Genomic DNA, 57671 nt, shown 5'->3' with positions numbered 1-57671 from the left:
CAGTATTTGGCCTGAAGGAAGTTGGTAAGTAGCCAACTCATTAGGCGCGATGACTTTGGTGTCAATCCCGTCATGCATCACCTTGATCTTGCCCCTGAAAGGCCATGGGTAGGTATCTGCCTGAAAGTTGGTGGGAGAAATCGCTGAATCAGCAACGTCAAAGTGCATGACGTTGTTCACATTTTTCAGGCGAAGTCGGCATGAATCGCCTGGATCACTGTTTGCAAACTCGGGGTCAAACCCCACATCGTTGCCCTTTTCTGTGTAGTTCAGTTCGCAGTAAAGCCCCAACTTGGTGGTCGGCCAAACGTCCTTGATAAACAGGCTCTCCCCCCAACCCGGGTGTGCCACCACAACATCGGGCACAAAGCCTTGTGCCTTCAACTCCAAACACTTTCTGAAAACAGATTCAGCTCGGATGATCTTGGTTTCTAAGTCCAGCGCCCATGGATGAACGCCTTGGGCTGTGCCCTTTGCAGGCTGGTACGTGTGAATATGCACACCGAACCATTCAGCTGGCGCCTCTTTTTTGAGAACCAAGGCATGGACATCGTGCCCTTCCTTCACCAACGCAGGTGCGAGGTGAACAAATTGCCCTGGGAAATTTTGGTGAAGAAATAGAATTTTCATCGGACTAACAACTCATCACCGACAAGTTCTTTGATTGCTTTGTTGATGGACTGGACAGGCAACTCGAACTTGCCTTCATCCAAGTTGATGGTGTTGATGTCCAACTTGCCCAAAGCACTGAGCAATCGGTAGCTGCCCATCCTGGCGTCAATGATCGCGTTGACCTTGTTGGCCAACAAGCCAAAGTGCTCGACCTCAGAGTCCAGAACCGCCAAAGCGGTTTCTTTGCCAGCGTCTCGCAGCTTTTTACGTCCGCGCATCACACCTTGAGAGCTCTTGACTGCTGTCTCCAACAATTCAAGACGCTCCATGCCCTTCTTGTATTGGTTCCACGCCACACGCACAGACTCTTTGGTCTTGTTGTTGACGTTCTTTTCTTTCTCAGCGCTCTCGCGGTAGTCGTAGGCAGCGGCTTGGGCACGGCTCACGGTCTCGCGTCCTGAGAACAAGTTCCAGCTCATCTTGACCAACACCGAGTCCTCGTCCTTGCGATAGAGCTGGCCTGCATCGGATTCACGGTTACGGGTTCCGACCAAGTCGATGTTGGGCATGAAGCCAGCGCTTTCCATACGGATCAAGCGGTAAGAGCGCTCTGTGGCGAGTCGCGCAGCCAATAACCTTGGGTTGTTTTCCTCAGCGTCTTCGATGGCTGAATCGATCGTGGCAGGCATCCTGGTTTTGATGATGTCGACATCTTGGAACAGCTTCATGTCTGGCGTCTTGCCAAACACTTGCTCGTACGAAGAAATGGCATCACGCATGCCCTGCTCGTAAAGAACGCGGCGCTCGCGCACGATTTGAAGGCGCGTGGCAGCTTGAAGCTCATCAACAATCAAACCACCGCCCCGCTCCACACGCATTTTTTCCATGTCGAGTTGGCGCTTGGTCGTCTCTTCGTTGATCTCGCTCAAGCTGATGAGCATCTGATTCTTTAAGACGTTCAAGTAAGCCGTGACAGCCTCTAACAACACCTCTTGCGAGGTGGCGCTACGGTCTGAGTCCTTCATCTCGCGCTCAATCTTGGCCACTGAAGTCGTGGCCAAGGTACGCCCGCCGTTGAAGAGGTTTTGCGTCACGGTGACGCTTTTCTTTTTGCGGTTCAAGTCAGTTGCTTGTGGCGTCGGACTTGGCGCACCACTGGCGTAAGGGGTGGTTGTGATCTTTTCTGGACCCCCTTCGGCTGCCACATCAACCTTCGGATACCAGCCAGCTTTGGCTGCTATTTCACGCTTTTCAGCGGCTGTTACCGCAAATGAGGTGGCCCGCAACATCGGGTGGGTGTCTCGCAAGAAGATCAACTCAGACTGCAAATCTGCCGCAAATAACGGCGAGGCACTCAGTGTGGCGATAGCTATGCAAATAACATTTTTTTTCATCATCAGTGCCTTAAATTTCTTTAAAAGCATCCGCTTTTAATTTCAATACCGGTTTCAAAAGTGCCCACATGATGGACTGCGTGTCCACCTTGATATCAACCTCACCCACCATGCCTGGGGTGATCGGAAACTGTCCCTGCTTGTCGCCAAGCCATGACTTATCCGTGCTGACAATCACGCGGTAAAACTGTTCATCGTTGCGGCCCAAATCGGTGTCGGCGGCAATCCCTGTGACCGTGCCCTCAAGTCCGCCGTAGCGCAGGTAGTCATAGGTCGAGATCTTGACCAGCGCGTTTTGCATCATGTTGATGTACCCACGGTCCGCTGGGCTGAGCTTGACTTCAATCACCAGCTGGTCTTTGAGCGGCACCACTTCCATGATCGGCTCACCGGGCTTCACCACGTTACCCGCGGTTTGAAACCTGACGTTCTTCACCACACCATCAATCGGCGCGCGAATCACAGAGCGATCCTCTTGGTCATTGGCGCGGCTCAGCTCTTCTGACAAGCTGGCCATTTTTCGTTCCATATCGCCGGCTTCATTGGCCGCTTCTCGGTTGAAGCGGGCCTCTTCTTGTTGGCGTCGGGCCATGGACTCATTGATACCGGCCTGAAGTCCTGTCATCGACTGTCGCAAAGAAAGGATCTCGCCACTCAGCCTTTCGTAATTGGACTGACGCTGGAAGTGCTCCAGTTGCGAGGTCAGTTTGTCCTTCACCAGATCGGCTGAAATCGCCACCTCTTGCTTAGAAATTTTGAAACTCGCTTCAAGCGCCACCAAGCGCTCACGCGACTCAGCCAGCTTCTGACGGTTCTGCGTCACCACGTTGTCAAACGCCTGCAACGAGTTACGACGCTCATCTCGTTTGCTTTGAAAGCTATTTTTTTCTACTTCAATCAGGTTCGGAAACTTAGCCGCCAGCTCTTCCGGCCACACCGGCTCAGCCCCTAAAGAATCTGCTTCCAAACGGATCTTGGCCAGCTTGAGAGACGCCATACGCGCATTCATCTCGCCACTGTTGATGCCGCTGGTGGCAAGGTCTAGGTACACCAACGCGTCCCCAGCCTTCACCTCTTGGTTCTCGCGAACCACGATGTCTTTGATAATCCCGCCCTCTAAATGCTGGATCACTTTGACCTTGTCATAAGGAATGACCTTGCCTGGCGCCGTGACCACACGGTCAACTCGGCCAATCAAGGTCCATAAAAATATAACCAAAAAGAGTACAAGCAGGCGACGTTGCGTCACCCGCCATCGAGGCTCCCCCAGGTCCTCAAGGACCCGATCTAACGAGATATGTTGTGCGTTTTTTGACATGTCCTACATCACTTAGCAACATTCATACCGAGTTTGGGGAGCATCTCAGCCGCTGGCCCAGCGGCCACCAACTTGCCTTTGTTCATAACCAAGATGCCATTGCATTGGGTCAACAAGAACGGGCTGTGCGTGACCACGATCACCGTGTGATCCTTGGCCAACTCTTTCAGAGTTTGGACAAAACGCTGCTCAGAGTCACGGTCTAACTCAGCGGTGGGCTCGTCGAGCAACAACACGGGTGGATCATTCAGCAAGGCCTGAGCAATCGCGATGCGCTTGGTCTGACCGGCGGAGAAACGTTGAGCCCCCTCACCCACCTGCGTGGCATAGCCATCGGGCAAGTCGATGATGAAGGCGTGCGCACACGAACGCTCGGCAGCGTGGATGATTTGCTCATCGGTTGCATCGGGGTTCGCCAGCGCAATGTTGTCGCGAATCGAGGTCGACAACAGTTGGTTGGTTTGTGACAGGTAGCCAATGCGTTTCGCCAATTCGCTTTGTGAGAACTGATGCAGGTCGGCGCCATCGATCAGCACACGGCCTTCGGTGGGCGGATACAGGCCACGCAGGATTTTCAGCAACGTGGTTTTGCCACTGCCGTTTGCACCCACGATGGCGTGTAGGCCAAAAGGGCCAATCTCGCCAGAGATGGGTTGCAGCAACAGGTTCTCAGCTTGTGGGTACTTGAATGTCACCTCTTCAAGGCGCATCACGCCCTTCGGACGCGGCAAAGAGATGACGCTTTCAGTGCGGTCTTCTTGAATAGAGAACAGCGTGTCCAAACGCTTCTTGGCCGCACGGAACTGGCCAAACGTGCGCCATTGACCCACCAACTGAACCAAAGGAGACACCATGCGACCGGCCAACATATTGGTCGCGATCAATGCGCCCATGCTGATGAGCTGGTTCAAAATCGCCAGCGCGCCGATGCTTGTGGTCAGCACAGAGTTGGCCGTTGTCATGGCGTGAGCGAGTTCACGGTAATGGTCGGCCTCGCGGCTGCGTGCCAAGGACTCGTTCATCCAGCGGGCGTAATAGTCTTCCCAACGGCGACGGACCGACTCGTTGGCCCCCAGCGACTTCAAGCTCAATCGCACAGATGCCAACTCATTCAGCACCATGTCGCGGCTCACCAGCTGTTCGCGTTCGGTTTCTGTCGCGCCACGTGTGGCCTGGCCTGATCGCCAAGCCAAGGCAATGAATGCGGCAATCGTCACCAGGGCCACGGGCAGCAAAGGCAACGCCAAAATAGCCAACACCACCAGCGACAGCACCATGAATGGCAAGTCAATCAGCAACATCGCGGTAGCACCAGAGCAGGTGGCTCGGACAATCTCGATGTCACGGTAAACCGCTTGCCAAAACCCGGCCGAACGCCCTTCCAGGGCCAAGGTGGGCATGTTCAACATGCGGTGCAAGGTTTCGCGCGCGATTTGCACCTCAACACGCGCACCAATGCGTTGCAGCAACATCGAACGGCCTGCACGAAAGAAATGGTCCATCACGATGGCAATGGCCATGCCAATGACCAACGCAGCCAAGGTGGAATAGCCCGCATGGCCCACCACATGGTCGTACACTTGCATCGAAAAGACCGCAGCACACAAGCCCAAGATGTTGATGGCCAGCGACAACGCCAATGCCTGGCGATAGGCCGATCGGTACGGCCACAACAGCTCACGCAACCAGTCTTGCTGGGCTTGGGCATCGGGCAGTGTTTGCAATTTTTGGTCTGACTTGGGGTCTGGATCGGCAATGAAATGCCAGCCCCATTTCGCCCCCTTGCGAGCCTCATCACTGATCACGCCGATGGCTTCGCCCACCGCTTGTTTTTTAGACTGAAGGGATTCCTTGTCTAGGTGCGCCCATGCGCGCGTCGCACCTGTGCCCGTGAGTTGGCGCAGCCACTCAAGGCCAAGCCATGAGCGTGCACTGCCCTTCTCGTCGGAGCTTCCAAAGAATTCCTTTTTCATAATTAGCTGAGATGTCTGGAAGCCGCATCGATGCCATCAGAGATGGCAACGTACAAGTTGTCACCACCGTGTTGATAGACAGAGAAACTGTGGCCGCTGTAACCCGTGACATTCACTGAGTCTCCAGTCGCAGTCCATCCGCCACCGGTGAGGTTGACCACATCGCCTGCGTTGTTCGTTCCCGAACCTTCGACGACCAGGACATGTCCTTTCTGATAGTTTGTGTTTTGAATTGCCGTATTGGTCTCCCCTGTAATCGACAGCACATCGATATGGTTTAGCGTCAAGGTCTGATTTCCTGCGCCGAGTTTGAAAATCTCGACGTTTTCAACCAAATCGTTGCGGATGTTGGTGAAGTCCATGGCAACGCCAGAAGTGAATTCCAAAGTATCCACACCGGTGCCGCCGTCGATCTTGAAGAAGGTGCTGTCAGCCACTGTCATCAAGTCGTTACCAGCACCGCCCATCAAGACATCCCAGCCGCCGTTGCCGACCAAGGTGTCGTTGCCGGCGTTACCAATCAGACGGTCTGCCGCATGGATGTTGTCGGGCGTGGACGTGGCATTGGCTGTGAGCAACTCGCCGCCTGTGCCTGCAATGGTCTTCACCGCAATGTTGCTGTCGCCTGTGAGCGCCACATTGCCGTAGAAGATTTGCATGTTGGTGCTGTTGGTCAGCACGGCATCGGACAAGCCGTCACCGTTCAAGTCGCCCACAGATGACCAGAAGCCAGAACCAAAGTTGCCTGGCGTTGACGACCAGTTGACGTTCGAGTTCGAGGTGTAACCATCGTCACCCGAGCCGGTGCGGAGCAGTTGGATGCCGTAGTCTTGCATCTCGAGCAAGTTGAAATCAGCCCAACCGCCGGTACGACCAAAGATCAAGTAAGACGAACCTTGTGCGTTGGGTGCCGCGTTGCTGGCTTCGTTGTCGGCAGGTGCTTGAATGATGAAGTCGTTCAGACCGTCACCGTTCATGTCACCCACGCCGACCACACTGCCTGCACCTGCATGCTCCAAGTCCACACCACCCGTGATGCGGAAGCCCTTGCCGCTCGCAGCCAAGTTCGCCAAGCTCAAGTCTTGGCCGTTGGCCAAGCTGTTACCACCGAACACCACATAGGCGCCGCCGTTGTCTTTGTAGTTGTAGTCCGATGGATCACGCGAACTGCCGTAGCCAGAGATCAGCAAGTCGTCAAAGCCGTCACCGTTGATGTCGCCCAGCTTATTGAACTCGCCGTTGATCAAATAGTTCGTCTCAGGCGTGATCTGAGTTACAGCAGGTTTGTTGCTAGCCGCTGTGCTGCTCGTCCAGCTGGTTGGAGCCGACCAGCTACCGTTTTGGCCAAACACCAAGAAGTTGCTGTCATACGCAGAATCGTATTTGTAACCACCGCCCAGAGGATCCGTGTAATAGCCGGCTTGATTTCGGACCGAGAGCATCATGTCTTGGAATCCGTCACCGTTGACGTCACCCACCGAGGTGATGCGGTCAAAGGCTTCGTTGCCAGACACCGTGGTAATTGCGGTGCCAAGTGCCACCGAAATACCCAAACTGCTGCTGGCATTGTTAAAGCCCGCACCCACATTGGCTTGACCAAAGTACAGCTGGCCTGTGCCGCCATTCATGAAGTCGTCGTAGCCGTCACCGTTCACGTCGCCCATGCCCGCAGGACGCCAGCCCGAACTCAAGTTGCTACCAGAGGTGCCTACGTACACAGCATCAGCGGTTGTGGAACTGGTGTTGTAGGTGTATGTCGCATTCATGCCTGGAATGTCAGTGGCCGTTGGTGGTGTGTACGCACCATGAGCACTGATACCTTCCAGGGCTGAGTATGAATATGGATACGGCAAATTGTCGTAGCCGTATGTAGTTGGCAATGCATTGGCCTGGCCAGATGCATCTGTGGCATTGCTAGACAACGTTGTCGTTGTCACGCCACCCGACACGCGGTCGACCAAAGTTTGATTACCGCCCAAGAACAAGTACTGACGGCCTTCAGATGACGTGCTCCAACGATCTGAACTCAAAGAACCACCATCGTATGAATTTACGTAATAAGTCGACCCATTTGTTGAAATACTGCGTGTCGAGTTGTAATTGGTTGACGAATCGTCACCCTGGGTAAACGTCATGGTGTTGCTTGCCGAACTAGCACCCACCATAAGATCTGACTTGCCGTCGCCGTTGTAGTCGCCCAATGCCCCCAAAGAGCTACCAAAGCCTTCCCCGGCAGAGGCATTACTTGTCAGGCGAACGTAGGCGGCGTTGGCAGACGATGGGTCTTGCGTGCTGTCAATCTGTAAGCTACCTAAGCCACCGGCTTGACCGTAAACGATGTAAACATCACCCGTGCTGTATGTGTCGCTGCCCAAACTGGTGTAGGAATAATATGTCCTGGATCCGCCCGTGGGTGTGTAATCGTAATAGCCTCGGTCCCAACGATAGGTCGTGGTCGTGGTGGTACCCGCATCAGACATCGCGAAGTCCATGAACCCGTCGTGGTTCACGTCACCCACAGCCACCAAATAGCTGTTGTTGGCCAAATCAAAATTACGCGAGTTGGAGAAGGTGATGGTGTCCACGCGGATGGATGGTGAATAAATAACTTGGTCGTTGCCAGCGCCACCATTGATCGTGTCTGCACCTGTACCCGGCACAAAGCTGTCGTTGTTGCCCGCACCTGTCAACGTGTCATTGCCCGTGCCACCGTTGTAGGTGGTACCCGAGCCAGTCGCTGTTGCGTTAATCACATGATCAAGAGCGACACCGCTGACACGCAAGCGCACGCCATCTTGGCTGTAAATCCGATCGGTGCTGTTCAGAACTTCGGCTGTCCACTTGGTGAAGTCTTCCAACTTCACTTCATCAGAGCTGTTCAACTTCAACCACAACTGCTCTGAGCTGCTCGACATATTGCGCACGCTGTTGAGGTCAAACGTCAGTGTGTCAGCCGTGCTGTTGCCACTGGCATCAATCACTTCGATGCCATCAAACTTGGGCAGGCTGTCGTGAACAAAGTCAGTGCTGCTGCTCGCCACCAAGGTGTCCACACCAGTTCCGCCGTCCACAAAGCTATCTGCTTTGTCCAGCACGATGCGGTCATCGCCTGCACCTGCGTACAGGGCATCGACGTCGGCGCCACCATCTAAGGTGTCATTGCCAGCGCCTGCGTCTAACCAGTCGCTGCCTGACCCGCCCAAGACGATGTCATTGCCGTCACCTCCGTAGAGCTTGTCGTCGCCCGCACCCGCATCGATGCTGTCGTTACCAGCCCCTGCAAAGAACACATCGTCTCCCGATGAGCCCACCAAGGTATCGGCCAGCGATGTAGCCAAAACTTGCTCAATGCTTGACAAACTGTCGGTGCCATCAGCCACCGCTACACCGGTGGCCAAGTTAACGGACACCGCACTCGTCAAAGCGCTGTAGTCCACCAAGTCGTCACCACCGCCACCCACCAGGGTGTCGTCGCCGGCATCGCTCAGCAAAGTGTCGTTGCCCAAGCCACCCACAAGGCTGTCGTGCCCGCCCAAGCCGGTGATAAGGTCAGCACCGGCTGTGCCAGTGATGGTGTCACCCGAAGACGTGCCTACCAAACGCACTTTAGCCTCGGCAGACACACGAACGGTCATGCTGGTGCCAGCTGTTGCGTCAACCGTGCCTGTCGATGTCCAGGTGTGATAGATGTTTCCACCGCTTGCAACATCACTTGCCACAGTCCAACCGGCACTGCTGCCGCTCATTACGGCTAAGTCAATCACGTCTTGCGCGTCTGCCAATACGGTCACGGTACTGCCGCTTGCGGCCATGTGGTGCACGGTAGCTGCCAAATCGAGGGTAAGTGCGGTGCCGCTGCCACCACGCATGTCCAACACCTCAAAGCCGGTCCAGTTGGTGGCGGTAGCCGTGACCATGTTGACTGTCTCATCGCGAATCCACAAGGTGTCGGTGCCTGTGCCACCCGCTACGCTGGTATCAATAGCGTCGTAGACGACGACATCATTGCCAGCTCCAGCCAAGATGGTGTCAGCACCTGCGCCACCGTCAAACCAGTTGGCATTGGTATCACCAACGCCAACGCTGATGTTGTCAGCTGAGCTACTGCCCAACACGCTCTCAATGCTGTAGAGCTTGTCGTCGCCAGTATTGGCAGAGCTCGCAGTCCCCAAGGCATCGCCATTGAGCACCACAGTCACGCCCGAGGTGGCATCCGAGAAGTCGGCCAAGTCATTGCCAAAGCCACCCACCAGGGTGTCATCGCCCAAACCGCCTTGCAGCCAATCGTTGCCCAAGCCACCTTCAATGCGGTTGGCCAAGCTAGAGCCGATCAACCAGTCATCGCCGGCGCCGGTTTTGACCCACTCAATCGTGCTCAGGCCACCGCCGGCTTCCGCCAGCGTATCAACCACAGAGGTGTTGTTGGCAGTCAAGACTGCCGTGTGCGAGGCCACACCGTTGTAGCGAGTGGCAGAGAGGTTCACACGCACAGCACCGAGTTGGTCAGCGTAGTCCAACATGCTGCTGATGCCGTTAGTAAGAGTGACGCCGTAGACCAAGTCGTTGTCGGCAGAGATGGTTTCAGCCACCGTCGCGCTGCCACGTAACACGTCGGTACTGACGTTCTCGTGCACGTAGACGTAGGCCGTACTGGCTGCACCAGTGCTGACGTACTTCTTGTAACTGGCTTCGTCCGTCACGGCCTCGGCCCAAGTTACACCCGCTTCTGTTTTGAACAACACGCTGTCGCCTTGTTCGCCTTCGATATGCAACTTATGGTTGCTATCGGTCATGGCCAAAACTTTGGTGGCATTCAACACCAAGGTGTTTCCCACACCACTGGCGTTGGCACTCAGGTCTACCGCTTCGATGTTCGAAAGCACCACGCGGTTGCTAGCCGTCAAGTCGGTGTTGACATAGCGTGTGTACAAGGTGTCGTACCCACGGCCGCCGTCAACCAAGGAGTCGTTCAGATCCAGGAAGAACACGTCGTTATCAGTTCCGCCACTGGTGCTGACGGGACCATCGCCGTACAAGGCGTCAATGCCTTCGCCACCATAAATGGTGTCATCACCGGCGCTACCCACCAAGGTGTTGGCATAGGACGAACCGATCAAGATGTCGTTGGAAGAACCGCCAATGACGTTTTCGATCTGGTAAATGGCATCCGTCGAGTACAAACCATCAACGGCCGTGTGAGCCACCAAGGTGGTAGCACCCACGATCACGTCAACATCGCCAATGTTGGCGCGGACCGAGTAAGTGGAACCGCTGTAGTCCACGGCGTCCACGTTGTTTGCCAGTTCATAAGCAAAGTCCGCGGCAGACATCGCCATGTTGGTGAAGCCATAAATGGTGTCGTTGCCTGGGCCACCCACCAAGGTGTCGTTGCCCCAACCACCTTCTAGGTAGTCGTTGCCGTCACCGCCTAAGAGCGAGTCGTTGCCGTAGTCACCATACAAGTAGTCGTCACCCGAGCCACCATCCAGCGTGTCGTTACCGTCAGCTGAGTTGTAGAAATCGCCATGACCGCGGATCCAGTCGGTGCCATCGCCACCGCGCAAACTATCGGCACCTGAACCGCCTTGGATGTTGTCGTTACCTAGACCGCCGTCCATGGTGTCATCACCATTTTCAGCGTTACTGAATGACGTGGAGTAATAGTCGCTGAGGTTCAGCAGCCAACCAGAAATTTGTCCTAACCAGTCATCACCATCGCCACCGATCAAGCTGTCGTTGCCGTCTCCGCCAAAAATCGTGTCGTTGCCTGTACCGCCATCAATGGTGTCACCGATATCGGTGATGTAGGTACTCGTCGAAGTGTTTCCTGAAAGGTCGCTACCCACCAAGTAGTCACGACCATCGCCACCCCAAATCTTGTCTGCACCTGAGCCACCCACAACCGTGTCGTTGCCTGCCCAAGCTTGCAAGGAGTCGTTATCGGCTTGACCATAAATTTGGTCATCTCCGTATCCGCCGTCTAAGGTGTCGCTGCCAGCGCCGCCGTCCAATAGGTCGTTACCTTCCAAGCCTTGCACGGAGTCGTTGCCGCTGCCGGTGTAAATCGTGTTGCTATAGCTGTCACCCACCACGGTGTCATTACCTGCATAGGTGGTGACGTTTTCAATGCCAAACAACACATCTAAGGTTCCGCCTGCAGAGTCTTGGCCTAAGCCGTCACGCAAGTTGACACTCAAATGGTCGGTGATGGCGCTGTAGTCGCTGTAGTCCACCGTGTCGGAGCCTGCGCCACCGATGAGGGTGTCAAGGCCTGCGCCGCCTGTCAGTCGGTCATCGCCTGCACCGCCTTCAATGCGGTCGGCAGCTGAGGAGCCTGTGATGCTGTCATTGCCTGAGCCTGCATGCACCCAATCGATATTGCTAACGGTGTCTTCAATACCGGCTGACACCGTGGCTTTGCCAGTGCCTAAGTTGATCGTCGCATTGAACGACATATCGGCATAGTCAAGCATCGACAACGCACCCACCACTGTGGACCCACTCAGGGTTGCAGCGGCTGTGTAGTTGCTAGGACGCAGTGCACCTTTCAACGAGCCGCTGTCGCCGCCCATTTGAATGACATCGTCAACCCAAACAGTGACAGCGCTCGAACCAGAACCGGAGGTGTATGACGTTGCGCCAGCAAAGCTGGTGCCTTTGCTCCAGCTATCTGTGGAAGAGAGGATCACACTGTCACCCAGATCACCATGGATACGAAGCGTATTGGTGTCACTCATACTTGCCACCACAGCTTTACTCAGAGAGATGCTATTGCCAACGCCTGCGCCGGCACCTGCATAACCCAAGTCAATGACTTCAATACTCCTCACGTTGGCGAGATTGGCCGCGCTCACATTGGCATCAGACACCACCAAGGTATCGCGGTCATTGGTGAGCGTCACATTCACGGTGACGGCATGCGAGACAAGGTTGGTATCTATGTAGGTGCCCGTATAGGCGCCATTGGCGTAGGTCCATGCGCCACTCATGTTCAAGGTGTCTTCATTGCCCATCAATACGCTCAGCGTTCCAGCGGTACTCATGTTGTACACATTGGCTTCGTTCAGTTTGACAAGCTGCGCGCTTGCTGCACCCAGTTTGAGAACTTCGATGTTCGTGATGGTGGGCAATGTGCCAGTTGTGAAGTCCACCGAGCTGGTATTGACGAGCAACGTGTCTGTTCCGATTCCGCCAACAACCGAGTGATCAGCCGCATCAAACACCAAGGTGTCTCCGTGCGTACCTGCATACAAGATATCCGCGCCACTGCCACCATCAATCTTTGATGGTTCGGCATCCGTGATGCTTGAGCTGCCGACCGTGGCATTACCAATAGTTGTTGCACCCGCAACTGAAGCGGTGAAGTGCAGACCATCGTAGTCAAACGTACCTGAACTGATGTTGAGGCCGTTCACCAAATTGGTTTCTTGCAAGCCCGTGCTGTTGGCGTTGAATGTGACGCCATTGATCGTCAGACTAGCAGCACTTCCTGCGCCACCGATCGAGAAGTTTTGAACATCTGCAACGCTAGCATAAGTCACCAAACTAGACGTACTAGCGGTGAAATCGATACCAGAGATGCTGAACGTTGCTTTAGTGCCGTTCGCGTAGGTTGAATAATCAAATGGATTGCCCCAAACCTCACCTGGAATTAAACTTAAAGGTGTCACTCCTGGGTTAACAGCAGCAAAGCTCACGGATGAACCGCTAGTCGAGAGAACCAGCTGCGCACTCGTGCCGCTGGTACCTTGTGTGAAAGTGCTGACATGGGTGCCAATGCCAATTGATAAAGCACCCTCTTGGGCAGCCTCAAACAAGACACCGCCCACTGTGATCTGAGCCTTGGTTCCGGAACCGACGGTGCCAGTGCCTGCGACATAGCTGCTTGGCACAAAATGACCTGCGTCTGATTGGCTTAACCAGTAGTCACCCACCTGTGTAGTGAGTGTGGTTGCACCTGGAACATCTGCCACAAAGGTCAACGTACTGGCACCATTTTTGAGCACCAACTGAGCTGATGTGGCAGGAGTATCTGTCGTACCAGAAATTAACGCTGCGCCATTGCTAAACGAATCCACAACATAGCCGGCACCAGCCAGCAATGGCCCCACTTGCGTCGCAGTGAATTGAGTCGTACCAATCGTGATGTGCGCATAGCTTGCGTTCACGAAGCTAATTGCAGGTGGCGTGACGCCGGAAACAGCCACAAAGTGTGTCGTACCTAGATCAATGTGAGTGGCATCTACAAATGTGATCGCTGAGCCGCTGGTGAGGCTTGTGCTGCCCGTCGAAACAGCTTCGTAATTGACCGTGCCAAGCGTCACGGTGGCCTTGCTAGCATCATGGCCCTGAACAATATTGGCCGGCGCTGAACGGGCGGTGAGACTGGTGACGACACCCGTGTTCTCCACGAACTCTCGTCCCCCCAATACGATGGAAGCGTTTGAAACACCATGTAGAGTTTCAGCACTTGATGTGCCTGTGATGCTCGCGAGCGAGGTAGACACAGTGCTATCGCTACCACCATCAATTTTGGTGTCAGCAACATCGAGCCATAGCACATCATTGCCTGCCCCACCACTGAGGGTATCGGCACCTAATCCACCGATGAGTGTGTCGTTACCAGCAGCACCAGAGATGCTGTCAGCCCCATCATTGCCACTCAACCAGTTGTCGCCCGAGCTGCCATCGATGGTGTCATCAAAGGCTGAGCCCATGATGTTTTCGATCGAGGTCAAGGTATCTAGCTCACTGCCGCTACCCACCGACACTTTGCCCGTCGCGAGGTCCGCAACGATGCGCGCTGTTGAGGTGTAGCCAGCTGATGCGTAGAGATAAGAGTAGCTAGCAGTGTCACTACCTGTGCCGCCATCAAGAGCGTCATTACCGCCATAACCGTATAACCAATCGTCGGTGCTAGAACCCGTCAATGATTGTGCACTGTCCGTGCCAGAGTAATAACTTGGAGATACAGAGACAGTGACGCTCGGATGGATCACCACTGACACGCTACCTGAGGTGTACTTGTTGTAAACCACCGTACCCAATGTCTGCGTGCTGTGAGACCACGAATTGGTGAGAGACACCGTGTCACCCACATCGCCCTCAATCCGTAACGAACCAGTTCCACCCGTCAGCATGCTGCTGACCTGTGTGGCGCTCAGCACCACGGCATTGCCCACACCTGAGGTGTTGGCACCAAGGTCAATCACGTCAAAGTTACGCAGCGCAGGCATGCTGGCGACCGTGAGGTCCGCTATGCGTTGCGTGACCAACAAGGTGTCCGTGCCTGAGACACCGTCGATGGTGCCTTTGGAATAATCGAGCGTTAACGTGCCATTGCCGTTGCCTGCAGCACCCGAGGTGTCTAACAAGCTCGTACCACTACTGACGTAAGCCGTAGCTGTCGAAGCGGTTGAGCTGGTACTCCAACTCGGAGCGCTCGTGGCGTTGTTCAACAGTGATGTCGACAAAGTGCCCAACTTCAGATTGCTCTGACCTGCGTTGGTCATGGTGTCGGTGTAACTCACCAGTGCCGCCGATTGAGCGGTGTAGTTGGTATCAACGCTACCCGTGCCATCCGTATTGCCACCCACATTGAAACGTGTGCCTAAGTACTGACCGTCAATTTGCACAGTCAGTGTGACGGCACTGCCGCCCACCACGGGTGTGTACTGGCTTGTATAAATACGCGCACTGCCGCCGTTGAGTTGTGCCTCTGCTTGGTAGGTCCAGTTGCCCCAGTCGTTGAGCACAAACATATCGCCTGCATCACCATCCACGCGCAAGACGTGGTTGCTGTCGGCCATGGCGTAAACAGACGCACGGTCCAACACCACGCTGGTCGCGTTGCGGCCACGCAGATCAATGAGCTCAATGTTGGTGATGCCATTGGTGGCATTGGCCACTGTGAAGTCACGGCTATTGCCGCCCATCAACAAGGTGTCGTAGCCTGCCCCACCATCAATCGATATGACAGATTGACGCGAGTCAGCGCTGATGTTGCTGATGTGTACCCTGTCCGTGGTTGGAGACGAGACGTAGTCTTGATTCCAAACCAAGATGTCGTTGCCATCGCCGCCAAGCAAGGTGTCTGCATCGCCATCTGGACCACCACTGAGCCAATCGTTGCCTTCGCCGCCTTGCAACAAATCGTTGCCAGCGCCGCCGTTCAAGCTGTCATTGCCTGTACCGCCACGCAAGTCATCGTTGCCGTCGCCGCCATCGATGCTGTCGTTGCCAGCAAAACCCATCACGGTGTCGTTGCCCGCACCGGCCACGGTCATCACGTCGGCTTGTGCCGTACCTAACAACGAGTCAGCGCCGTTGCCATTGGTCGTGTTGTAAACGGTATGAATATCTGTCGAAATTGCAGCCGTCAACGTGGTCGAGCCCATCACGCTTTGCCAGGTATCAAACCCTGCGGCACCTGAGATGGTGGTCCAAGTGCCATCGCCAAAGGTCACGGTATCTTCGACACCGCCCAAAATGGTCAAGACACCCGTGCCGCCCGTGGCGCGTTTCACAAAGTCTTGGCTGAGGGTGATGCTCTGTGGAGACTCGGCATTGAGCTTCAAAGCCTCAATGCTTTGAACCGCGGGCATAGACCACGTCGGGCTGAAGTCCACATTGGCATCGTTGATCAGCAAGGTGTCGCTGCCTGTACCACCGACGATGGACACGTCCGCTGCGTCAAACACAAAGGCTTGGCCCACGTTGCCTGCGATTAACACGTCTGAGCCGGCACTGCCGTCCAAGGTCATGTGTGACGCATTGGTCAACAAGGTGATCGCAGAACTGGTGGTCAGGCTAGTAGCCCCCAGCTTGTCGGCTGTGAAAGCGACAGAACCGATCGACAAAGTGGCGCTGGTGCTGCTGGTGCCGTTCACCACATTGCTGATGGTGTCTGCCGAAGTAAGCGAGCTGAGCGCTTCATCATTGGCGGTGAAGCGAACACCACCAATGTAGGCGTAAGCCTTGGAGTTGCCGACCAGATAGTCGTTGCCAGCGCCGCCTTGTAGCAGCTCGAACCCGCCCACGATGTCTACGCCGCCTTGTCCATCGGTGGCTTGACCTGCAGCCACGCCACGATAGAGCGAAGCGCCCATGTTCACGACCACCGAGTTGGTTTGGTCGCTGTAATCAAGCACGTCAAGTCCGTCGCCACCCATCAGGGTGTCGTCGCCCGCGCCACCGCGAAGGGTGTCGTTGCCTGCATCGCCCCAGGCGGCGTCGTTGCCAGTGCCTGCGTCTATCCAATCGTCACCCGTGCCGCCGTAGACGAAGTCCACGCCATCGCCAGTGAGCACGGTGTCGTTGCCCGCGCCAGCGTTGACACTGTCTTTGCCGCCTTGCGTCGCAATGCGCTCGGCGTTGTCGCTGCCCAGCACCACATCGTTGCCGTTGCCGGTGCGCACGTGTTCAATCGAACGCAAGGTATCGACGGTGCCATAACCATCAACCACGGTACCCGCTGCAACGGTGAAACCACCGGCAGTGAATGTGCTGCTGGTGCTCATGTTCACCAGCACGTTGGCCGGTTGATCTGAGAAGTCCAAGGTATCGATGCCGTCGCCGCCGTCAATCGTATCGGCTGCGCGTGAATGGCTCATGTAGTCATCACCACCTGAACCCATCGAAGTTTCTGAACCAGCATTACCTGTGACCCACTGGTCAGCAGAGGTAGGTGTTGTCGAGTCGGTGAGCACACGGAGGTTTTCACTCAGCTTGAGCGTCGCAACAAGCGTCGCGCCGTCGTAGACTTCGGCGCCCAAATAGCGTGTGCCATTGACCACGATATTGGCATTGGCAAGCCAAACCAGCGTACCGCCCAAGATCAGGCTGTCGCCCACATCAGCGTGCACCGTCAAAGGTGTGATGTTGCTCGTGACCATCGCACCCAGCTTGGCGGTGCCAACCTTCAACCAGTTGTCACCATTGCCACGAAGGTCCACAGCCTCAAAGTTGCCTAAGCTACCTGTGAAGTTGCTCAGGTTGCGCACCCCGTCACGGATGACCAAAGTGTCATAGCCTGAGCCACCATCAATCGAGCTGTCTGCGTTGTCAAAGATGACCAAGTCATCACCGGCTCCGGCTTGCAACACGTCACTGTCGTTACCGCCATCGAGGGTGTCACGTCCTGCACCACCCAACAAGAGGTCGGACTCATCGCCACCCAGCAGCATGTCATCGCCATCGCCACCATCCAAGGTGTCGTTGCCCGTGCCGCCTGACAGCCAGTCGTTACCACTCGATGCACCTAGGGTGGTGGAGCCGCCATAGAGCATGTCTGCGCCCACACCGCCGGAAATGGAGTCGTTGCCGTCTCCGCCCCAGAGCGAGTCGTCACCGGCATCGCCGGCCAAGACGTCAGCGCCGTCGCCGCCAATCAAACTGTCATTGCCTGCGCCGCCAACCAAGCTGTCTTGCGCTGCGCCACCAGAAATCGTGTCGTTGCCGTCGTCACCCATCAGGGTGTCACTACCGCTGCTACCCATGAGCGAGTCTGTGCCACGGGTGCCCACGATCTTCTCAACCGAGATAAGGCTATCTGTCTCTGTCGCAGATATGGTGGCTAAACCGGTGGTCAGGTTGACCGCGACGCCAGTTTGAGGCGCCAACAAATCGATGGTGGCGCCTTGGTAAGGAATCATCCAGTCAATCAACTCAACGGTCACGCCGTCAGCAACTTTGACGTAAATACCTTCCAACGCATACGTGGAGTAACCACCACTTTGTGCCATCAGAGCCCATGGGCCTTCCAAAGTCATTTCACTGTGGTAGGTGTAGGTGCTCGTGCCAGCATCCCACTTACCACCGTTGACGGTCAGCATCACGTTGGTGCCGTAAGCCACAAAGTTTTTGCGCTCCAGCAAAGCCAGTGCTTCACGGTAGTTGAACGTCAAGTGGTTGACGCCATCGCCCTTGAGGTCAATGGTTTCCAAGCTACGCAGGCTTTGGCCTGCATAAGCGGTCATGTCGAGGTCAATGCCATGGCCCACGAACTGCAAGGTGTCGTTGCCTGTTCCGCCGTCGATCAAGACAAAGTTCAAATCGGTGATGGACAACACATCGTTGCCGCCACCGCCACGGATGATGTCAGCACCACCCATGCTGTAAATGGTGTCGTTGCCGTCGCCGCCCGCCAGGCGGTTGGCGCCGAAGTCACCCATCATCATGTCGTTACCCGTGGTGCCTGTCTGAATCAAAGAGTCAGAGTAATCGCCACCATTGATGACGAAGGCCTCACCTGAGTTGTAGCCATCCTTTTGGTTGGTGGGCATGCCCACGATCATGTCGAGGGTGCCGTCGTTGTTGAAGTCACCCGTTGCAGCAGAGAAGCCAAACTGGTCTTGCGGCAAACCGCCGGTGATGGCCAAGCCATCGCCGCCTAAGTTGTCGGAGCTGAGCTTGACGCTCCAATCCTCGCGTGCTTTGCCATAGACCACAAACACGGCACCGCTGTCGGTGTCGGCAAAGTCGCTGGCGGTGTTGTCGGTCACCACAGGGTTTTGACCACCGGCGAGCAACAAGAAGTCATCGTAGCCGTCACCGTTGACATCGCCGTACTTGGCAATGCCGGTGAGTTGGTTGTTGGTCGTGCCATAGAAGGTCACCACACGATGTTCGGCCTGCAAGGTCGCCAAGGACAACAGATCAGGCCATTCGCCCGACTTGCCAAACACGAGGTTGTACGCACCCATGGCCACGCCGTTGGGAGCCCCGGCAAGTGGGACTGCGTTGGGTGAACCAAAAATGAAGTCTTGAATGCCGTCACCGTCAATGTCGCCAACCGACTCCACCACCAAACCAGCTGCACCGCCGGCGGCAGAAGCACTGCGCGAACCGAGGTTTGGGTTTGTCGCGCTGACAGAGTAGTCGGCCGTCTGCAAGGTATTGCCCTGTTGCAAACCAGGATCGACTTGCGCGGCGGCTTCGCTGCTGAACGCATAGCTCGCTGCTGGGGCGAAGGTGTAAGCGCCATTGCTCGAAGCGGAGTCGCGGCCTAATGAGGTTCGAATGGCAGTGCTGTCAAACGTCAGGTTGTAGCCTGTGGCTCGCACCAGCGACAGGCCTGGGTCGACACTGACCACGCCACCCGTAAAGTTCACTCCGCCACCATGGTCACCCGTGAATTGAGTGTGCAAGTTGTCTGCGCCTGATGCCGTGAAGGTCTCAATCAAGGTGCCAGAGGCGTTGTAAAGCTTAATCTTGCTGCCCACATTGCCTGCAGCAACGTCTTGCGAGAACTGCAAGAGCAAGTTTTCGTTCAACCCAACCTTGATTGAGTTGGATGACAAATTGGTCGTCGCTGCCAAGCTCAACCCAGAGGCAGTCGTAAAGTTCAACTGATTGCCCGTGGTTAAACCAAGAATTTGATTGCCATCTTGGTCTGTGAGGGCGTAATTGTTTGTCCCTGTCGAGGTGACGATGCGATACGTCGTGCCGTATTCCAGCGCGAAACGCGGGTCAATCGTCAGCGTGCGGTTGTTCAACGTGAACACACTGCCATCGGCACTGTTGACGGTGTACACACCGTTATTGAGGGTGTAGTTAGCCGCATTGAAACTTTCAACCACGGTCTCCACACCTGCAACAACCTTCACCAGATTGATGGTGCCATTGCGCGTCATCACCAAAGTTTCAGGTGATGTGAAGCGAATGCTGGTCTCCACTTGGAAACCACCCATGCCTGCGGAAATGTTGCCAACCGAAGCGTTTAAACCTGAGTTGTTGTAGTTCCAGGTGTACAGGTCAGGACGGTAGATATCGTCGGTCGTGGTGATGGTGTCATAGCCCGCACTGATGTTGCCAAAGGCATCCTGCAACGAGTCAAGCGTGATGCGATAGTCAGAACCGCCCTTAAATGTTGCACCTAAATTCAAAACGAAGTTTTGGCTGTCAACCATCCGACCACCTGAACTATAGGTAATCGTTCCACCCATGTCACTCACACCGGTTTGCAAATCAAAATTCTCAGTCGTGGTGTAACCAGAAATGGTGCGGCTATTACCGGTGCCCGTGTAGCTGATTTTCTCAATCAGGATGTGGCCATATGATTTGACCGCTTCACTCAAGTTCAGATTCAGAGCAAAAGTACGACCGGGTAGAACACTTGAATAGACATTACCCACTGGGGCATTTGGCACTTCGCCAACAGCGCCTGTGGACAAATACTCTGTCAACTGTGGGATGGCCCTGCCCCAATAGTCCACGGGGTTATTGGGGAGCGCTGCAAGCGTTGGATAGAGCGAATTTAACCAAGTACCTGTAGAACCGCTGTACCAGTTATAAGTGTTGTCATAAGGAGTCACTGTGAAGGTGACATTTCCTGTTGACGTCGTGGTGATCGTAGGTGCCGTGCCGTCAGCATTGCCCGAGCTTGCCGCTGTGGCAAACGTCACGGTGCTGTTGCTGGACATTCCTGCGAACACATTGCCAGCACCATCTTTGAAGGTGTTGCCGTCAACCGTGAGGTAGTAGTTCGTGCTGTTCGAAAGACTACGGTAGGGGTTGAGTGTGATGCCGTTGCTGGTGACTTGCATCAAGCCACCAGAATCACCAAAGCCAGTAAAGAGATCGAACTTCTCGATCAAAGCACCTGTGTCTTTGTTTAACAGCTTCACAAACTTGCCGGGCGCTGTGACCAAGGATGTCACAGGCTCAGAAAAGCTCAGGCTGAGGTTGCCGCTCACCGCAAAGCCAGTGCTGGCAGCGGTTGTGACAGTAGGCGCGGTTACATCGTTGTCGTGATAGACCACCTTGGTGTTGGCCCATCCTTCGTCTTTGCCGAACACGACAAATGCGGCACCGCTGGTGTCGGTGTAATCGCCTGTCACACCTGAAAAGCTAGGGCCGCCAATGGCGAAGTCTGAGAAACCATCAGAGTTGACGTCACCCAAAGCGGCAATAGAAGCACCAATGTTGGTCGGGTTTTGGTCATCCGAGAAGATGGTGATGCCCTTGTTGGGCGTCATGTTGCCCAGGTTCAAGTTACCGGAATAAGCACCGCCAAACACCAACGACACACGTCCGGTGTCGTTGGTCGACAAATAACCATCACCGTAGCTGTAACCCAAGGCAAAGTCTTGGTAGCCGTCGTTGTTGACATCGCCTACACCTTGTATGGCCAACATACTCAGGTTGGTACCAGGGGTGCCTGTGAGTGATGACGCATCGACCACAAAACCTTCAGTGGCTGATGGTGTGAAACTGAGGTCCGCAATGTTGACGTCACTCCAGTTGTTGCGACCGTAAATAATGCGAATTTTGTCTACGCCACCGTAGGTGAAGTTGGCGGCCATGTCGGCCCATCCATCACCGTTGATGTCGCCAATGCCGGTTAAACCGAATTGGTAGGTGGCGTTGTAGGTTTGGTAGGCCGAGGACGTCAACGTCGCGTTGTCCATGTTCAAGGCTTTGAACGCGGTGGAGTTGATACCTGACACTTTGAAACCATCGCTGCCGATGTTGCTCAAATCAATTTGGCCCGACAAATCGCCGCGGCCAAAGATGACATAGGCAGAGCCAGCTTGGTTGACGATCATGTCGTCTACACCGTCGTGGTTGATGTCGCCTGCGTTGTCTACTTTCCAGCCTGCATAGGCGTCAATACCTTGGCTCACCATATAGGTGCCGTCGGTGTAAGAGATCGAGAAAGTGGACAGTTGCGGTGTGGGTGGGCTGTCGATGTGCGCCGCCATGTTGACGGTGTAATAGACCTTCACCCCGTTGTCGCCTAGCGCAGAGCTGTAGGTGATACCGTTGTAGTTGACGTTTCCTGTGAGATGCCAATTGCCGTAAAGCGTGAGACTGTCGTAAGTGGCGTTGCCCTTGACCAACAAGAGTTGGTTGGCATCGGTCATTTCGGCGACTTTTTCCGGCGTCAAGACCAAGTCGTTGTAAGTGTTGCCGCCCACCGTGCTTTGATAGGTCAGATCAAACACTTCCACATTGGTCAAACCCGTAGGCGCCAAGATGCTGGTGTTGATGCGTCCTGAGCCATCCGTAGAAATCGTGCCACCGAAGTCGAAACGGACGGTATCAATACCGCGTCCGCCATCGATACCCGCGAAGCTCATGTTTGTGACCGTGATGGTGTCATCGCCGTCACCGGCCATCGCACCTTCCATCGCGCCGACAATCAAACTGTCGGGAGAAGACGTACCCACCGCAATTTGGCCGCCCAATTCGTTGGCCACATCCAGGGTGACTGCGGCGGACACATTCACAAATGCGCTGCCTTTTTGCAGCACGTTGAACAAGGCGCCTGTGGCGTCCGAGTCCACGCCCACATACACCCAGCCGCCATAGAGCGACAAGGTGCTGCCTGCACCACCCAATACGGTGAGTCGTCCGCTCTCACACAGCGACATCACACTGGCTTCATCCAGTTTGACCGAGCCTGTGGTGCTGAGATCAATCTTCTCAAAGTTGCTGACTTGCGTGCCAGCCAATGTGGTCAAGTCAACTTGGGTGGCACCTGTCATCACCAAGGTGTCTGTGCCACTGCCGCCCAAAATTCGGCTGTCGGCAATGTCGTACACCACGCGGTCATCGCCTGCGCCTGCATCAATGACGTCAGCACCGCTGCCACCATTGATGGTGTCGTTGCCTGCATCGCTCTTGATCACATCCACACCGCTTGTCCCTGCCAAACTGTCCGCGCTTGCGGTACCCGAGGTCACTGAGGACACTGTGGGGGTATGGCCTGCTGTGTTACTGACTTTGACGGTCAGTATCTTGTGGGTGCTGGTTAAAGGATCAAGGTAGTCGAGCGTATACGTGTCATAGCCAGCAGTGGCCGTCACAGTCGTGTCTTTGACAGGTAGACCATTCACATCCACAGCCCAGCCCTTGAGCAAGACGGTGTCGAGGTCTTCAGCGTTTAGCGTGAGGGTGTTGTTAGCATTGCCCATTGCCAAGAGGCTGGCGGGGTCAATGACCAAGGTATCTTTACCTGAGCCTGCCACGGTGGTGGCGTTGTTAAGGTCAAACACCTCCAAGCCTTGCAAGGCTGGGCGTGTTGCCCCAGCGTCGGGACGAGCAGCGTCACTCAAGTCGAGCAAGCCCGCTTTGACAATTTGCAAGGTATCTACGTCGGTGCTGGCTGTGTCGCCGCCACCTGAAATCAAGATGTCTTTCGCGTCGAACACAATCAAGTCACTGCCTGCGCCCGCACGCACAACGTCGGCACCTGCGCCTGCGTTGATGGTGTCGTTGCCTGTGCCGCCACTGATGTCTTCAGAGCCAGTTCCGCCCGTCAAGACGGAGCCAGTGTTGCTACCCACAATTTGGTCACCTTTGGTGACATCCAAGTCCAACAACACAGTCACAGCTGTACCGTCGCTGGCGAAGTTGGTGTACTTGTTGTAAGCAATACCCAGCACCAGCTCTGAACCGCGAGATTGCCAGCCAGAGCCAGCCAAACGAACCACGTCGCCTGCGTTACCGCTGACGATCAGGGTGTTGCTCTCGGTCGAGGAGTCGCGCACTTGGTCGGCCGACACCACCAAGGTGTTGTCGGCAGAGCCTGTGAGGTCCCATTTTTCAATGCCACGAATCGAATTGGCGACACCTGCAGCCGTCAGGTCGATCAGGACGCCCTGCCCCGGCACAGCGTTGTCAACACGCAAGGTGTCGGTGCCTAAACCGCCGTCGATCACGGAGTCAGTGCTGTCATAAACCAACACGTCCTCACCCGCGCCACCACTTAAGGTGTCGGCGCCCGCGCCGCCGTCTAGCACGTCGCTGCCTGCGCCGCCGTCAAGCGACTGAACACCTGCACCTGTGGTCAGGTCATCACGCCCAGTGGTGCCACCCAGTTGTGGCACCAAGCCATTTTTCAGTTGAACGGTTGCGCCGTTGAGTGTGTATGTGGTGTAACCACCAGCGGTTGCGCCTTGTGCCCATTCGCCGTTGAGGCGAACCACGTCGCCTGCTTGACCGTTGATTTGCAGTGAATGTCCATCGTTGATGGCCAACACATCCGCACTGCCCAAGCTGAGGGTTCGGGTGCCTGCATGGCTGCTGCCCAAGTCGATGACTTCAATGTTTTGCAACACATCATCAGCCAACGTGGTCAGGTCGGTTGAGCTGCTAGAAATCTGCAGCGTATCAGTGCCGATGCCACCATCGACTAACTTATCAATCGCGTCAAACACCAAGGTATCGTCGCCGGCACCAGCACGCAACACGTCAGAGCCTGCACCGCCGTCGAGCACGTCACTGCCTGAAGTTCCACGCAACACGTCCATCCCAGATGAGCCAGCCGTACTGACTTGGCCCACAGAGACACCTGCGCGAACCATCAGCGTGACATCGTCATTTGCAAGGTTGGTACCGTGGTACACGTTGTAATTGCCATCCACGCTGAGTGTGGGGGTACCCCACACACCGTCGAGGAACAACTTGTCACCGGCATTGCCTTCCACCGTCAAGGTGGATTGGCCACTGACTTCCACCACACTCGCAGGTGAGACCACCAAGTAGTTGTTACCGGCTCCGGTGATGTCAATGATTTCTGTGTTGAGAATGCTGGCGCGACCACGTGTGTCGCCCAAATCAAGCACGATGTCAGCTGCGCTGACCGTGTCTAAACGCAAGGTATCTGTTCCGCCACCGCCATCGATCGTCAAGTCAGACGGATCAAAGGTGCGAACGTCATCCCCACTGCCACCCACATAAGCGATGGTGAGGGTGACATCGGGGTTGATCAAAATCGTGGCCGTGGTTTGGGTGGCTGCATCGAAATAGGTGTATTTGTCGTACTGACGTGCTGCGCCACCTTCGTAAATCACAGGTTGCGTGCCAGCAGGCAACCAATTGCCACTGAGTGTCAGACTATCGCCCACGCGACCATGGACTTTCAACAGGTCCGTGGTGTCAGAGAAATTGAACACCGATGCGGTGTTCAGCATCAGGGAATGTGCGCCCAAACCGTTGATATCGAGCTCTTCAAAACCGCTGATTTTCGACATCGGGTTTTGCAAGTCTGTGATGGTTCGCGCGGTAGCCAACGTTGTCGCTGCGTTGGTTGTTGCGGTGAAGGTCACGCCGTTCACGCTGATCACCGCAGGCGAAGAACTTGTGCCTTCGTTCACTACACGAGTCGGTGATGACGCATCAAAAGGCACCAACACATTGGTGGCGCTATAAGTGATGCCATCAATCTTGAACGTGACAGCAAAGTCGTTCTTAATGGTCAAGGTGTCCACACCACTGCCACCATCGATGACAGCATCGGCACGGTCAAACAACACCCAGTCATTGCCTGCACCGGCCATGATGGTGTCGGCACCGCCGCCACCATAAATCACGTTGGCTAAATCTGAGCCAGTGATGGCATCAGCACCACTACCGCCAATGACGGTTTCGAAGCCACTGACCAAATCGCTGAAGAAAGGCGTACCACTGCCGTTGGCACGACCCGACGCGGTGCCGGTTGCCAAATTGATATTGAGCGACACCGTGGTGTCTGTGGTCAGGCTGAAGTCGAGGGTGTCGTCTCCGTTGCCACCCTCAAGCGTGTCATTGCCTGGACCGCCGCTGACGCTGTTGGCAGCGACGCGGACAACGTCGTTGCCAATGCCTGCGTCCACACTGTCATTGCCTGCGCCACCATCCAAGATATCAGCGCCCGCACCACCCAACAAGGTGTCGTTGCCTGAGCCGCCAGAGAGGCTGTCGTTGCCTGCGCCTGCGTCTAACAAGTCTTGACCATCACCACCGATGAGGGTGTCCAGGCCGTCACCTGCAACCACGACGTCATCGCCTGTGCCGCCATCAATGCGGTCGTCGCCCGTGCCACTGTCAATGTCATCATTGCCAGCACCACCAGCAACACTGTCGTTGCCGTCGCCCGCCAGGATGGTGTCATTCCCCGTGCCACCATCGATGGTGTCAGCGCCGGAGCCAGTGTCAATGTTGTCGTTACCACCGCCGGCAGAAACAGAATCGCTGCCTGCGTTGGTGTGGAATTCGTCATCACCGGCTGTCGCGTTTGGCGTGTCAGCGCCTTCGCCAGTGATGAAGACAAAACCTGGCGTGATGTCAACTGGAATTAAAACGGTCAGCGTGACGGGACCACCCACTGCAGGTGTGTAAGAGGTGGTGTAAGTGTTGTGGGTTCGCGTTCGATCTGCGCTTGCCACCAAGGCCCAATTACCAACCAATCGCACGCCGTCATCAATGTTGGCTTCAATGCGTAACGTGCGATTGCTGGTCATCGCATACACGTCTGCATCGGCAACCTTGACCGACTGACTACCAGTCGCGCGAAGGTCAAGCACCTCGAATTCTGAGAATATGTCATCACGCAAGAGCGTGAAATCGACCAAGGTGCTATTTGCTCCCACTACCAAGGTGTCGACGTCTGCGCCGCCTTTGACAATCGTGTCGAAGGAGTCAAACACGATGGTGTCATCGCCTGCACCAGCGTCGATGGAGTCTGGGCCTGAACCGCCATCGATGAAGTCAGCGTCTGAGCTGCCCAAAATGGTGTCCGCTGCACCTGAACCAATGACTGTTTCAAAGCCACTGATTTGGTCAATGTAGGGACTCACGGTGCTGACACTGCTATCCAATGCACGGCCTGCCGCAAGGACAGTTCCGCCTACCGTCAAGTTACCTGTCGAAAGGTTGATGGCCACAGGGCCACTGACGCCGCTGTAATCCAAGATGTCCGCGGTGCCGGCGCCGCCGTCCAGCGTGTCGTTGCCCGCATCGCCTTTGACCCAGTCGTCGCCTTCACCGGCATTGATGCTGTCGTTGCCAGCGCCACCCAAAATGGTGTCGTTGCCAAAGCCGCTCAAAATGGTGTCATTACCCGCACCGCCATCAATGTAGTTGGCAATAGCACCTGTGGCACTCGCCAGATCGCTTCTGATCGCATCGGCACCACTGCCACCAATGATGTTTTCAATGCCAGAGAGATCGTCGACACCTGTTGATCCGGCAAGGGTGCTACTTGAGGTAGCGGAGCCTGAGCCCGTCAACAAAGTTAGGCTGAAGCCTACAGTGTTGTCACTGAAATCCGCCGTGTCGATGCCGTCACCGCCAGCCAAAATATCGTTGCCTGTGCCACCACTTAAGGTGTCATTGCCTTGGTCACCCAACAAGATGTCGTTGTCAGCACCACCCAGCAACAAATCGGTGCCGTAGCCGCCACTCAGGGTGTCATTGCCTGCACCACCGCTGAGAGTATCGCTACTGCCGACGGTATCGCCGGCTCGGTCGCCTGACAACAAGTTGCCACCGCTGTTACCGGTAATGTTGTCGCTGCCGCTACCGCCCAAAACCGTTTCGAAACTACTGAAGGTGTCTGTGCCACCCAAGCCGTCATTGGCTGTGCCTGTGTTGGCGCCATCGGCCAATGTCACAACAATGCCCTGCCCAGAAACGTTACGGGTGTAGTCCAACGCATCGTTGCCGGCGCCACCTTCCAAGGTGTCGTTACCCAGACCACCCGCAATCACGTCGTTACCTGCACCCGACTGGATGTAGTTGTCCGCATTGGAGCCCACAATTTGATCGTTGCCTGAGCCCGTGATCAAGTTTTCAATGTCACTGCCCGCGATGGTGTCCACACCCAGTCCACGCACACCCAAGCTGTCTGAGCTGGTACCCGCTTGCAAGTCAACCGTGAGGTTGCCAGTTGCAGCCGAATCGTCCAAGGTATCCACGCCGCTGCCACCACTGATGGTGTCATTACCAACACCTGCATTGATGTAGTCGTTGTCAGCGCCGCCCGAAAGGCTGTCGTTGCCGACACCACCCACCAAGGTATCTTGACCTGCGTCGCCAGAGATCACGTCGTTACCAGCACCACCCTCAAGGTAGTTCCAGCTTTCGTTACCAGCGATGGTGTCATTGCCTGCACCGCCGATGACGTTTTCAATTCCCAACAACACGTCGTTACCAGGGCTCACCGTCGTCGGGTTGGCGTCATACGTGCTGCCAGCAGCACCGTTTAGACCGAGCGTAATTTGCAAGGGGTTAGCAGACGTGGTGCTGCTGTAGTCCAAGGCGTCGTTGCCGTCGCCGCCGACCAAGTAGTCGTTACCTGCGCCACCCAACAGGGTGTCGTTACCCGCGCCGGCAAGCAAGGTGTCGTCGCCGACTTTGCCGTAGACCAAGTCGCCTGAAGCGGTACCCGTCACGGACCCACCCGCATCAGAAGCGACAGAGACTTGCTGCACGATTTGCATGCGTGGGTCCACCAAGATCTCTTTGGTATTGACCACGTATTTGATGTAGTTGCCCACCGCACCGGCTCTTGACCATTCACCGTCAAGAATCAAGGTGTCGTTTTCATCACCGAGCACGGTTGGCGTTGTTGTCGACGTGATGCGATTGAAGGAAGCCTCGGTCAAGGTCAGCACGTTGCTGCCGCCACCCTTAACGCTGATGACTTCAACACCACTGATGTAGGGTCCGACGTCTTGACCTGCTGCATTTCGGTTCAGGGTCAGGGTTTCAAAGCTACTGAGATCAAGGGTATCTGTGCCCGAGCCACCCACAATCGAAATGTCTTTGCTGTCGTACACGAACAGGTTGTTGCCGCTGGTTGCTGACAAGACATCTGAGCCCAAGCCACCATCAATGGTGTTATCGCCTGCACCGCCTTGGATAGAGTCGTTGCCGGCACCACCAAACAAGCTGTCATTGCCATCGCCGCCATCGATGGTGTCGTTGTCAGCACCACCATCGACCCAATCGGCATCGCTGCCGCCTGAAATACTGTCACTGCCTGCGCCACCATAAACGGTGTTCAAACCGCTAGTAACCAAAATACGATCGTTACCAATGCCGGCATCGATTAAGTTGTCGCCCGTGCTGCCTGACAAGGTGTCATTGCCTTCACCGCCGTTGAGGGTGTCATTGCCAGCACCGCCATCCATCGAGTCATCGCCACGGCCACCAGCGATCAAGTTGTCGCCCGCATCACCGGTCAGGGTGTCTGAGCCACTGCCACCGTAAAGGTTGGCAAAGCCACTGATCGAATCGGTGTTGTTTGCGCCCACCACGGCTGTGCCTGTGGCCAAACTGACGGTGAGTGCAGTGGATTCACTGCTGTAGTCAATGGTGTTGACGCCCGCGCCGCCCACGAGGGTGTCGTTGCCTGAGCCACCGCGCACCACGTCGTCACCGGCACCGGCATTGACGCTGGCACCGCCCGCACCCGCCAAAATAAATTCATCTGCTGAGGAGCCAACAATGGAGGTTGTGTTGTTGTCTGCATTCGGTTGAAGTAAGCGAATGTCTTTTGAAACACGCAGCGTAAATGAGGGGGTCACCGCCGGCGCTTGTAGGGGCGTGGGCGTGTAATCTTGATACGCTAGACCATTGATAAATACGGGGTTACCGCTGGGTGACCAGCCACTGAGAATCAAGTTATCCGTGCCGTCGCCATTGACGGTCATGCTGGAACCACTGGCCATACCCACCGCAGAGGCCACATTGAGGGTCAGCGTGGTGCTTCCAAAGCCGCGCATGTCCAACGCCTCTAAGCCGGTGAAGTGTGTGTAGACAGATGGCAAATCTGCCGTCGCTTCAGAAATCAGCAAGGTATCAATACCAGCGCCACCGCTGACACTGTCAGCAGCATCAAAGAAGATGGCGTCGTTACCGACCCCACCTATGATGCTGTCGCCACCAAGGCCACCATCAATCGTGTCGCCTGAATTTCCGGCGGTGATAGTGTCGTTAAAGCCGCTACCGGTCAAAAGTCCGGCAGTGCCAGCAACGCCGCTTAACTCCAAGCCAATCACTTGAGCGCCAGTCAGCGTAGTTCCAGCAACTAGAAGTGTGTTGGCACCATCTACATATTTTCGATACGTCACACCGTCAATCACTACCGGCGTTAGAACGTCCCAAGTACCCAACGGTGTAATTTTGTCAGTGGTAGATCCCACAATCATCAGCGTACCGCCCATAGCAGCCACCGTGCTGGTGTCTAGAGTGAGGGTTTTGTTGGCTGCACCTGAGGTGATGTCCAAGCGTTCAATACTTGTGATTTGTCCACCCAAGGCTGCATCCGCAACTAAATCGATGATCTGATCTTTCAAGACCAAGGTGTCAGTGTTGCTACCGCCATCAATCACCGCAAAACGGTTATAAACGATTCGGTCATTGCCAGCACCTGCATTGATGGTGTCTACGCCCGATCCACCATCGATGATGTCGTTGCCTGCACCTGCATCCAATAAGTTAGCCGCTGCACTGCCGGTAATAGCGTCATCACCAGCACCTGCCAATACGTTTTCGATCGCAATCAAAGAATCCTGACCTAAGCCAGATGTCACACTGCTACTAGCGTCAGCGGTTGTGCCAGGTTGGGTGTCATTGCCTAGTGTGATGACCATGCCCGCTGCAGCCGCAGTGAAATCTGCGGTGTCGTTGCCGTCCCCGCCCACGAGGGTGTCGTTGCCCGCACCACCGTTCAAGATGTCGTTGCCATTGCCTGCAACCAAACTGTCGTTGCCATCGCCACCGCTGAGTGAGTCATTGCCGTCACCAGCCAGCAGCGTGTCGTTGCCCGCACCACCGGAGAGCGTGTCATTGCCATTGCCAGCATTGACCAAATCGTCGCCATCTCCCGCGGCGACAGAGTCGTTGCCCTCACCCGAGTTGATGCTGTCGTTGCCTGCACCACCGATGAGTTTGTCATTGCCCGCGCCCGTGATGATGGTGTCGTCGCCAGCACCCGCATCCACCGAGTTGTTGCCGTCACCGGCATTGATCACGTTGTTTGCACTGTTGCCCGTGATCGTGTCGGCAGCAGAACCGGTATTGATGTCTTCAATGTAGTAAAGAACGTCAGTGCCTTGACTCGAAATTTCAGTGGATGCATCCACACTACTACCTGCAGTAGCGCCGTCACCCAAAGTGATGGTCATGGCACTGGTGACCGAGCCCAGATCCAACACGTCTGTGCCATCGCCGCCTGACAAGGTGTCGTTGCCACTGCCGCCCACCAGTCGGTCGTTGCCGCTACCCGCGTCGATGCTGTCGTTGCCAGCACCGCCATAAACCATGTCGTTCCCCGCACCTGCCCAGATGGTGTCGGCACCATCGCCGCCGTCGAGCGTGTCTGAACCACTGCCTGCGCTGATGCTGTCAGTACCTTCGCCACCATCTACAGAGTTATTACCCTCGCCTGCGCTGATGCTGTCATTGCCAGCACCGCCAAGCAACAGATCATATCCGCCTCCAGCAAGAATGGTGTCCAGGCCATCACCGCCATCAACGGTGTTGTTACCCGCGCCCACCACGACTGTGTCGTTACCCACACCGCCATCGACGGAGTTGTTGCCAGCGCCTGCGTTGATGCTGTCGTTGCCAGCACCACCCATCAAATAGTCGTTGCCACTGCCCGCGATGAGTGTGTCTGCACCGTCACCGCCATCGACTGTGTTGTTGCCCTCGCCTGCGTTGATGACGTTGGCAACTTCGCTGCCTGTGATGTTGTCTGCACCCGTACCACCCAGCACGTTTTCAATTGATACCAAGACATCGGAGCCTTGGTTAGTTGCGCCCGAAACTGTGTCTGAGCTGCTGCCCGCTTGTACGCTGCTGCCGAGGTTAATGGTCAGACCATGCGTGACATCGCTGTAGTCAGCCGTATCAATGCCTGCTCCACCGACCAAGCTGTCGTCGCCTGCACCACCCGCAAGGGTGTTGATGCCATCGCCCGCGCTGATGCTGTCGTTGCCTTCACCCCCGCTTAATGAATCATTGCCGCTTCCAGCAATCAAGGTGTCTGCACCGGCACCACCGTCCACCACGTTGTTGCCAGCGCCTGCATTGATGACGTTGGCAGCGTCGTTACCTGTGATCGTGTCTGCACCTGTACCGGTGAGGATGTTTTCAATCGAAATAAGCGCATCAGTGCCTTGGCTACTAGCGCCAGAGTTGCTGTCGGTGCTGGTGCCCTGTGCGTTGCCAAGGCCCAGTGCAATCGTGAAATTCGTGTTCACAGCGCTCAAATCGAACGTATCGACGCCATCGCCACCAATCAAGGTGTCATTGCCACCCCCACCGATCAAGGTGTCTGCACCGGCACCGCCATCAATCAAGTTGGCAACTTCGTTGCCCACAATTGAATCGCCAGCCAAACCGCCAAATACGTTTTCGATCGAAACCAGAACATCGCTGCCTTGACTTGTGGCTGTGTCGCTGCTGGCATCTGTGCTGCTACCTGCGGCGCCGTTGAGGCCCAAGACAATGGTCTGTGCGCTTATTGCACCTCGGTAGTCAGCAACATCTATGTCTGATCCGCCCACCAAGATGTCGTTGCCCAATCCGCCTGCAAGGGTGTTCAAGCCATTGCCTGCAACGATGCTGTCGTTACCTGCGCCACCCGAGAGCACGTCATTGCCGTCACCTGCTGTGATGGTGTCGTTGCCTGCACCGCCGTCGACGGTGTTGTTACCCGCGCCCACCACGACCGTGTCGTTGCCCACACCGGCATCGACTGAGTTGTTGCCAGCGCCTGCGTTGATGCTGTCGTTGCCAGCACCACCCATCAAATAGTCGTTGCCACTGCCCGCGATGAGTGTGTCGTCACCCACACCGCCATCGACTGTGTTGTTGCCCTCGCCTGCGTTGATGACGTTGGCAACTTCGCTGCCTGTGATGTTGTCTGCACCCGTACCACCGAGTACGTTTTCAATTGATACCAAGACATCGGTGCCTTGGTTACTTGCGCCCGAGACTGTGTCTGAGCTACTGCCCGCTTGTACGCTGCTGCCGAGGTTAATGGTCAGACCGTGCGTGACATCGCTGTAGTCAGCCGTATCAATGCCTGCTCCACCGACCAAGCTGTCGTCGCCTGCACCACCCGCAAGGGTGTTGATGCCATCGCCCGCGCTGATGCTGTCGTTGCCTTCTCCACCGCTTAATGAGTCGTTGCCGCTTCCAGCAATGAGAACGTCTGAACCTGTGCCACCATCGATGGTGTTGTCGCCAGCGCCTGCGCTGATGCTGTCGTTGCCTTCACCGCCGCTTAATGAATCGTTGCCGCTTCCAGCAATCAAGGTGTCTGCGCCGGCACCGCCGTCAATCGTGTTGTTGCCATCGCCTGCGTTGATGAGGTTGGCCGCATTGTTGCCAGTGATCGAATCGGCAGCAGAGCCAGTCAGAATGTTTTCAATCGAAACAAGCGAATCGACACCTTGGCTACCGTTGGTTGAATCTGTGTTGCTGTCCGTGCTGGTGCCCGGTATGGTGTCGTTGCCCAATGCAATTGTGAAGGCGGTGTTTACCCCCCTCAAATCGAACGTGTCGATGCCATCGCCACCAATCAAGGTGTCATTGCCACCCCCACCGATTAAGGTGTCTGCACCGGCACCGCCATCAATCAAGTTGGCAACTTCGTTGCCAACAATTGAATCGCCAGCCAAACCGCCCAATACGTTTTCGATCGAGACCAGTACATCGCTGCCTTGACTTGTGGCTGTGTCGTTACTGGGATCGATGCTGCTACCTGCGGCGCCGTTGAGGCCCAAGACAATGGTCTGTGCGCTTATTGCACCTCGGTAGTCGGCGGCATCTATGCCTGTTCCGCCCACCAAGATGTCGTTGCCCAATCCGCCTGCAAGGGTGTTGAGGCCATTGCCTGCAACGATGCTGTCGTTACCTGCGCCGCCCAAGAGCACGTCATTGCCGTCACCTGCTGTGATCGTGTCGTTGCCCGCACCGCCGTCGACGGTGTTGTTACCTGCGGCCACCACGACCGTGTCGTCACCCACACCGGCATCGACTGAGTTGTTGCCAGCGCCTGCGGTGATGTTGTCATTGCCATCACCGCCGCTGATCGTGCTGTTACCTGCACCGACGACGATGGTGTCGTTACCCAAACCACCATCGACTGAGCTATTGCCATCGCCTGCGGTGATGTTGTCATTGCCTGCGCCACCATCGAGGGTGCTGTTGCCTGATTCGACGATCAAAATATCGTCGCCATTACCACCTGCTACAGAGTTATTGCCAGCGCCTGCGTTGATGCTGTCGTTGCCTTCGCCGCCAAAAATTAGATCGTTGCCGCCCGCTGCGACGATGGTGTCGTTGCCATCACCGCCATCGACTGTGTTGTCGCCTCCTGCTGCATTGATTGAGTCATTACCGATGCCAGCGGAAATAGACTCTTGCGTGTCATCACCGATCATGATGTCGTTGTTATCTGCAGCGCGGGGGAGCATTGGAAGAGCGTCAACGAGGCTGAACTCCGCATTACCGACATCAATGATGCCGTTGACGATGCTATTGATCTTGGCTTTAACCGTGAACGCTGTGTTGCGAATGGTGTTGATATCAATAGGCAAGCTAATCGTCTGACTGGCATCGCCAGCCTTGACGGTGTAGCTGTGTAAACCCGATGGAATACGCGCATCAGTCGTGGGGGTCGTGTTGGCACCGTCGTAAACCTCGACCAACAGTTCGTACGTAACGAAGAGGCTCGTAGGCGACGAAAGTGTGACCTTGAATGAAAAGGTGCCCTCGGCTTCATCAACGATCGCTGTGTCCGTACTCAAACTAACTTTAGGAATGATGGGCGGAACAATTTCGTTGCTAGCCTTCACGACCTTTTGTACAACCCTATCAATGATGGAAGGTGGAGAGGCTGTTGCTGTTGTTATGGACGAATTGTTGTTGGACGAATTAGCGGTAGCACTGAACACATCTGCCTGCGGAGAGGACAAAGGAGCCACCATGTTGTTGCCAGTGATGGGGCTGGATAAATTGTTTCCAGTGATCGGACTAGTGAGTGCAGGATTGCTTGTCGGTGAAGCAGTAACAACTTCCTGAGTTGTAGCTACAGCGGCAGCTTGCGCTGCTACCGCACCTGAAGCCTGAGCCGCACCAGCAGCGATGGCTTGCGTTACGTCAGCGATTTGAGTACCACCTTGAGCTGCTGTTGTTCCTGCTGCTTGTGCGGCGTCGCCAGTCGTAGCTTGCGCTGCACCGGCTGCTGCTGCTTGAGCTGCGCCTGCGGCAGCCTGCGTTCCTGCTTGGGCTGCAGTTGTTCCCGCAGTTTGTGCTGCATCAGCTGTCGTTGTTTGAGCTGTATTAGCTGCCGCTTGAGCAGCACCTGCGGCGGCTTGTGTACCTGCCTGAGCAGCAGTCGTACCTGTAACTTGTGGTGCGTCAACTGCTGTTGTTTGCGTTGCACCAGCTGCAACCTGCGATGCAGCTGCAGCGGCTTGTGTACTTGTTTGGTCTGCAGTTGTTCCCGTAGTTTGTGCTGCATCGGCTGTTGCTGTTTGAGTTGCACCAGCAGCTGCTGGAGCTGCACTTGCGGCGACCTGTTGTGTTCCAGCTTGCGCCGGAGTCGCACCTCTAGCCTGAGCTGCATCAGCTGTAGTTGTTTGCGCTGCACCAGCTGCAACTTGCGATGTACCTGCGGCTGCTTGCGTACCTGCTTGGGCTGCAGTTGTTCCCGTAGTTTGTGCTGCATCGGCTGTCGCTGTTTGAGTTGCACCAGCGGCTGCTGGAGCTGCACTTGCGGCGACCTGTTGTGTTCCAGCTTGCGCCGGAGTCGCACCTGTAGCCTGAGCTGCATCAGCTGTAGTTGTTTGCGCTGCACCTGCTGCTGCTGGAGCTGCATCCGCGGCGGCCTGTGTACCTGCTTGAGTAGCTGTTGTTCCTGTTGCTTGCGCCGCATCAGCTGTCGTTGTTTGCGCTGCACCGGCTAATGCTGGAGCTGCACCTGCAGTAGTTTGTGTACCTGCTTGAACGGCAGTCGTACCTGTAGCTTGTGGTGCGTCAGCTGTTGTTGTTTGCGTTGCATCAGCTGCAACTTGCGCTGCACCCGCGGCGGCTTGCGTACCTGCTTGAGCGGCTGTTGTTCCTGCTGCTTGTGCTGTATCAGCTGTCGTTGTTTGAGCTGGACCAGCTACTGCTGGAGCTGCGCCTGCGGCGACCTGTTGTGTTCCCGCTTGCGCCTGAGTCGCACCTGTAGCTTGTTGAGCTGCATCAGCCGTAGTTGTTTGCGTTGCACCAGCTGTTGTTGGAGCTGAACCCGCTGCGGCTTGCGTATCTGCTTGAGCGGCTGTTGTTCCTGCTGCTTGTGCTGTATCAGCTGTCGTTGTTTGAGCTGCACCAGTTGTTGCTGGAGCTGGAGCTGCAGCTACGGCAGCTTGTGTACCTGCTTGAACGGCAGTCGTACCTGTAGCTTGTGGTGTATCAGCGGTCGTTGTTTGAGCTGCACCAGCTGCAACTTGAGCTGCACCTGCAGCGGCTTGCGTACCTGCTTGGGCTGCAGTTGTTCCCGCAGTTTGTGCGGCATCGGCTGTAGCTGCTTGAGCTCCACCAGTTGCTGCTGGAGCTATGCCTGCGGCGACCTGTTGTGTTCCAGCTTGCGCCTGAGTCGCACTTGCAGCTTGAGCTGCATCGGCTGTCGCTGTTTGAGCTGCACCGTCTGCTACTGGAGTTGCACCTACGGCGGCTTGCGTACCTACTTGGGCTGCAGCTGTTCCCGCAATTTGTGCTGCATCAGCAGTCGTTGCCTGTGTTGCACCAGCTGTTGCTGGAGCTGCACCTGCTGCGGTCTGTATACCTGCTTGAGCAGCAGTCGGAGCTACAGACTGAATTTGAATATTTGGTTGTTGAGGTGCTAACACCAACGCTTCTTGACCGACGGCTACTTGCCCTGTTTGTCCATTTGCGTAAACCACAGGTACCGAAGCTTGTGCGCCTGAAGGCAGACTCACTCGGGTTTGGGCTGTGTCACCTTGCACGGCGACATTCAGACCAGCGGGCGGAACAGTCACCTGTCCAGCAGGCGTGTCGACATGAACTCGAACATCAGCAGACACATTTGCGACCGACACTGAGCCGGTATCAACCTTCAAATTGGCCTGCAAGTATTTGCCTGTCTCAGTCGTAATGAGTTGACCTGTAACCATGACTCGCGACATGTCTGCGATGACCGCACTTCCCGTACTCGCAGCGTTTGCATCTGGAGATAAGAAATTGATTCTTAGCTTTGAGTTCGTTTGCGTGGTGACCACATCACCGAGGTAGATACCATCACCCGTGGTGAGTTGAACCAACGTGCCGTTACGAATCACACTGACCGTACCAACCACTTCAGCAACTTTCGCGATGAGCTTGTCACTGGACAAGACTTGGGCATCACTTTGGGCATCACTCACCGCTCCGGTGTCAAGTTGAGCCAGTAGTTTTTTGGCTTCAGGAAACTGACTCTGAGCCAGCAACCATGAAAGGGTCGCATCTAATTCAATACTCTCCGCTGAGAGTTGATCAGCGAGATCAAAGAACCCCTCGACACGAATAATTTCGCCATTGGCTAGGAGTCTTACCAAATCGCTGCCTTGTCGAAATACCTTGTCCCCGGCATCGACAATTGATCGGATGTAACGCGAAACATCACCGGAGCTCGCTTCTGCTCCAGCGAAGATTTCGCCGATATACATTACTAATACTTTTTTATTATTCATTTCGTGATGCCCGATTTCGTGTGTCTGTTAGTCGACAAATCTGCAGATAACTTGAAAGCTTTGATAAGGTTGTTGCCATACTCAATAGGGGTGCTGGAAAGCAATCTGCTGTCTAGCCAAATAGAAAGAATCCAAATAAGCACTGTTATTAGTCTTTCTGTACAAACGCTTGTAGTGATCGCAAAGGTGAAAAAGTTTTTTATCCGTATCACCCTGAGGAAAGATTCGACGCATCACAGGCTGATCATGCGAGCGGGTAGATGCAACGGTGATGTAGTTACCCTTGGCTAACAGGTATGAAGCCAGGCGCTCCTGAACAAAAGTTTTCATAGGAGCCAGGTTTTCATGGCCGCCATAACTGATGAGTTGAGAGTTGAAATCAGCGTTATCCGTCACAAACTGCTTCAAGTCTTTGGCAATTTCTAACCAAGCCAGCCAGAAACGCTTTTTTGCTGCAAAGTAATTGGAGAAAACAGACGTCGTGGCATCTGTGACGATCGACTCAAGACCTGCATCGCGACGCGTAGCTTTTAGAAACTGTTCGGTAACTTGAACAAGGCTTGGATGCCATATCTCACCCTGCTCCCATGGATTCAGGAAATAGGCAAGCTGATCCCAGCCAGGTGAAAAAATGGCGACTTCTGCAGACCTCGGAACACGGTCGAGGAAGTGATAGACGTATTCAGAGTCGCACCCCGTTTTAGACTTGAACTTGGGTGACAAAAATCCGTACCAAACGTCATCTTCAAGCTTATTAGTCTCTAAATAATTGACTATTGGGCTAAATTCATACCAACCATCCGCAAGAGCTGATCCGTTATCTAAGCCAATAAATCCTGCATCTAGCTTGCTTCTGCTTTTATCATCGTAAAAAATCTGAAAAATCTTGGCGCTGGACATCTGCAACTCTTTCTTTATTTCCCCAAATACTGAGGAAAGGAAGTAGTCTTAATGCAAATTTCATACCAATAAAAACCAGTCGTTTGTGTGTAGCTATATCTGCAGATTTAGAAAAAGAAATACCGCTGAAGTCCAGCGGATTTGAGAACGAAAAAAAAGCACTTAGATTGCTCTAAGTGCTTTTTTCATTGAAGTTTTTGGTGGGACCAGCGGGGGTCGAACCCACGACAAACGGATTAAAAGTCCGCTGCTCTACCAACTGAGCTATGGTCCCATCACGCAGGGTATTTAACGTTTGTTTCGTACCCTGCGAAGCCTAAAAGTATAACGCATTTTTCATGCTTTTGGCAATGGGCGCGAAGAAATTTGATCCAACACCCATCCTGCTGCGCACTGTCCAAACGTGGCCGTGACACTGACCACCGAGCCGTAGCCGCTGCAGTTCAAAGTGCCATCGCCTTGCACATCACAACTGGCATCTGGAGGCGCTACAGCCTCGCGACTGAACACACACGCGATGCCTATTTTTTTGCCTTCACGCGCGGCACCGTGTTCGCGGCGCAGGTTGTAGCGCAGCTTAGCCAAGAGGGGGTCGTGGCTGGTGAGACTCAGGTCGTCGATGTCCACTTTGTGGGCCAATCGTTTGCCGCCAGCCGCGCCTACCGTGATGAAAAGCACGCGTTGCTTCAAGGCCCAAGCGGCCATGGCGGTTTTGGCTTTGACTTGGTCACACGCATCGATGACGGCGTCAACTTCTTCACCGTTCAAGATAATGGGCCAGTTGCTGGGCTCTACAAAGTCTTCAATACAGGTCACCACACAGTCGGGGTTGATGTGCGCAATGCGTTGGCGCATGGCCTCGACCTTGGCCATGCCCACCGTGTTGTCGAGTGCATGAATTTGCCGGTTGATGTTGGACTCGGACACGTTGTCAAGATCGATCAGGGTCAAGCGCCCTACCCCGCTACGCGCCAGGGCTTCCACCGTCCACGAGCCCACACCACCCACGCCCACTACCACCACATGGGCTGCACGGATGCGTGCGGCGCCGCTCACGCCATACAAACGGTCTAGGCCACCAAAGCGGCGATCGGTCACTGAAAGCTCTGACACAGGCTCAGGCACAAGCGGTGCGCTCAAGACGCGCGGCTTGCTGTCGCAACGACACCACCGCACCCAACACAATGGACGCCAGGGCGATGACCGAATTGAGGCTGAGGGTAGAGATGCCACTGAGGCCTTGGCCAAAGGTGCAACCCATGGCGGTCACGCCGCCCACGCCCATGAGCACGCTGCCCAACAGGTGCTGCCCCAAATCGCGGGGGCTGGCAAAGCCCTCCCATCGAAAGGTTTGGCTTTGCAAGGCCGAGGCCGCAGAGCCCAACAACACACCGGCTACAGCCACAATGCCCGTGCTCAGCACTTTGGAGGCGTCGCTGTAAAACATGAGCCAGTCCAAGGTGTAGGCCACAGGAGCCACAAAGTTGAGAGCTTCAATGCGGCCTGAGTTGGTGGCCAAGTACACGTCATCCAAGGTTTCAGGGTGCTCGGGCACAAAGCCCAAATGGCCGCTGACCCACCACATGGCGACCACAAGGCCACCCACACCTAGGCCAGCCAACAGACTGTCAAACGTCCAGAACTCCTTGTGGCGCAGCACCAGCAGCAATAAGGCTGCACCCAATAAATAGCCCAGGCCTGGAATGCCCAAGGCGCTGAGGTTGGCGCCACTTGGCATGTCCAAAAACACGGCGTCTACCGTGCTGACGCGCAACACAGCCGTGATGCCTTTCAAGGTGGCAAAGGCGCTGATGCCCATCACAACAAACACAACAAGTGATTTGAGGTTGCCGCCACCGATGCGCACCAAGGCCTTGTTGCCACAACCCGAGGCGATGACCATGCCGTAGCCAAACATCACGCCGCCCACAAGGCTAGACAGCCACATCAGGCGCGAGCTGGCGTACAAGGTTTTACTGGGGTCAATCAGCCCTGAATCAGACAAAGCAGCAAAGCCCAACATGGCTACGCCAATGGCGAACAGCCATTGGCGAGCGCGGGTCCAATCGCCCATGTGCACCACGTCCGATATGGCGCCCATGGTGCAAAAGTGCGTGCGCTGGCTGATGAAGCCTAAGAGCAAGCCCCCTAAAAAAAAGGCCCCAAGGACCTCTTTGGTAAGCGTGGCGAGCTCGGTCACTTGAGTTTCGCCAAACGTTCGGTGGCTGCCGCTGCAGCTTCGGTGTGTGGGTATGTTTTAACCACGTCAGCCAAAGTTTTGCGAGCGGCCTTGATGTCTTTCAACTCCAACTGGCAGTTGGCCACCGACAACAAGGCGTCAGCTGCACGCAGGTGGTTGGGTGCTTTGCTCAGCAAGGTGTTGAAGTTGGCGATGGCGTTGGTGTAACCGCGGTTGGCGTATTGGGCGTTGCCCAGCCAAAACAGCGAAGGCACGCCATAGCCACTCTTGGGGTAACGCTTGATGAAGTCGTTAAACGCGGTGGTGGCAGCCACAAAGTCACCTTTGCGAAAGAGACCCAAAGCCTCTTCGTAAGCTTTGGTTTCCGAGGGCTCGGCGACAAACTCCACACCATCGACTTTGACGGTGCTGGGTTCAAACTTTTTCAAGCGCTCATCCACGCCTTGAGATTGCTCTTTGGCACGACGCAGTTCTTGGGTTAACTCTTCTTTTTCACCGCGCAGGCGTGCGGTCTCGGTGCGCAGGGCTTCAAACTGGTTTTGCTGTTCAAGCAAACTGCGTTGGAAGTTTTGAATTTCTTCGCCTTGGCGTTCAACGCGTTCGCGCAAATCCAAAATGGCGCGACGTGCGTCGCTGTCTTCAAACAACGCGGCATGGGCTCCTGCGCTGAGCAACACACCTGCGGCCATGACCACGGCGCGGAGAGAAAAAGAAGGGTTCAGTTTCATTGGTAGTTCAATGCAGCACGGCGGTTTTGTGAATAGGCAGACTCGTCAGAGCCTTGGGCCACTGGCTTTTCCTTGCCAAAGCTGACCGATTCCATTTGATTTTCTGGCACGCCCAAGGCGCTCAAAGCGCGGCGCACTGCATCAGAGCGCTTTTGGCCCAAAGCCAAGTTGTACTCGCTGCCACCGCGCTCGTCGGTATGGCCTTCCAAGTTGACGCGGCGGTTGCGGTCCGCACGCAAGTAGCGTGAGTGGGCTTCGAGCACGCTTTGGTATTCGCCCTTGACGCTGTAGCTGTCGAGGTCAAAGTAAATGATGTGTTCCACGCCCACGGGGCCAGTTTTGATGCCTTGCATGGCGCCCAGGTTGCGCGAGTTCAAGCCATTAACACCGCTTTGGCCGCTGGTGCTGCCACCTGAGCGGTCGTCCACTTGCACGTCATCGAGCTTCACGCCTGACGCGCAGCCAGACAAAACGGCTGCAATAGAAATGAGTAAAAGAAGTTTTTTCATAAGAACGCTTTAGAAGAAGAGAAGAAATTAAGGCTGCACTTTGTTGAACGGGCCCCAGTTGGGCTCGCGCAAATCACCACTTTGGCCCGACAAACGGGCCTTGATGCGACCATCTAAGGTGGTGGTCATCAAAGCTTCACGGCCATCTTGCTGGGTGGCGTAAACGATGAGGCGGCTGTTAGGTGCAAAGCTGGGGCGCTCGTCGCGGCTGGTGTCGGTAATGGCCGCCACGTTGCCACTGGCAATGTCCATCACGTGCAATTTAAATGCGCCGCCCATGCGTGAGATGTAGGTCAGCCAACGGCCATCGGGGCTCAGGGCTGGTGAAATGTTGTAGGTGCCATTGAAGGTCACGCGGTTGGCGGGGCCGCCCATGGCGGGCATGCGGTAGATCTGAGGTGCGCCGCCACGGTCGCTCACAAAGTAAATGGCAGTGCCGTCGGGCGAGAACACGGGCTCTGTGTCAATGCCCGCCGATTGCGTCAAGCGGCGAGGCTCGCCACCGTTAGCGTCGATCACAAACAATTGCGAGCCACCATCACGGCTGAGCGTCACCGCCAAACTGCGGCCATCTGGCGACCAGCTGGGCGCGCTGTTGGAGCCACGGAAGTTGGCCACCACACGGCGCTTGCCCGTGGACACGTCGTGCACGTACACCACAGGCTTGCGCGATTCAAACGACACATAGGCCAATTGACCCCCCAAAGGCGACCAGCTGGGTGAAATGATGGGTTCTGGACTGGCCAAGGCAGACTGGGCATTTTCGCCATCAGAGTCGGCCACCCACAGGTTGTAACGCGCGCCGGCCTTGGTGACATAGGCGATGCGGGTAGAAAAAACGCCCTTGTCGCCCGTGAGTTTTTCGTACACAAAGTCGGCAATTCGGTGTGAGGCCAAGCGCAAATCGCCCGTCACCACGGTGTAGCTCATGGCGCCGAGGTCTTGGCCGCGCACCACGTCCCACAAGCGCACGCGCACATCAAAACGGCCATCTGCCATGCGGCTGATGCTGCCGGTCAACAGGGCATCGGCGCCCTTTTGGCGCATGGCACTGATGTCGGGGCGTTGGGTCTCATCCACCACCACGCCCGCGCTGACGCCACGAAACTGGCCACTGCGCTCGAGGTCGGCCTGCACGATGGTGGAAATCTTCTGGGGTGACGCCTCTTCACCGCGCAAGGGGGCAAAGGCAATGGGCACTTGGGTCAAGCCCACGCCTGACACTTCCACGCGGAACTGCGCCCACGTTGGCAAGGCCAACAAACCGGCGGTCAAAAGCCCAAGTGAGAAGCGCAGAAGGTGACGTGTCATAGTGTGTTGGGTAGCCAAACGAATCCCCTGATTTTAATGGCGAACCAGTGGCGATAATGCTCAATACTGCCTTTCTTGCCACCCTCAGCATTTATGACCACCACCACCCCATCCAGCCCGTCTGATTCCTTGTTTCAAAGGCTCAAACGCGTGGCCCCTTGGTTTGCGGGTCAACCCGCTGCATTGGCGCTGGGCATTGTGGGCATTTTCCTGGGCGCAGCCACCGAACCGGCCATTCCCGCGCTGATGAAGCCCTTGCTGGACAGCGGCTTTGACCGGGGCACTTTGAATTTGTGGATGGTTCCGGTGGTGCTGCTGCTGTTGTTTGGCGTGCGAGGCTTGGCCGGATTTGTGGCCGCCTATTGCTTGGCCCGAGTGACCAACAACGCCATGGAAGGCTTGCGACAACGCTTGTTTGAAAAGTTGTTGCGCGCAGACCCCAAGCTGTTTGCCGACAAACACACCAGCGGCTTGACCAACACCATGGTGTACGAGGTCAACAACGGCGCGAGTTTGCTGGTGACCACCATGTTGTCGTTTGCCAAAGACTTGGTCACCCTGCTCGCCCTACTGGGCTACTTGTTGGTGTTGAACTGGAAGCTCACACTCATTGTGTTTGCCATCTTCCCGCCCATCGCCTGGGTGGTCAAAACCCTGTCACACCGCCTCGACAACGTGACCCGCGCTAGCCAAGACGCCACCGACGAGCTGGCCTATGTGGTGGAAGAAAACGTGCTGGCCTACCGCATGGTTCGACTGCACAACGCACAAAGCAGCCAAACCCAGAAGTTTGCCGGCTCTAACCTCAAGCTGCGCCAACTGGCACTGAAAGCCGTCATTGCCAATTCGGTGATGACGCCGCTCATTCAAATGCTGGCCGCATTGGCTTTGTCCGCTGTGATCATGGTGGCGCTGTACCAAAGCACGGGCGCAAGCCCCGCACAAAACGTCACAGTTGGCAGCTTTGCCGCGTTCATCACCGCCATGCTGATGCTGATTTCGCCCATCAAACACTTGTCTGAAGTGGCAGGCACATTGACACGCGGCGTGACATCGCTAGAGCGCGGCTTGAATTTGCTTGAGCTCGTGCCCGATGAAACCCAAGGTACACACACCGTTGCGCATGCCCGAGGCGAAGTTTGCTTTGACCAAGTCACCCTGCAATACCCTTCTGCCACGTCACCTGCCCTCCACGGCGTGAGCCTGACCATCCAGCCCGGCCAAACCGTGGCGCTGGTGGGTCCTTCGGGCTCAGGCAAAACCACCTTGGCCAATTTGCTGCCGCGCTTTCTAGACACCACATCGGGGCAAGTGAGCCTGGACGGCGTTGCGCTCAAGGACTGGTCACTGACCAGCCTGCGCAGCCAAGTGGCCTATGTGAGCCAAGACGTGGTGATGTTCAACGACACCGTGGCCCAAAACATCGCCTTGGGCGAAGCTGTGGACACCGCCCGCGTCTGGAAAGCCCTAGAAGCCGCCAACCTCGGTGACTTTGTGCGCAGCTTGCCAGCCCAAGAAAACACCTTGGTGGGCCACAACGCCACCCAGCTCTCAGGCGGTCAACGTCAACGCTTGGCCATTGCCCGCGCCATTTACAAAGATGCGCCCATCCTCATCTTGGACGAAGCCACGTCAGCCCTAGACACCACGTCCGAGCAAGCCGTCAAAGACGCGCTGCATGTGCTGATGCAAGGTCGCACCTCGCTGGTCATCGCGCACCGTTTGTCCACCATTGAGCACGCAGACCTGATTGTGGTCATGCAAGCGGGCAGCATTGTGGAAACCGGCACGCACAGCCAGCTCATGGCACAAAACGGCGCCTATGCCGCGCTGTACCAAGTGGCCGCGCAAAGCGCAGACAACCATTTCTCTGACTCACCAAACATCTGAGCACCCTATGAGCCAAGCATCCATCAGCGGTTTCACCTTCATTCGCAATGGCGTGGAGCTGGGCTTCCCGTTTGAAGCCTCCATTCGCTCGCTCCTGCCTTTGGTGGACGAGTTTGTAGTGGTGGTGGGCAAAAGTAACGACGACACGCTGGCACGTATCCACGCCATCGGCTCGCCCAAAATTCGCGTGATCGAAACCATTTGGAATGAACGCATGGCCGACCGTGGCTTTGTCTACGCCCAGCAAAAAATGATGGCGCAATACGCCTGCACGGGCGACTGGGCTTTCTACCTTGAGGGTGATGAGGTGGTGCACGAAGCCGAGTTAGCCAACATCCGCGCCAGTGTGGACGAGCACCACAACAACGCAGCTGTGGAAGCCTTGGTGTTTGACTACTTTCACTTCTACGGCACGCCCGACTTTGTGGCCAACAGCCCCGCCTGGTACCGCCGCGAGTGCCGCCTGATTCGTAACACCATCCGCTCTTACGCGCCCGATGGCCAGTATTGGCTGATCACCGCTGACCATAAAAAAGGTCGTAACCCACAAGCCGCCTTGGCCAACGCGCACATCTACCACTACGGCTGGGTGCGCAGCAATGAGACCATGCAAAAGAAGATGGAGCAAGTGAGCAAGTTTTGGTCACACGGTGCACCCACGATTCGCTACAGCCAGTTTGATGCGCAGGTGTTGCAACCGTTCACGGGAACACACCCTGAATTGATCAAGCCGTGGCTAGAAAGCTCGGCCGAAAAGAGCTTCACGATTGACCCGGATTACAAGTTGAGCAAGCGGGAAAAGCGGCATCGTTGGTTGATGAAGCTTGAAAAGGCGTTTGGGTTGGACTTCAGTCGCAAGCACTTCAAGCTGGTGGCTTGAGTTTCTACTTACGTTTTTAAGTCACTTCTCTCGCACGCCCACGCCGCGGCCAGCACCTGACACGGCTTAACGTCCCTGCGGGCCGTGATGGCGCCGTATCAGGCACTGACCGCGACATAGGCTGAAGGCTGGAATTCGAGCTCTAGCGATGCGTAGCAAGCACAGAGCTTGGGGTGTTTGATTTGGCGCCATCACGGCCCGTAGGGACGTTAAGCCAAGTCAGACACCCCAAGCTCTGGGCACCCTCAGCCAACGAAGAGAAATTCAAACCTCAGAGCAACACAATGTCGTACTGCTCCTGCGACATCGCACCTTCAGCCTGTAAAGAAATAGGCTTGCCAATGAAGTCGCTCAAGCCAGCCAAGTGCTGGCTTTCTTCATCCAGCAACACATCAATCACATCGGGCGAGGCAATCACACGGAACTCGCGTGGGTTGAACTGACGGGCTTCGCGCAAGATCTCGCGCAAGATGTCATACGTCACGGTGCGTGCGGTTTTCACGCTGCCTTTGCCGTCGCACACAGGGCATGGCTCGCACAGCATGTGGGCCAATGATTCACGGGTGCGCTTGCGCGTCATCTCCACCAAGCCCAGCGCTGAATAGCCACTCACCATCGTCTTTACGCGGTCACGGGCGAGTTGCTTGCGGAACTCGGACAACACGGCTTCGCGGTGGTCTTCGCGCGTCATGTCAATGAAGTCGGCAATGACGATGCCGCCTAGGTTGCGCAAGCGCAGTTGGCGGGCAATCGCGCCCGCGGCTTCTAGGTTGGTCTTGAAAATGGTTTCGTCAAAATTGCGCGCACCCACAAAGCCGCCAGTGTTGACGTCCACCGTGGTCAAGGCCTCGGTTTGGTCCACGATGAGGTAGCCGCCTGACTTCAGCTCCACACGACGGCCAAGGGCCTTGCCCACTTCTTCGTCGATGTTGAACAAATCAAAAATGGGGCGCTCGCCTTTGTAAAGCTGCAGCTTGTTTACCGCACTGGGCGTGAACTCTTGACCGAAGGCTTGCAGCTGGTTGAACTGCTCAGCCGAGTCGATGCGGATGGTTTGCGTGGTCTCGCTGACCAAGTCGCGCAGCACGCGTTGCAGCAGGCTCAGGTCTTGGTGCAACAACGATTTGGTGGGTAATCGCGTGGAGGCTTCTTTGATGCGCACCCATGTCTTGCGAAGGTAGGCAATGTCTTCGCCCAGCTCGGCGTCGCTGGCGTCTTCGCCATTGGTGCGCAGAATGAAGCCACCTGTTTGGTTGCCGGTTTTACCGTCTTGTGCGGCAGCTTCGGCCAAGGCTAGCAGCCTTTGGCGCAATGCCTCGCGCTGCTCAAAGGGAATTTTTTGCGACACGCCAATGTGTTGGTCTTGCGGTAAGAACACCAGCAAGCGTCCCGCGATGCTGATTTGCGACGACAGGCGTGCACCTTTGGTGCCAATCGGGTCTTTGATGACTTGCACCAGCAATGATTGACCTTCAAACACTTGTTTTTCAATCGGCACGATGGGGGCTGGTTCGCCCTTGTCGTCGGCGTGACGGGCGGCCACGCTGCTCATGAGGTCGGCTACGTGCAAGAAGGCCGCACGCTCAAGGCCAATGTCGATGAAGGCCGACTGCATGCCGGGCAACACACGCGCCACTTTGCCCAAGTACACATTCCCCACCAAACCACGCTCTAAGGTGCGCTCGACGTGCAGCTCTTGCACAGCGCCGGTTTCCACCACCGCGACGCGGGTTTCTTGGGGCGACCAGTTGATGAGAATGTCTTGTTGCATGTGAAGGTCCGCAAGTGAAAGGGAGTTAGACCTTGAATCCAAACGCGCGCAACAGCTGCGCGGTTTCAAACATCGGCAGCCCCATGATGCCAGAGTAGCTGCCGCTGATGTGCTCAATGTAGGCGGCGGCCCTGCCCTGCACCGCATACGCGCCTGCTTTGCCCATGGGCTCGCCGCTGGCCACGTAGGTTTGAATGTGTGAGCGGGTCAAAGGTGCAAAGCGCACGTTGGACACACTGAGCGCCTGCTCGGTTTTAAGCGGCTTGCCTGCTTTAGACAAGGTGCCCATGGCGACTGAGGTCAGCACGCGGTGCGTTTGACCGCTCAAAATTGCAAGGATTTGCGCCGCATGCTTGGCGTCATCGGGCTTGCCCAAAATGATTTTACCCAAGGCAACGGTGGTGTCGCTGCACAGCACAGGCGCAGCGGGCAAACCACGGCGCTTCATACGGGCCAAGGCGGCTTCTAGCTTGAGCAAGGTCACGCGTTGCACGTAAGCGCGGGGCGCTTCGTTGGGCAGCACCACCTCTAGGGCTTCGGCGTCTTCTGTGTCGTCGGCCAGCAGCAGCTCGTAGCGCACGCCCAGTTGCTCTAGCAGTTGGCGGCGGCGTGGGCTTTGTGAAGCGAGGTAGATGAATTTGGCGTCAGGCATACATAGCTCGAGTGGCTTCACTCGCGGTGATAAGGGTGGTTGGCGTTGATCGACCAAGCGCGGTAGAGCTGCTCCACCAACAGCACACGCACCATGGCGTGCGGCAGGGTCAGGTCTGAAATACGAATGCGCTCATGCGCTTGTTGTTTGAACTCGGGCGACAGGCCATCGGGCCCGCCAATGACCAAGGCCACATCGTCGGCTTCGAGTTGCCAGTGTTTGAGCTTGGCGGCCAAGGCCACAGTGGTGAGGTTGGTGCCGCGCTCGTCCAAAGCCACGATGCGACAGCCGCGCGGGATGGCGGCTTCAATGCGCTCGCGCTCAGCGGCGTAAATGGTGTCTAGGGTTTTAGAGCTGCGCGGCTCGGTTTTGACGGCCTTGAGCTCGACCTTCAGCTCAGACGGAAACCGCTTGGCGTAATCGTCCCAAGCGGTTTGCGCCCAGTCGGGCACACGTTGGCCGACTGCGACGACCCACAGCTTCATGCGTTGCGGGCGGTGATCTTTTTAGCAGCAGGAGGACGCTTGCCCGTTGGCTTGCCTGCTGTGGTCGAAGCGCTACGCGCTGCGGCTTTGGCAGTTGACTTGGCGCCTTTGAGGCCCACAGTCTTGACGGGCAACTTGGCTGGCGCTGCAGCTGGCTTTTTGGCGGCTGCAGTTTTGGCAGGTGCGCCCTTCGCTGCGGTTTTTGCGGCTGTTTTGGCAGGTGCTGCTTTGACTGGTCCGCGTGTGGAGGTGCTGCGTGAGCCCGGAGCAGCGCGTGCACCGGTAGCTGCGCGTGCAGCAGGTTTTTTGTCACCGACTGCTGTTTTCTTGGCGGCTGGCTTTTTAGCAGCCGACTTCTTAGCAGGTGCCTCTTCAGGCTCAGCTGCTTTGGCTGGCTTGGGTGCGCCGAACTTCAGACGCACAGGCTTCTCGCCCCAAATTTCTTCCAGGTTGTAATAGCTACGGATGGTGGGTTGCATGACGTGAACCACCACGGCGCCGCAATCCACAATGATCCACTCGCCGTTGTCTTCGCCTTCGATGCGCGGCTTGCCAAAACCAGCGTCGCGCACTTTGTCGCGCACGCTGGCGGCCAAAGCTTTGGTTTGACGGTTAGACGTACCCGATGCCACGATGACGCGCTCAAACAGCGAGGACAAGTGCTCGGTGTCAAACACCACGAGGTCTTGGGCTTTGACGTCCTCCAGCGCATCCACGACGGTGCGTTGCAATTTTTGGACATCTTTTTTGGCGGAGGTTTCGTTCATTCGGTAGTTCTGTAAAGGCTGTGTTTTTCAATGTAGTGCTGCACAGCGGCAGGCAACCACGCGGACATAGCGGCAGCTGGATGTGGGCCTTGAGCAAGTTGCGCACGAATCTCGGTGGCACTCACATTCAGGCTTGGCATGTCCAAGCGTTGTACGTCGGGGGATACCGCATTGTGCCACTGACTGGCGATGCTGCCCAACTCGGCCAGCTTGCGCTCAGCCACAACCACCGTGGCGAGGCCCAAAATCTCTTGCCAACGATGCCATGTTTTGAAGGCATTTGCTTGGTCTGCGCCAATGAACAGGTACACATCGGCCTGTGGCTGTTCCGCTTTAAGCTCTTGGAGCGTGTCCACGGTGTAGGTCGCGCCTTGGCGGTCTATCTCGCGCGGGTCCACCACCGTGTGTGCCACATCTGCAAAAGCCAAGCGAGTCATGGCCAAGCGGTGTGGTGACGGCGTGAGTGTGCGGGCCTTGTGCCATGCATCACCCGTGGGGATGATGCGTAGCTCGTTCAAGTCAAACTGCGCTATCGCGTGCTTGGCCAGCGCGATGTGCGCGATGTGCGGCGGGTCAAACGAACCGCCAAAAATGCCTAGGCGCTTGGCGTGGTTCATGGCTTGCGATTCACTTCAGCCAATCACGCGGCACCAGATAGTCATGCAGCAAATCATGCTCTGGTGTGCCCGCTTCTGGCTGGTGCTGGTATGACCAACTCACGAGTGGCGGCATCGACAACAGAATAGACTCCGTTCGCCCACCCGACTGCAAGCCAAAGTGCGTGCCACGGTCCCACACGAGGTTGAACTCTACATAGCGACCACGGCGGTGCAGTTGGTGGTGGCGCTCGCGCTCGCCATACGGCGTTTTGATGCGGCGGTCCACGATGGGCAAATAAGCATCGAGCAAAGCATCGCCCACGCTTTGCAGCATCTCGAAACTGCGCTCAAAGCCTAGCTCTGAAAAATCGTCAAAGAAGATGCCGCCAATGCCACGCTGCTCGCTGCGGTGTTTGTTGCAGAAGTAGTCGTCGCACCAGGTTTTAAAGCGTGGGTACAAGTCTTCGCCAAACGGCTGCAGCGCGTCGTGGCACACCTGATGGAAATGCTTGGCGTCTTCAGCAAAGCCGTAATAAGGCGTGAGGTCCATGCCCCCGCCAAACCATGCCACTGTTTTGCCATGAGCAGGCGTGGCCACAATCATGCGCACGTTCATGTGCACGGTAGGCACATAGGGGTTACGCGGGTGAAACACCAGGGACACGCCCATGGCTTCAAACGGCGCACCCGCCAACTCCGGGCGGTGTTGCGTGGCAGAGGGTGGGAGTTTGGGGCCGCGCACATGCGAAAAGCCGCAGCCTGCGCGTTCAAACACGGGGCCGTTTTCTAAGATTTGGGTGATGCCATTGCCCTGCAGCTGCTCACCTGGGCCCTTCTCCCACTTGTCCACCAAAAACTTGGCTTGGCCATCTTTGGCCTCAATCGCGCTTGTGATGCGGCTTTGCAAACCCATCAGGTAGTCGCGGGCAGCAGTCACCACCTGTTCGTGGCCTTGGTCGTGACTCGGGTCGTTTGAGTGGGTGGTCATAGCCTGCTTAATTCAAAGGGGTTGTGTTTGGCATATCGCGAGCCGCTGCCATGCGCGGCGGCAGTGGGCGAATAGGTGCAGCTTGGTTCACATGAAAACCCTGCACTCCTTCGTACACCTTGGCAATGTGAGCGTAGTCCGCTTGCGCATTGCCCGTCAAACGCATGAAGTCTGTGATCTTCGCTACTTTCTGACCGTAGTCAATGTGCAGCATGCACAAAGGCACGTCAGCGCCCAAAGCCAGTTGGTAAAAGCCACTGCGCCAGCCGTCGGTCAGCTTGCGGGTGCCTTCGGGGGATAGGCCAATCCACAGCAGCTCGTCATTTTGTTTATGTTGCTTCAACGCATCCACCATCTCGCCGACGACGCCTTTGGGTGATGAGCGGTCAATCGGCACAGCACCAATGAAGCGAATCCAGCGGCCAAACAGGGGGATGCGAAAAAGACTTTCTTTGGCAAAAAACTGGACGGGCAAACCCACCGCCCACTTGACCGGCATCATGGTGATGAAGTCCCAGTTGCTGGTGTGCGGATAGCCAATCAGCACGCCTTGTTTGGCGGGCAAGCCGTCGAACTCAATCTTCCAGCCCATCAGTTTGACCAACCAAGCGGCCCACGCTTGAGGTTTGCATTGCACGGGCATGGCTTTGGTGAATTCGGTCATCTGTTTTTATGAGCAATCGGTTGAACAAGGACAGGCGTGGGCGTGATTGAAACACTCAGCGCGAAATTGCGCGGTAGCCAATGTCGGTGCGGTAATGCACGCCATCAAAGTGAATGCCCTTGATAGTGTCGTACGCCTGCTGTTGTGCCAGCTTCAAAGTACCCCCCAAAGCGGTCACGCACAACACGCGGCCACCGCTGGTGACCACTTGGCCGTCGGCCATTTGCGTACCCGCGTGAAACACCACCACCTCGTCGGTGTCTTGCGGCAAGCCTGTGATGACGTCACCCTTGCGGGGGTTCATGGGGTAGCCATGTGCAGCCAACACCACGCCGATGGCGGTGCGGCGGTCCCACTCCAGTTCAAAGTCGTCAAAACGGGCTTCGGCATGGGTGGCCGTGGCCGCCAACAAAACGTCCACCAAGTCGGTCTTCAAACGCGCCATGATGGGCTGGGTTTCGGGGTCACCCATACGGCAGTTGAACTCGAGGGTTTTGACTTGGCCTTGAGGATCAATCATCAAGCCAGCGTACAAAAAGCCGGTGAACGGAATGCCGTCTTTTTCCATGCCCTTGATGGTGGGCAAAATGATTTCGCGCATGGCGCGGGCATGCACTTCAGGCGTGACCACAGGGGCTGGCGAGTACGCGCCCATGCCGCCAGTGTTGGGGCCTTCGTCCGCATCAAGCAGACGCTTGTGGTCTTGGCTGGTGGCCAAAGGCAACACCGTTTTGCCATCACACATGACAATAAAGCTGGCTTCTTCGCCTTGCAAAAACTCTTCGATGACGACGCGCGCGCCACCCTCGTTGTGACTCACGCCCAGCTTGTTGTCGAGCAACATGAAGTCAATTGCTTCGTGGGCCTCGGCGGCGGTCATCGCCACCACCACGCCCTTGCCTGCCGCCAAACCATCGGCCTTCACCACAATGGGGGCGCCTTTGGCGTTCACATAATCGTGCGCGGCTTGCGCATCGGTGAAGGTGTCGTATTCAGCGGTAGGAATGTTGTGGCGCTTCATGAACGCTTTGCTGAACGCCTTCGAGCTTTCCAGCTGCGCTGCAGCCTTGGTTGGGCCAAAAATGCGCATGCCGTGGGCGCGGAACTCGTCCACCACGCCGGCTGCCAAAGGCGTTTCAGGACCAACCACGCTTAACTCGACACCATGGCTTTGCGCAAACTCGCGCAGAGCTTTGACATCGGTGATGTCAATATTGTCCAAACGTTTGTCGCGTGCTGTGCCGCCGTTGCCGGGGGCCACAAACACTTTTTGCACCTTGTTAGATTGCGCAATCTTCCACGCCAAAGCGTGCTCGCGGCCACCGCCGCCAATAACTAATACGTTCATAGTGCTGCGTTGTGATAGACCTCTTGCACATCGTCAAGGTCTTCTAGCGCGTCCAAAAGTTTTTGCATCTTCGCAGCGTCATCACCCTCGACTTCGATGGTGTTGTCTGCACGGTAGGTCACCTCGGCCACTTCGGGCTTGAGGCCCGCAGCTTCCAAAGCGTTTTTGACAGCCTCCAAGCTGGCAGGTGGCGTCAGCACTTCAATCGCGCCGTCGTCATCGGTGATCACATCATCCGCGCCCGCTTCGAGCGCAATTTCCATGATTTGGTCTTCGTTGCTGCCAGGTGCAAACACCAGTTGGCCGCAATGCTTGAATTGAAACGCGACAGAGCCCTCAGTGCCCATGTTGCCGCCGTTTTTGCTGAAGGCAAAACGCACTTCAGCCACGGTGCGCACGCGGTTGTCGGTCATGGTGTCCACAATGATGGCGGCGCCGCCCACGCCGTAGCCTTCGTAGCGAATTTCTTCGTACACCACACCGTCAAGGTTGCCCGTGGCTTTGTCGACGTTGCGTTTGATGTTGTCGGCGGGCATGTTGGCCGCTTTGGCTTTTTCAATGGCCAAGCGCAGGCGGGGGTTGAGGCTCAGGTCACCGCCGCCCAAGCGGGCTGACACGATGATTTCACGCGTGATACGCGTCCAAATCTTGCCGCGCTTCTCGTCTTGCCGCCCCTTGCGGTGTTGAATATTTGCCCATTTGCTATGGCCTGCCATCAAAAATCCTCATGAATTGAATTAACCTTATCTGGTTATTTTACTTTTCAAGTGATGGAGAACTTTCGATGGCTGAACCGATGCTGATTGCCTTGCATAAGACTACCGAATGCCACATGCTGCCAGCCTTAGCGAACCGTCATGGGCTCATCACAGGGGCGACCGGCACAGGCAAAACCGTCACCCTGCAAACGCTGGCAGAAGGCTTCTCCAAAATCGGTGTGCCCGTGTTCATGGCAGACGTCAAAGGCGATTTGGCCGGTATCAGCCAAGCTGGAACCATTCCCCCAAAGCTGGCCGCGTCGTTACAAGAGCGTGGCGTGCCCATGCCTTCCCCCATCGCGTGTCCCACCACGCTATGGGACGTGTTTGGCAAAACGGGTCACCCCGTACGCGCCACCATCACCGACATGGGGCCGCTGCTCTTGGGCCGCATGCTCAACCTGAACGACACGCAAGCCGGCGTGCTCAACATGGTCTTCAAAATTGCGGACGACCAAGGCTTGCTGTTGCTCGACCTCAAAGACCTGCGCGCTATGCTGCAACACGTGGGCGAACACGCCCGCGACTTCACCACCCAATACGGCAACGTCAGTGCCGCCAGTATTGGTGCGATTCAACGTGCGCTGCTTGAGATTGAGTCGCAAGGCGGTGATGCCTTTTTTGGTGAGCCCATGCTCAACATCCAAGACTTCATGCAAACCGACTCGCACGGCATGGGCGTGATCAACCTCTTAGCGGCAGACAAGCTGATGAACGCGCCCCGCTTGTACGGCACGTTTTTGCTGTGGATGCTCTCTGAGCTGTTTGAACAACTGCCTGAGGTGGGCGATGTTGAAAAGCCAAAGATGGTGTTCTTTTTTGACGAAGCGCATTTGTTGTTCAACGAAGCGCCCAAGGTGCTGCTGGAGCGCATTGAGCTGCTGGTGCGCCTGATTCGCTCCAAGGGCGTGGGCGTGTACTTTGTCACCCAAAACCCGCTCGATGTGCCAGAAACCGTGCTGGGCCAGCTGGGCAACCGCGTGCAACACGCCTTGCGAGCCTTCACACCGCGTGACCAAAAAGCCGTCAAAGCCACAGCGCAAACCATGCGCGGCAAAGCGGGCCTAGACATTGAAAAAGCCATCACCGAGCTGGGCGTGGGCGAAGCCTTGGTGAGCCTGCTGGATGCCAAAGGCCGCCCATCGGAAACCGAACAGGTCTATGTGCTGCTACCCGGTAGCCAACTCGGGCCCATCACACCTGAACAACGCCAAGCCTTGCTAGCCAACTCGTTGGTGGCCGGCGTGTATGAACAGACCTTGGACCGTGAATCGGCTTATGAGCGTCTCAAGGGTGCGGCGCCTGCTGCGGAAAATGCGACGGGTAACTCTGCTGGCAGCGTACCCGCTGGTGCTACAGGCCAAGCGCCATCAAAGCCGTCAGTCACCGACCAAGTGTTGTCTGGCCTAGGCGAAGCCTTGTTCGGGTCCACAGGCCCTCGAGGTGGTCAGCACCAAGGCTTGGCACAAGTCATGGTGAAGTCTGCCGTGCGCAACATTGGCTCAGCCGTGGGACGAGAAATTGTGCGTGGCGTGATGGGAAGTATCTTGGGTGGGCGCAGGCGCTAAACAGCTTTCAACAACCCAATAAAAAACGCCGTCTGTGGCAACACAGACGGCGTTTTTGTTGAAACAGCTGAATCAGCAACCGCTAAGGGCTTAACTGGCCGCAGACTCTTCAGAAGCAGTTTGCTCGCCCTTTGCCGCTTTTTCCTTTTTAGGCAACGGTGTGATGTCGAGCAGCACTTCGTCCTTGTCGTCAATGTCCACGCTGAGGCGACCACCATCGATGAGGCGGCCAAACAGCAACTCGTCGGCCAAGGCCTTACGAATCGTGTCTTGAATCAGGCGTTGCATGGGGCGTGCGCCCATGAGTGGGTCAAAGCCCTTCTTGGCGAGGTGCTTGCGCAGCGCGTCGCTGAAGGTGACTTCGACCTTCTTCTCGGCCAGCTGGCCTTCGAGTTGCAGCAAGAACTTGTCGACCACGCGCATGATGACGTTTTCATCCAAAGCCTTGAAGCCCACGATGGCGTCCAAACGGTTGCGGAACTCTGGCGTGAACAAGCGCTTGATATCGCCCATTTCGTCGCCGGCAGCGCGAGGGTTGGTAAAGCCAATGGTGGCCTTGTTCATGGTCTCAGCACCCGCGTTGGTCGTCATGATGAGGATGACGTTGCGGAAGTCTGCCTTGCGGCCGTTGTTGTCAGTCAGCGTGCCGTGATCCATCACCTGCAACAGCACGTTGAAGATGTCGGGGTGCGCTTTTTCGATTTCGTCGAGCAACAAGACGCAATGCGGCTTCTTGGTCACAGCCTCGGTCAGCAAGCCGCCTTGGTCAAAGCCGACATAGCCGGGGGGCGCACCAATCAGGCGGCTCACGGCGTGGCGCTCCATGTACTCCGACATGTCAAAGCGCACCAAGTCGATGCCCATGATGTAGGCCAACTGCTTGGCCGCTTCGGTCTTGCCCACGCCCGTGGGGCCGCTGAACAAGAAAGCACCAATTGGCTTGTCCGACTTGCCCAAGCCTGAGCGAGCCATCTTCACGGCAGACGCCAGCACTTCAAGCGCCTTGTCTTGGCCGAACACCACGCTCTTCAAATCGCGCTCGATGGTTTGCAGCTTGCTGCGGTCGTCGTTAGACACGTTGGCGGGCGGAATGCGCGCAATCTTGGCCACGATGTCTTCAATCTCGGCCTTGCCAATGGTTTTCTTGCGCTTTGATGCCACCAAAATGCGTTGTGCCGCACCAGCTTCGTCGATCACGTCAATCGCCTTGTCTGGCAATTGGCGGTCGTTGATGTATTTGGCGCTGAGCTCGGCAGCGGCTTGCAACGCAGCCACGGCGTACTTGACGTTGTGGTGCTCTTCAAAGCGTGACTTCAGACCCTTGAGGATGTCCACGGTTTCAGACACGGTCGGCTCGACCACATCCACCTTTTGGAAACGACGGCTCAGCGCCGCGTCTTTCTCGAAGATGCCACGGTATTCGGTAAAGGTCGTTGCGCCAATGCACTTGAGCTGACCGCTAGACAAAGCGGGCTTGAGCAAGTTAGACGCATCCAGTGTGCCGCCCGAAGCCGCACCCGCGCCAATGAGCGTATGGATTTCGTCGATGAACAAAATCGCGTTGGGCTTGCTCTGCAAGTTTTTGATCACGCCCTTTAAGCGCTGCTCAAAGTCACCACGGTATTTGGTGCCAGCCAACAAAGCGCCCATATCCAGCGAGTACACGATGGCCTCAGCCAAGATTTCGGGCACAGCCCCTTGGGTGATGCGCCATGCCAAACCTTCGGCAATCGCGGTTTTACCCACGCCAGCCTCGCCCACCAAAAGGGGGTTGTTCTTACGGCGGCGGCACAAGATTTGAATCGTGCGCTCGACCTCGTACTCGCGACCAATGAGTGGGTCAATCTTGCCGTCTTTGGCTGCTTGGTTCAGGTTTTGGGTGAACTGCTCGAGT

Annotated in this window: 24 protein-coding genes and 1 tRNA gene (2 of these 25 cut by a window edge); 3 read left to right on the top strand and 22 right to left on the bottom strand. The window is 56.1% G+C overall.

The window, feature by feature from the left end:
- From RMR24_RS11795 to tolB, 12 genes are all read right to left on the bottom strand, one after another.
- A protein-coding gene (locus RMR24_RS11795; protein ID WP_310615271.1) for a glycosyltransferase crosses the window boundary here: on the bottom strand, positions 1-630 show its 5' portion. It extends 612 nt beyond the left edge of the window; only the first 630 of its 1242 coding nucleotides appear in the window; it begins with the start codon at positions 628-630; its stop codon lies off the left edge, out of view.
- Positions 627-2006 (bottom strand): TolC family outer membrane protein, encoded by a 1380-nt coding sequence (locus RMR24_RS11790; RefSeq protein ID WP_310615270.1) that lies wholly within the window; start codon positions 2004-2006, stop codon positions 627-629. Before RMR24_RS11790 ends, RMR24_RS11795 begins: the two co-directional genes overlap by 4 nt.
- 10 nt (positions 2007-2016) lie before the next feature.
- Positions 2017-3324: an HlyD family type I secretion periplasmic adaptor subunit gene (locus RMR24_RS11785; protein ID WP_310615269.1), complete on the bottom strand. Its 1308-nt coding sequence runs from the start codon at positions 3322-3324 to the stop codon at positions 2017-2019.
- Positions 3325-3332: 8 nt separating this feature from the next.
- A complete protein-coding gene (locus RMR24_RS11780) occupies positions 3333-5297 on the bottom strand; it encodes an ATP-binding cassette domain-containing protein (RefSeq protein WP_310615268.1) in 1965 nt (654 codons plus the stop codon).
- Positions 5298-5299: 2 nt separating this feature from the next.
- Positions 5300-37453 carry a M10 family metallopeptidase C-terminal domain-containing protein gene (locus RMR24_RS11775; protein ID WP_310615267.1) on the bottom strand — a complete coding sequence of 10718 codons (32154 nt, stop codon included), beginning with the start codon at positions 37451-37453 and terminating at the stop codon, positions 5300-5302.
- A 387-nt stretch (positions 37454-37840) separates the two neighbouring features.
- Positions 37841-38659, bottom strand: a complete 819-nt coding sequence (locus RMR24_RS11770; protein WP_310615266.1) for a hypothetical protein — start codon at positions 38657-38659, stop codon at positions 37841-37843.
- A 198-nt stretch (positions 38660-38857) separates the two neighbouring features.
- Positions 38858-38933: transfer RNA gene (locus tag RMR24_RS11765), tRNA-Lys, on the bottom strand.
- 62 nt (positions 38934-38995) lie between these two features.
- Complete coding sequence (locus tag RMR24_RS11760; RefSeq protein ID WP_310615265.1) at positions 38996-39799, bottom strand: tRNA threonylcarbamoyladenosine dehydratase; 804 nt, start codon at positions 39797-39799, stop codon at positions 38996-38998.
- Positions 39777-40859 (bottom strand): YeeE/YedE family protein, encoded by a 1083-nt coding sequence (locus tag RMR24_RS11755; RefSeq protein WP_310615264.1) that lies wholly within the window; start codon positions 40857-40859, stop codon positions 39777-39779. Before RMR24_RS11755 ends, RMR24_RS11760 begins: the two co-directional genes overlap by 23 nt.
- On the bottom strand, positions 40856-41587 hold the full coding sequence (gene ybgF / locus RMR24_RS11750) for a tol-pal system protein YbgF (RefSeq protein ID WP_310615263.1): 732 nt from the start codon (positions 41585-41587) through the stop codon (positions 40856-40858). Before ybgF ends, RMR24_RS11755 begins: the two co-directional genes overlap by 4 nt.
- On the bottom strand, positions 41584-42096 hold the full coding sequence (pal, locus tag RMR24_RS11745; protein WP_310615262.1) for a peptidoglycan-associated lipoprotein Pal: 513 nt from the start codon (positions 42094-42096) through the stop codon (positions 41584-41586). Before pal ends, ybgF begins: the two co-directional genes overlap by 4 nt.
- Before the next feature lie 27 nt (positions 42097-42123).
- Positions 42124-43407: a Tol-Pal system beta propeller repeat protein TolB gene (gene tolB, locus RMR24_RS11740; RefSeq protein ID WP_310615261.1), complete on the bottom strand. Its 1284-nt coding sequence runs from the start codon at positions 43405-43407 to the stop codon at positions 42124-42126.
- A 93-nt stretch (positions 43408-43500) separates the two neighbouring features.
- On the opposite strand from tolB, the gene msbA reads away from it, so the two are divergent.
- Positions 43501-45297: a lipid A export permease/ATP-binding protein MsbA gene (gene msbA / locus RMR24_RS11735; protein ID WP_310615260.1), complete on the top strand. Its 1797-nt coding sequence runs from the start codon at positions 43501-43503 to the stop codon at positions 45295-45297.
- A 7-nt stretch (positions 45298-45304) separates the two neighbouring features.
- Positions 45305-46177: a glycosyltransferase gene (locus tag RMR24_RS11730; protein ID WP_310615259.1), complete on the top strand. Its 873-nt coding sequence runs from the start codon at positions 45305-45307 to the stop codon at positions 46175-46177.
- A 271-nt stretch (positions 46178-46448) separates the two neighbouring features.
- Here the strand turns inward: RMR24_RS11730 and rng are convergent, their stop codons facing one another.
- Genes rng through RMR24_RS11685 form a run of 9 tightly spaced genes read right to left on the bottom strand, consistent with a single transcriptional unit; the run spans position 46449 to position 54167 of the window.
- Positions 46449-47948 (bottom strand): ribonuclease G, encoded by a 1500-nt coding sequence (gene rng / locus RMR24_RS11725; RefSeq protein WP_310615258.1) that lies wholly within the window; start codon positions 47946-47948, stop codon positions 46449-46451.
- Between the two features lie 25 nt (positions 47949-47973).
- On the bottom strand, positions 47974-48600 hold the full coding sequence (locus tag RMR24_RS11720) for a nucleoside triphosphate pyrophosphatase (RefSeq protein WP_310615257.1): 627 nt from the start codon (positions 48598-48600) through the stop codon (positions 47974-47976).
- A 17-nt stretch (positions 48601-48617) separates the two neighbouring features.
- A complete protein-coding gene (rlmH, locus tag RMR24_RS11715) occupies positions 48618-49085 on the bottom strand; it encodes a 23S rRNA (pseudouridine(1915)-N(3))-methyltransferase RlmH (RefSeq protein WP_310615256.1) in 468 nt (155 codons plus the stop codon).
- On the bottom strand, positions 49082-49852 hold the full coding sequence (gene rsfS, locus RMR24_RS11710; protein ID WP_310615255.1) for a ribosome silencing factor: 771 nt from the start codon (positions 49850-49852) through the stop codon (positions 49082-49084). The genes rlmH and rsfS overlap by 4 nt, the downstream gene beginning before the upstream one ends.
- Positions 49849-50469, bottom strand: a complete 621-nt coding sequence (gene nadD, locus RMR24_RS11705) for a nicotinate (nicotinamide) nucleotide adenylyltransferase (protein WP_310615254.1) — start codon at positions 50467-50469, stop codon at positions 49849-49851. Before nadD ends, rsfS begins: the two co-directional genes overlap by 4 nt.
- A gap of 10 nt (positions 50470-50479) precedes the next feature.
- Positions 50480-51439 (bottom strand): oxygen-dependent coproporphyrinogen oxidase, encoded by a 960-nt coding sequence (gene hemF / locus RMR24_RS11700; RefSeq protein WP_310615253.1) that lies wholly within the window; start codon positions 51437-51439, stop codon positions 50480-50482.
- A gap of 7 nt (positions 51440-51446) precedes the next feature.
- Entirely contained in the window at positions 51447-52103 is a 657-nt protein-coding gene (locus RMR24_RS11695) for a 1-acyl-sn-glycerol-3-phosphate acyltransferase (protein WP_310615252.1), read from the bottom strand.
- Positions 52104-52158: 55 nt separating this feature from the next.
- Positions 52159-53451 carry a phosphoribosylamine--glycine ligase gene (gene purD / locus RMR24_RS11690; RefSeq protein WP_310615251.1) on the bottom strand — a complete coding sequence of 431 codons (1293 nt, stop codon included), beginning with the start codon at positions 53449-53451 and terminating at the stop codon, positions 52159-52161.
- Positions 53448-54167 (bottom strand): YebC/PmpR family DNA-binding transcriptional regulator, encoded by a 720-nt coding sequence (locus RMR24_RS11685; RefSeq protein WP_310615250.1) that lies wholly within the window; start codon positions 54165-54167, stop codon positions 53448-53450. Before RMR24_RS11685 ends, purD begins: the two co-directional genes overlap by 4 nt.
- A gap of 68 nt (positions 54168-54235) precedes the next feature.
- Here RMR24_RS11685 and RMR24_RS11680 point away from each other — a divergent pair, with 68 nt between their 5' ends.
- Positions 54236-55777 (top strand): helicase HerA-like domain-containing protein, encoded by a 1542-nt coding sequence (locus RMR24_RS11680; protein WP_310615249.1) that lies wholly within the window; start codon positions 54236-54238, stop codon positions 55775-55777.
- A gap of 90 nt (positions 55778-55867) precedes the next feature.
- On the opposite strand, the gene clpA is transcribed toward RMR24_RS11680, so the two are convergent.
- A protein-coding gene (clpA, locus tag RMR24_RS11675; protein ID WP_310615248.1) for an ATP-dependent Clp protease ATP-binding subunit ClpA crosses the window boundary here: on the bottom strand, positions 55868-57671 show its 3' portion. 530 nt of this gene lie beyond the right edge of the window; the window shows 1804 of its 2334 coding nt (coding positions 531-2334); its start codon lies off the right edge, out of view; the stop codon is at positions 55868-55870.

Source organism: Limnohabitans sp. (assembly GCF_031539105.1).
In the GTDB taxonomy this organism is placed as follows: domain Bacteria; phylum Pseudomonadota; class Gammaproteobacteria; order Burkholderiales; family Burkholderiaceae_C; genus Limnohabitans.
This window is presented reverse-complemented; position numbering and strand designations above follow the sequence as displayed.

What these genes read in the sequence shown, in the direction of transcription:
- RMR24_RS11790 (WP_310615270.1), bottom strand. Translation starts at nt 2,006, where the DNA reads ATGAAAAAAAATGTTATTTGCATAGCTATCGCCACACTGAGTGCCTCG.
- RMR24_RS11785 (WP_310615269.1), bottom strand. Translation starts at nt 3,324, where the DNA reads ATGTCAAAAAACGCACAACATATCTCGTTAGATCGGGTCCTTGAGGAC.
- RMR24_RS11780 (WP_310615268.1), bottom strand. Translation starts at nt 5,297, where the DNA reads ATGAAAAAGGAATTCTTTGGAAGCTCCGACGAGAAGGGCAGTGCACGC.
- RMR24_RS11770 (WP_310615266.1), bottom strand. Translation starts at nt 38,659, where the DNA reads ATGTCCAGCGCCAAGATTTTTCAGATTTTTTACGATGATAAAAGCAGA.
- ybgF (WP_310615263.1), bottom strand. Translation starts at nt 41,587, where the DNA reads ATGAAACTGAACCCTTCTTTTTCTCTCCGCGCCGTGGTCATGGCCGCA.
- pal (WP_310615262.1), bottom strand. Translation starts at nt 42,096, where the DNA reads ATGAAAAAACTTCTTTTACTCATTTCTATTGCAGCCGTTTTGTCTGGC.
- tolB (WP_310615261.1), bottom strand. Translation starts at nt 43,407, where the DNA reads ATGACACGTCACCTTCTGCGCTTCTCACTTGGGCTTTTGACCGCCGGT.
- msbA (WP_310615260.1), top strand. Translation starts at nt 43,501, where the DNA reads ATGACCACCACCACCCCATCCAGCCCGTCTGATTCCTTGTTTCAAAGG.
- RMR24_RS11730 (WP_310615259.1), top strand. Translation starts at nt 45,305, where the DNA reads ATGAGCCAAGCATCCATCAGCGGTTTCACCTTCATTCGCAATGGCGTG.
- rng (WP_310615258.1), bottom strand. Translation starts at nt 47,948, where the DNA reads ATGCAACAAGACATTCTCATCAACTGGTCGCCCCAAGAAACCCGCGTC.
- RMR24_RS11720 (WP_310615257.1), bottom strand. Translation starts at nt 48,600, where the DNA reads ATGCCTGACGCCAAATTCATCTACCTCGCTTCACAAAGCCCACGCCGC.
- rlmH (WP_310615256.1), bottom strand. Translation starts at nt 49,085, where the DNA reads ATGAAGCTGTGGGTCGTCGCAGTCGGCCAACGTGTGCCCGACTGGGCG.
- rsfS (WP_310615255.1), bottom strand. Translation starts at nt 49,852, where the DNA reads ATGAACGAAACCTCCGCCAAAAAAGATGTCCAAAAATTGCAACGCACC.
- nadD (WP_310615254.1), bottom strand. Translation starts at nt 50,469, where the DNA reads ATGAACCACGCCAAGCGCCTAGGCATTTTTGGCGGTTCGTTTGACCCG.
- hemF (WP_310615253.1), bottom strand. Translation starts at nt 51,439, where the DNA reads ATGACCACCCACTCAAACGACCCGAGTCACGACCAAGGCCACGAACAG.
- RMR24_RS11695 (WP_310615252.1), bottom strand. Translation starts at nt 52,103, where the DNA reads ATGACCGAATTCACCAAAGCCATGCCCGTGCAATGCAAACCTCAAGCG.
- purD (WP_310615251.1), bottom strand. Translation starts at nt 53,451, where the DNA reads ATGAACGTATTAGTTATTGGCGGCGGTGGCCGCGAGCACGCTTTGGCG.
- RMR24_RS11685 (WP_310615250.1), bottom strand. Translation starts at nt 54,167, where the DNA reads ATGGCAGGCCATAGCAAATGGGCAAATATTCAACACCGCAAGGGGCGG.
- RMR24_RS11680 (WP_310615249.1), top strand. Translation starts at nt 54,236, where the DNA reads ATGGCTGAACCGATGCTGATTGCCTTGCATAAGACTACCGAATGCCAC.